Here is a 55,245-nt window from a genome sequence, read left to right on the forward strand (position 1 = left end):
GCCATTCGCCCGGCCCACACCGCGCAATGCGGACGCCCATCGGACCGACTTGCGGTCCCTCTACCGCGAGCTATGTTCCAACTATGAGCTGCCACAACCGGGAGCGCCGCCATGAAAATCTGGTTCCTCATCCTTCTTTGCACCTTGGGCCTGGCAGGCTGCTCCAGTGAATACCTGATCGCCACGACTGACGGCCAGATCATCGCCACAGACGAAAAACCCGAGCTGGATGACGACACCGGCATGCTTGAGTTCGAGGACCACGAGGGCCGTGTCCAGCAGATTCCGCAAAGCCAGGTTAAACAGATCATCGAACGTTGAGGCAGCTCCGACCTCGAACCCTTGCCCCGCCCTGGCGGGGTTTCTTTTTCCGCCCACTGGCATATCGCTTGCTTGGACAGCCCCAACGATACTCACTCCAATGGCGGAGCGGGTTGATGACAATGGCGTCGACTCTGGCCAGCCCCGGCTGCTCTGGATCGGCGCCATTTTGCTGAAAGGTGGCAACCAAGATGACGGACACGCAAAACACCACGCGCACCGATAACCTGGCCTGGGTCGCAGGAAGCGATGCACCGGAGAAGTGCATGCTCAACCTGGGCTTCATGCCTTTGACCGACTCGGCCTCCCTCATAGTCGCCGCTACCCAAGGCTTCGCCCAGCCTTACGGCCTGACGCTGAACCTCCAGCGCCAGTCCTCCTGGGCAACCCTGCGTGACAAGCTGCTCTCAGGCGAACTGGATGCTGCTCAAACCCTCTACGGGCAGGCCTATGGCATCGAACTGGGCATTGGCGGCCCCAGCGCTGACATGGCCATCCTTATGGGACTTTGCCAGAACGGCCAGGCCATCAATCTGTCCGAGCCGCTCAAGCGCATCGGCGTGACCAATTCCGAGGCACTGGCGCACCACGTGCGCCACAGCGGTGCACGCCTGACCTTCGCCCAGACCTTCCCCACCGGCACTCACGCCATGTGGCTGAACTACTGGCTGGCCGCCCAGGGCATTCACCCGCTGCGGGATGTCGACACGGTCGTGGTACCGCCACCGCAGATGGTCGCCCACCTCAAGGCCGCGCGCATCGACGGTTTTTGCGCCGGCGGCCCCTGGGGTGCGCTGGCGGTGGACCAGGACCAGGGCTTTACCCTGGCCACCAGCCAGATGATCTGGCCCGACCACCCGGAGAAAGTCCTGGGCGTCACCCGCGAGTTCGTCGAGCAATACCCCAACACCGCACGCGCCCTGACCATGGCGGTGCTGGAGGCCAGCCGCTTCATCGATGCCAGTGAGGAGAATCGCCGCAGCACCGCCCAATTGATCAGCGGCAGCGACTACATCGACGTCCCGCTGTCCGCCGTGGAGCCACGCTTTCTCGGCCACTACCAGGATGGCCTGGGCAACGCCTGGGAGGATGACCACCCGCTGCGCTTCTTCGGTGAAGGCCAGGTGAACATGCCGTACCTCTCCGACGGCATCTGGTTCATGACGCAGTTCCGCCGCTGGGGGCTCTTGCGAAACGACCCGGATTACCAGGCTGTCGCCCAGCGCGTACAGCGGCTGGACATCTACCGGCAGGCCGCCGAAGCCCTCGGCATCAAGGTTCCCGAGCTGATGCGCAGCGCCACCCTGATCGACGGTCGCACCTGGGACGGCAGCGACCCGGCCGGCTACGCCCGCAGCTTCCCGATCCACTCCCTGGCCGGCACTGCCCGCGCCATTGCCCTGTAGCCGCTAGGGAAGACCGCCGCCATGCTGCGCATCCTGCTGATCAACGACACTGCCAAGAAAGTCGGCCGACTCAAGGCCGCCCTGGTGGCCGCCGGCTTCGACGTCATCGACGAATCGGGTCTGACCATCGACCTGCCGGCCCGCGTCGAAGCCATACGGCCCGACGTGGTGCTGATCGACACCGAATCCCCCGGCCGCGACGTCATGGAGCAAGTGGTAATGGTCACCCGCGACCAGCCGCGCCCCATCGTCATGTTCACGGATGAACACGACCCACAGGTCATGCGCCGGGCCATCCAGGCCGGCGTCAGTGCCTACATCGTCGAAGGCATTCAGGTCGACCGCCTGCAACCCATCCTCGACGTCGCCATGGCGCGCTTTGAAAGCGACCAGGCCCTGCGCGCCCAGCTCAATGCGCGCGACCAGCAACTGGCCGAGCGCAAGCGCGTCGAACTGGCCAAGGGCCTGCTGATGAAAATGAAGAACTGCAACGAAGAAGAGGCCTATACCCTGATGCGTCGCCAGGCCATGAGCCGCCAGCAGAAGCTGATCCAGGTGGCCGAGCAGATCATCGCGATGCACGACATGCTCGGTCATTGAGACCCGCTCGCCACACGACAGGCGAACTGTCTCCCACCTCTCCTTGGCGGCGCGGCGCCCGACGGGGTACCGCGGCCACGCAGTGCCTCTCGACAAAGGCATCACGAAGCCCGTATCTTCGCCGCCAGGCCACCGCAGTGGCCGACGTCGCTCGGACGGTTCCGGGCGCTTACGTATCCGAGGAAAGCATGGCTGACCAGCGCTCACCGCGCCGTTTTGCGCGCATCGATCGTCTCCCCCCCTACGTCTTCAACATCACCGCCGAACTCAAGATGGCTGCACGCCGTCGCGGTGAAGACATCATCGACCTCTCCATGGGCAACCCCGACGGCGCCACCCCGCCGCACATCGTGGAAAAGCTCGTGCAGGTCGCCCAGCGTGAAGACACCCACGGATACTCCACCTCCCGCGGTATTCCTCGCCTGCGCCGGGCCATCTCGCGCTGGTACAAGGACCGCTACGACGTGGAGATCGATCCTGAGTCCGAAGCCATTGTCACCATCGGCTCCAAGGAAGGCCTGGCGCACCTGATGCTCGCCACCCTGGACCACGGCGACACTGTGCTGGTACCCAACCCCAGCTACCCCATCCACATCTACGGTGCGGTCATCGCCGGCGCCCAGGTACGCTCGGTGCCCCTGGTGCCTGGCGTGGACTTCTTCGCCGAACTGGAACGGGCGATTCGCGAAAGCATCCCGAAGCCGAAGATGATGATCATCGGCTTTCCCTCCAATCCCACCGCCCAATGCGTGGAACTGGACTTCTTCGAGCGCGTGGTCGCACTCGCCAAGCAGTACGACGTGCTGGTGGTGCATGACCTGGCCTACGCCGACATCGTCTACGACGGCTGGAAAGCGCCCTCCATCATGCAAGTGCCTGGCGCCAAGGACATAGCAGTCGAGTTCTTCACCCTGTCCAAGAGCTACAACATGGCAGGCTGGCGAATCGGCTTCATGGTCGGCAATCAGGAACTGGTCAGCGCCCTGGCGCGGATCAAGAGCTATCACGACTACGGAACCTTCACCCCGCTGCAGGTGGCGGCCATCGCGGCCCTGGAAGGCGACCAACAATGCGTACGCGATATTGCCGAGCAATACCGCCAACGCCGCAATGTGCTGGTGAAGGGTCTCCACGAGATCGGCTGGATGGTGGAGAACCCCAAGGCATCGATGTACGTCTGGGCCAAGATTCCCGAACCCTACGCCGCCATGGGCTCCCTGGAGTTCTCCAAGAAGCTGCTGGCCGAGGCGAAGGTCTGCGTCTCCCCTGGCCTGGGCTTCGGCGACTACGGCGACGACCATGTGCGCTTCGCCCTGATTGAGAACCAGGACCGTATCCGTCAGGCCGTTCGTGGCATCAAGGGCATGTTCCGCGCCGATGGCCTGCTCGAGCCGTCGGCGCCGGCCAAGCCCCGAAAAGCCGGCAAGGCCTGACGCCGGCCAGCGTCCCCTGGTCACAGGGGACGCTCTTTCAGTGAACTTTCCCGAAACGCCCGCCTGGCAAGGTTTCCTTGCCTTTTCAAGCGCTTGCTCGCCAGGCGCACCTGCACCGCTCGTCGGCTTTCAGATCGTTTTTTGAACAAAACCAGGGTTACACCACTCTGATGAAAGCCAGAATTCATCGCGCCACTTTTGAGCCATGGTCGGCTGACGGCGCGCATGTCTTTTTCCCCTTGAGTCCGGAGCGATTCCAAATGCACTAGTTCACGTGCAGGAGGTTTCTCTGTCTCAAAAAAGGAGGAGTGCGTATGAAGACATGAAATACAACTAGATGCATGAAACAACCAAACTACCACTCAAAGTCCATAGAGACTAACGAGTAAGCAAAAACATATATCGGTGCCCTTACTGCATCAGCACACCAACTTACTTTGTAAAACAAGAGGTCAACCATGGAGCTGTATCATCTCATTACTTCCCTGTTCAAACAGGAAGCAACCATGGAATTAATGCGCATGGGTGTTGTTTATGCCCACCTGATCGCCTGCTGCGTGGCAATCGGCCTGGTCCTGACCAGCGACTATGCCATGATCAAGCAGATGATCACCGGCGAAGACGCTACCCATAGCGACAAAACCCATCTTGATACTCTGAAGAAAACTGTACTGCTTGCACTTGCGGCACTCTGGGTAACAGGGATAGGTATCGTACTGCTGGACTACTCTGTCAAAGGCGCGGTGTACTTCCTCAACCCCAAACTCCAGGCCAAGATCCTGGTCGTAACGCTGTTGACCGTAAACGGTTTCCTGCTGCACAGCGCAGTCCTGCCCGCCATCAAGAAGGCCGGCACGCTGGTCAAGATGGAAACCAGCACCCGCACCCTCGCGGTGTTCTCGGGTGTCGTCTCCGGAGTCTCCTGGTTCTATGGAGCCATGCTGGGCATCGCTCGTCCGCTCAGCTGGAAATACTCCCTTGGCGAAATCATGTTCGCTTACCCGCTGTTCATCTGCCTTGGCTTCGTCGCGATGACGCTGCTGGTGAAGTGGGCAAGCAACAGAGCTGAAAACCTCACTCTTTCCCGAGTGAGTCCCGCACTCGCCTCGCTGTAAGAGATGACTGGGCAGGGATGCCCAGTTTCAAACTGAAGTTTCACCGAATAATACGCTACACACTTCACCTTCAAACTTCTGGCAGTACGCCAGACACTTCCCGAAAGCCCTCCGACGGTTCATCACGAACAGGCACTATAGTACGAAGACCTCCCTCCTTCGAGCTGGCCCGGAACTTTCCACCCTCTGCAGGTACGAACTGCTGCACCTAGGTATTCAGCAGTAAGGACAATCCGTGATCGACCTCAGTACCTGGAACCTGACAGTCCCAGCCACCACTTCCAATACGCTCATCACCACCGACCGCCTCAGCAATGGCTATGAGAGCCAGTACTTCCGCCGAAACGCCGATGGCAGCATCACGTTCTGGGTTCCGGTGAACGGCTCACGCACCGAAGATGCCGCCTACCCGCGCACTGAACTGCGGGAAACCCAGTCCGACGGAACCCTCAGCTACTGGTATCACGCCAGCGCCGACAACTACCTCAGCGCCGTGCTTTCGGTAGAGCAGTTGCCCAGCAAGAACAAGATCATCATCGGCCAGATTCACAGCAAGGACGAACCCGGCAGCCAGAACGATCCCCTGCTCAAGCTCCAGTACCACTACCTGCGCGGCAACGGCCGGGTCGAGGCACTGCTGCGCAAGCGTCCGGGCGACACGGAAGTGGAGAACATCCTGCTGGCCGAGCATGTCGACCTGGGCGAGCGCTTCAGCTACCACCTGCGCATCACGCCCACCGGCAAGCTCGGCATCACCATCACCAGCAAAGGCGACGACGGCAACCTCTACCGCGAACTCAGCGGCTATTGGGGCAAGCAACAGCTCTATTTCAAGGCGGGCGCCTATATCCAGGACAACTACGGCGCGGACAACGAGGGCGGCCGGGTCACCTTCTACTGGTTGAACAGCCTGCATCGCTGACATTCAGCACGAGAATGCCCGGCCATCCAGCCAGGCCGGCGTAGAATCGACGCTTCGTCGTTTCTACGCCCGAGGTTCCGATGGCACGCCTGACCCTGAACTTCCCCGAAGACCAATACTGCTACTCCACGCACCTGACCGTGCGCGTCACCGACATCAACGGGGCCAATCACCTGGGCAACGACTCGATGATTTCGATGATCTCGGAAGCCCGTGCGCGCTTCCTGTTCGAGTTCGGTATCGGCGAAACCGCCGGAGACGGCACCGGGATCATCGTCACCGATCTGGCCACCACCTACCGGGCCGAAGCGCATGCCCGCGACCAACTGCTGTTCGAAGTGGGCGTCATGGACTTCAACAAGTACGGTGGCGACATCACCTTCCGCATTACCCGACCGGCAGACGGCAAGCTGGTTGCCATGGCCAAGTCCGGTTTCGTCTTCTTCTGCTACCGGGAGTCCCGCGTGGTCGCCATGCCGGAAAGCTTCCGCACGACCTTCCCCAAGGTGAACTGGCTGGACTGAAGTGGCCTCAACTCGGTGCAGCCAGATCCGTCTCGCCCCGTTTTGATTCAGGCCGTCTCTCCCCTCTTCCCGCAGACCGCTCTGGAATGGGCATTTCCATGGTTGGCCCGGCTCTTGCTGAGTAACAGCCAGAGGTAGCCAACGGCGGTTGCCCCATTACACGACAAAGGCGTCGCGTCACTTCGCAGCAATGCGGGCAGTGGTGCGACGCCTTTTTCGTTTCGGCCCCAGCGATGGGGCGGTGGACGGGCCGAGATCCGGACGTTCGCTTGCAGCTCACTCTATCCCGCTGCGGCTTCAGCCGCAGGACGGCGCGCCACAAGCGCGACGTTTTTCCGGGAGGTACGACCGCCGTGCCCACGATCTCGGCGCGAGTACCTCCCGGCCCCTAACTGCAGATGAGGTGTTCGATGACAACGAGTTTCTGGAAAGCGGGCCACACGCCCACCCTGTTCGCCGCCTTCCTGTACTTCGACCTGAGCTTCATGGTCTGGTACATCCTTGGCCCGCTCGGTGTGCAAATCGCCGCCGACCTCCAGCTCACCACCCAGCAACGCGCCATGATGGTCGCCACGCCTATCCTCGCCGGTGCCGTTCTGCGCTTCCTGATGGGCATGCTGGCTGATCGCACCTCTCCCCGGACGGCCGGTCTGCTGGGCCAGGTGATCGTGATCGCCGCACTCTTCGCGGCCTGGGAAATAGGCATCCGTACCTACGAGCAAGCCCTGATCCTGGGCCTGTTCCTTGGGTTTGCCGGCGCCTCCTTCGCCGTCGCCCTGCCGCTCGCGTCCCAGTGGTATCCGCCGCAACACCAAGGCAAGGCCCTGGGCATTGCCGGCGCCGGTAACTCCGGCACCGTACTGGCCGCCCTGTTCGCGCCCGTCCTGGCTTCCCACTATGGCTGGAACAACGTGTTCGGCCTGGCGCTCATTCCGCTGGTGCTGACCCTGGCGATCTTCTTCGTGGCAGCCCGCAACGCCCCCAACCGCCCAGCTCCCAAGGCGCTCGGCGACTACCTCAAGGCCCTCGGCGATCGCGACAGCTGGTGGTTCATGCTCTTCTACTGCGTGACCTTCGGCGGCTTCCTCGGCCTGGCCAGCACGCTGCCCGGCTACTTCCACGACCAATACGGCCTCGCCCCGGTCACCGCGGGTTACTACACCGCCGCCTGCGTCTTCGCCGGTAGCCTGATGCGTCCCCTGGGTGGTGCCTTCGCCGACCGCATCGGCGGTATCCGCACCCTGCTGGCCGTCTACACTGTGGCCTCGCTCTGCATCGCCGCCGTCGGCTTCCATATCTCCAGCCCCACGCTCGCCCTGGCCCTGTTCGTAGTGGCCATGCTGAGCCTCGGTGCAGGCAACGGCGCGGTGTTCCAACTGGTGCCGCAGCGCTTCCACAAGGAAATCGGCGTCATGACCGGCCTGATCGGCATGGCCGGTGGCATCGGTGGCTTCTGCCTGACCGCGGGACTTGGCGCCATCAAGCAGCACACCGGTGACTACCAGCTTGGCCTCTGGTTGTTCGCCAGCCTTGGCGTGGTGGCCTGGTTCGGCCTGTATGGCGTCAAACAACGCTGGCGCACCACCTGGGGTTCGGCTGCAGTAACCGCCGCTCGGGTCTGACCCCAGCCACTGCCGGACGCTGCGCAGCAGCACCCGACGAACCTCGACAAGGAGCGCCTCTGCGCTCCTTTCGCCATACAGGACCCTCCGCCCGATGACCTTGCAACTCAGTTTCGGCGAAGCCAGCGCCACAGGCCCCCGCGCCGAAAATCAGGATGCCCTGCGGGTCGTCACCCCGGCTCCTGCGCTGGCCGCAAGTAAGGGCTACCTTTTTGCCCTGGCCGATGGCGTCAGCCAATGCGCCGACGGCGGCCTGGCTGCCCGCGCGACCTTGCAGGCACTGGCGCTGGACTACTACGCAACACCGGAAACCTGGGCAGTGGCCCAATCCCTGGACCGCCTGCTGGTGGCCCATAACCGCTGGCTCCAGGCCAACGGCGGCGGCCAGCCGCTGCTCACCACTCTTACCGCCCTGGTGCTGCGCGGACGTCGTTACACCCTGGCCCATGTCGGTGACTGTCGCGCCTATCGCTGGAATGGCCAGCAGTTGACCCGCCTCAGCGAAGACCACGTCTGGGAGCAGCCGGGCATGCAGCACGTGCTCAAGCGCGCACTGGGCCTGGACCAGCACCTGGTGGTGGATTACCTCGATGGCGAGCTGGAGGAACGCGAAAGCTTCATCCTGGTCAGCGATGGCGTCTGGGCCGTCCTGGGTGACCAAGGTATCCAGCGCATCCTGCAGGACGAACAGGAGCTTGGCGCCGCCGCCCAGGCACTGGTCAGCGCAGCGCACCTGGCCGGGGGCCAGGACAACGCCAGCGCCCTGCTGGTGCGCGTCGACAATCTGCCGGAATCCGGCCTGGCCGACACCCTGGCGCAACTGGACCAGTGGCCATTGCCACCGCGCCTGCTGGACGGCCAGGCATTCGAAGGCTGGCAGGTCGAGCGCCTGATTGCCGAATCCCGCCAATCCATGGTGTATCGGGTCCGGGACGCCCAGGACCGGCGCTGGCTGCTGAAGACCCTGCCAGCCAGCCGACATGACGAACCTGGCGCCGGCCCCGCGCTGCTGCTGGAAGAGTGGTTCCTTAGGCGGGTCGCCGGGCGCCATTTTCCCGAGGTCCATCCCCTGCCGCAGCGCCAGCACCTCTACTACGTGCAGCGTGAGTACGCTGGACAGACCCTGGCCGAGCACCTTCGGCTCAGCGGCCCCATGCCGCTGCCGGAATGGCTGGATATCGCGCCACGCCTGCTCAAGTCGCTCGGGCAGTTGCATCGGCGCAACATACTTCACCGTGATATCAAGCCGGAGAACCTGCTATGGGGCGACGACGGCGAGCTGCGCCTGCTGGACTTTGGCCTGGCCTACTGTCCGGGCCTGTCCCAGGACGAGGCTCACAGCCTGCCTGGGACACCCAGCTACATTGCCCCGGAGGCATTCAGCGGTGTCCCACCCGCCCCCCAGCAGGATCTCTATGCCGCAGGCGTAACCCTCTATCACCTGCTGACCGGGCATTACCCCTTTGGTGAAATCGAAGCCTTTCAGCACCCCCGCTTCGGAACCCCAACGCCCGCCAGCCGCTACCGGCCAGACCTGCCAACCTGGCTCGACGAATGCCTGGCGCGCGCCATCGCCGCTGATCCGAAGGGACGTTACGAAACCATGGAAGAGTGGCTGCTGGCCCTGGAACAGGGGGAACGTCGCGCCCTCACCGCCAAGCCCAGGCCCCTGCTGGAACGTGAGCCTCTCAAGGTCTGGAGGGGCATCGCGCTGCTGTCCCTGCTGTTCAACCTGATGTTGGTGATCTTCCTGCTCAAGGGCTGACGCACCACGTCGGGGCAAAACGCCCCGATACAGTGCGCAGCGACTCGCAGGTCACCACGCCAAGCCCAGAAACACGCGACTTTCGGGGTTGGCACGACACCTGCAATCTCAAGATCGACAATCTACAAAAAGCGCCCGCCTCAACGACGAGACGGCACTTTCCCGATCGATCGGGACTTGGACAAAGGCGTCCTGCTGGCAACAGCGGGACGCCTTTTTTGTTTGCTCGACATTTATGCAGGAGTGTCCTGGCATGAAAACATCCAAGCTGGTGGTGATCGGAAACGGCATGGCCGGAGTGCGTACTCTCGAAGAGCTGCTGAGACTTGCACCGGAGCAGTACCAGATCACGGTATTCGGCGCCGAGCCCCACCCGAATTACAACCGCACCTTGCTTTCCCCGGTTCTGGCAGGCGAACAGTCCTTCGAGGAAATCATCCTCAATGACCTGGCCTGGTACACGGAAAACGGCATTGAACTGCTACTGAATCGCAAAGTGGTGAAAATCGACCGCCAGCGCCGGCAAGTCATCGCCGAAGACGGCACCCACGCCGACTACGATCGCCTCGTCATTGCCACCGGCTCAACACCAAGCCGCCTGTCCATTCCTGGCAACCGACTGCAAGGCGTCATCGGCTACCGCGACATAGCCGGCGCCCGCGCCATGATCGAGGCCGCGCGCACCCATAGCCACGCGGTGGTGATCGGCGGCGGCCTGCTTGGCCTGGAGGCCGCCAATGGCCTCAAGCAACGGGGCATGGATGTGACGGTGGTGCACCTGGCCGACTGGCTGCTGGAAAAGCAACTCGAGCAACCCGCCGGTGAGAAACTGCTGCGCGCACTGCAAGCACGCGGTATCCGCTTCCGCCTGGGCACGGATACCGAAGAACTGATCGACAATGGCGATGGCCGGGTCTGTGCCGTTCAACTGGCAGGCGGCGAGGTGATCACCGCGGACCTGGTGGTCATGGCGGCCGGCATCACACCCAATACCGAACTGGCCGAGCGGGCGGGCTTGCCCTGCAATCACGGCATTCTCGTCGACGACACCCTGCAAACCTACGACCCGCGCATCTACGCCATTGGCGAATGCGCCAATCACCGGGGCATTTCCTACGGGCTGGTAGCCCCTCTGATGGAGCAGGCCAAGGTCTGCGCCAATCACCTGGCCATGCTCGGCTACGCCCGCTACCAGGGCTCGAGCACCGGCGCCCAGCTCAAAGTCGCAGGCATCGAGATGCTCAGCGCCGGCGATGCGCCGCACCCAGGCCAGGTAGCCGGCATGCGCGGCGCCTGCCCGCTGCATGACTGGCAAATAGAACTGGCCTCCAGTGATGTGCTGGCCTGGACCTGAATCAGTTGAAACATGTGATGCGTCGAGGAGACTTTCGATGAACGGCAAAGTATGGCTGGTCGGTGCGGGCCCCGGCGACCCGGATCTCCTGACCCTCAAGGCTGTGAAGGCCCTGAATCAGGCCGAAGTCGTGATGATCGATGACCTGGTCAACCCGGCGGTGCTGGAACACTGCCCCAATGCCCGGATGATTCGAGTTGGCAAGCGCGGCGGCTGCCGTTCCACACCCCAGGCGTTCATCCACCGTCTGATGCTGCGCTATGCGCGCCAAGGCAAGTGCGTAGCCCGGTTGAAGGGTGGCGACCCGTGCATTTTCGGCCGCGGGGGTGAGGAAGCCGACTGGCTGGCCGAGCGCGGCATCGAAAGCGAACTGGTCAATGGCATCACAGCGGGCCTGGCTGGCGCCACGAACTGCGGCATTCCCCTCACCCTACGAGGCATCAGCCGTGGCGTGACCCTGGTCACCGCCCACACCCAGGACGACAGCACCCTCAACTGGCAGGCGCTGGCGCAGTCGGGCACCACCCTGGTGATCTACATGGGCGTCGCCAAGCTGGCAGATATCCATGCCGGATTGCTGGAAGGCGGCATGCCAAGCGCAATGCCCGTGGCCATGATCGAGAACGCATCCCTGCCCCATCAACGCGAATGCCGCAGCACCCTCGGGCACATGCAGGCGGACGCCACGGCGTTCGAACTGAAAAGCCCGGCCATCCTGGTCATCGGCGAAGTGGCTGCAACGCCTGCCGCCATACAGATGGCGCAGAGTGCCTGATCGCTCTTCGCTCCTGCGAAGTAGTGCTTGCCCGGCCTGGCCGGGCTTTTTTGGACTCGCGGGCGAGTTGCTCCCAGGGCCGCCATCGGGAGAAACGCCCGGCGCCATGCGAGCCGGCACTTTTCTCCGGGCAAAGAAAAACCCGGCCTTGGCCGGGTTTCTCCTGACGCTCAAACCAATTACTTGGCCTGGGCTTCTACTTCGGCTTCTACGCGGCGGTTAACAGCGCGGCCAGCTTCGGTAGCGTTGTCGGCAACCGGGCGGGTTTCACCGTAACCAACAGCGTTAACACGCTCGCCACCTACACCGTACTGATTAACCAGCACGTCGCGAACGGCGCCAGCACGACGCTCGGACAGCTTCTGGTTGTAGGCGTCGGTACCAACGGAGTCGGTGTGGCCTTCAACAGTAGTGGTGGTAGCCGGGTACTGGTTCATGAAGTCAGCCAGGTTCTTGATGTCGCCGTAGCTTTCTTCTTTGACCTTGGACTTGTCGAAGTCGAACTTCACGTCCAGCTCGACGCGTACGACTTCGGCAACAGCCGGGCAGCCATCAGCGTCAACGGTGACGTTGGCCGGGGTGTCCGGGCACTTGTCGACGTTGTCGCAAACACCATCGTTGTCGCTGTCAGCGCAAACTTCGGCAACCGGAGCCGGGGCCGGCTCGGCTTGCTTGGTGGAACCACCGAAGTTGACACCAACGCCAACACCGGCCATCCACTCGGCTTCCTGGGCGTCCAGGTTGTACATGCCGTCCAGGCTGGCCTTGGCGAAGAAGTTCTCGGTGAAGTAGTACTTCAGACCGGTACCAACGTTGGCGAAGGTGCTGTGGTCACGACCGGTACGCGGCGGGATGTTGCTGATGTTCTGATGGGCGAAGCCGGCAGAAACGTAAGGACGCAGGCCAACACCCGGGGTGCCGAAGTGGTAAATGGCATCGAGGGAAGCCAGGTTGCCCTTGATGTCTTTATGGCCGTTGGTGCCGAAAGCGTCTTCGGAGGTCATGTCGTGGTATTCGCCGTACGACAGAGCCAGGGAGACGTCGTCGGTCAGGTAGTAGCCTACCGAGCCGCCGTACAGGTTGCCGTTCTCGAGATCGCGAGAACTATCGGTGAAGTAACGCTTACCGAATGCTTCCACCTCAACTGCGCCTTGGCCCTGAGCCAGCGCGTTCAGCGAAAAGGCGGCAATGAGAGAGCCAACGGCTACGCCTAAGGTGTTTTTCAGTTTCATCCGTAAATCCCCATCTTGGTAGTCAGTAAGTTGTCGAACAATCTCCAGACAACTTGGGCGGCAATTCTAGCAGAACACGCCCGCCCATAAGAGATAATTTTTCCCGAACTAAGTTTCGGCCAGGCCCGAGAATTTTTCGCGCAGGCGATCCAGCGCACGTTTGTAACGCATTTTTGTGGCGCTAAGGCCCATGTGCATAATGTCTGCTATCTCCTGAAACTCCAGCTCTGCGACAAAACGTAGCACCAGGATTTCCCTGTCAATGGGATTGACATGTACCAGCCATCGCTCCAACCCCCCGCGCTCTTCGACCTTGGGGGCTTTTTCATCCGAAGCTTCTTCGAGGGGATCCAGACTCAATGCATCAAGCAAACGCCTCTTCCGGCGCTCTTTCCGATATTGGGTAATGCACTCGTTGTACGTGATGCTATATAGCCATGTCTTGAACTTCGACTTACCTTCGAAGTTCTTCAAACCATAGAGCACCTTGAGCATCACTTCCTGGCAGACATCATCTGCATCGCGGTCGTTCCCTAAATAGCGGGCACAGACGTTGAACAAGGTGCGTTGATAGCGACGCATCAACTCTTCATAGGCGCGGGTGACATGGAACAGCTCGACATGCGCACGCTCCACCAGCTCCTCGTCCGAGAGCTCGCGTGGGTCATAACGCAAGGAAAGCGATTGGGGCTTGTTCAAAACGGGTCGGGCCGACAGTCAGGTCAAAAGCCGCCGGGGCGCGAGGTTCGCGCACCCTGTCTGGCGGCATACATTAGCAGGGAAAAGCCGTCGTGTTAGCGGCTGGTTACCCGTTGATCGAGCAAAGTACGGTTCGACACCGATACAAGCTCACCTTCATCGGTGAGCAGCAGGGTTTTCACCGTGCCGATCTCCTCGATCTGCCCTTCGACATCGCCAATCTTCACTTGTTGCCCAACCTGATAGAGCTCGCGTACATAAATGCCGGCGAGGATCTGCCCGGCGATTTCCCGACTGCCGAGCCCAAGGGCCAGCGCCGCCGCCAAGCCGATGGAAATCAGCACGATGGCGATGACGTTGTTCAGCAGGTCGGTCTTGATCTCCAGCTGGCCGATTGCCACGGAGATGCTGATGATGATGACCAGGCCCTGGGCGATACGGCCCAGGCCGTGGGCGTAATCCAGCCCCACACCTTCGGCGGCGCCACGCACCAGGCCGCTGACCAGTTGGGCCAGCAGGACACCTGCCAGCAGGACCAGCGCCGCACCCAGTACCTTGGGCAGGTAGAGGGCCAGAACATCGAGGGTGGCAGACACTCGATCCAGACCCAGCGACTCGGCGGCGGAGACCAGGAAGATCAGCAGCACGAACCAATAGACGATCTTGCCGATCAGCGTGGATACCGGCACCTGGATTCCAGCGCGGGACAGCATCTTGGTCAGACCGGTACCCGCCATCAGGCGATCCAGGCCTATCTTGGCCAGCAACTTGGACAGCAGGGTGTCCAGCAACTTGGCGACCACGAAGCCCAGCAGCACCACGACCAGCGCGCCGAACAGGCGTGGAATGAAGCCCGCCACCGGTGCCCACACCGAGGTCATGGCGTTAACGAGTCCTTGGGTCCAGGGGTCGAATTCCATGTTCAATCAGCCTTATCTGCAGAACGGACAGAAGCGTTACGGCGCGAAACTGGCGCCAGGTGGGGCGAACCATTGTTGAGGGCGATCATCATGGCCTCGAGCCAGTGGCCTATGAGGCTGAACAGATCCCCCGCCCCCACCTGACGATTGGCGGTCTTGAGCACGCGGCCCAGGGTCGCGTCATCATCATGATCGGGTTGCGGCGACGCTTTGAGCAGGTCCCGCAGGGATTCTTCAAATGGATCGTGCATGCGCACCTCGCATGGATATGACGGCTAGACGTGACTGGAACGGGTTGGGTCACATCAGAGCCAGCGCAACCGACGGAACAGCCATAGTTGGAAACTCGCGATTCCGAGGATCAGTGCGCAGGCAAGAACGAAGCCATACGGCGTCTCGTCCCCGGGAATGCCCCTCACGTTCATGCCCAGCAGGCCGGTGATGAAACTCAGCGGCAGGAAGAACCCGGTGGTGATGCCCAGTAGGTACATGGTGCGGCTGGTGCGTTCACCCTGACGGCGGCTTTCGCTTTCCAGCACCAGGCCGATGCGCTCGCGAATCAGCTCCAGCTCTTCCAGGTAACGGGTCAGGCGGTTGTTCAGCTCGTTCCAGTAGTCACTGTCGTCTTCGACGGACCAGGGCACGCGACTGCGCGCCAACTGCCCATAGATATCGCGCTGGGGTGCCAGGAAGCGCTTGAGCCCGGCTGCACGCCGCCGGATCTGCAACATCATGTCGTGATCCGGACGGAAACGCTCGTTGTTGTCCAGGTGCTCTTCCTGATCGTCGACCTTCTCAGCCAGCTCCGCCACCAGCGAATCGACCTTGTCGGTCAGATGCTCAGCCAGATACAGCAGCACCTCGGACGCCACCTTCGGGCCGGTGCCCTTTGCCCACTGTTCGATCAGCTCATCGGTGGCGTGCAGGGGCCGCAGGCGCAAGGAGACAATGCGTTGCGCTGAAGCGAAGATCCGAACCGAGACCATATCTTCCGGCACAGCGCCAGGATTCAGGTTCACGCCACGCAGGAACAACAGCAACTCGTCGCCTGGCAGGGCCAGCATTCGCGGACGGGTGCTTTCTTCCAGCAGCAGGTCGCAGGTGAACTCGGACAGCCCGCTCTGCTCGCGCAGCCAGCGTCGCGCCAGCGGATGGCTGCGATCCCAATGCAGCCAGACGCTCTGCTCAGGACTGAGCTGAAGCATCTGCAGGGCATCCCGGGAAATCGGCTCCGCACCACCCTGCCCGTCCAGCACGAAGGCATGCACCAGCCCCGCCTGGGCGTTCTGCTCCTCGAACATTCGATCTCCTTGGAAGAACAAGCCCGGCTTCAGCCGGGCTCATGGCATCAGGCCGGCATTTCCAGCGGTTCGGGCGAGATGATGATGCCGTTGTTGTCGGCATATACGTACTCACCCGGGCGGAAGGTCACGCCACCGAAGGTGACGGCCACATTGAGATCGCCAATTCCACGCTTGTCGGTCTTCATCGGATGGCTGGCCAACGCCTGCACGCCGAGATCGGTCTGGGCAATCACATCGACATCACGGATGCAGCCGTAGACAACGATACCTTCCCAGCCGTTCTTCGCCGCCTTCTCGGCGAGCATGTCGCCCAGCAGGGCGCGACGCAGGGAACCACCGCCATCCACGACCAGCACCTTGCCCTTGCCCGGCAGGTCAACCTGTTCCTTGACCAGGGAGTTGTCTTCGAAACATTTGATGGTGACGATCTCGCCGCCGAAGGAATCGCGCCCGCCGAAGTTGCTGAACATGGGCTCGACGACCTGAACCAGGTCCGGATAGGCATCGCACAGATCGGGGGTAACGTATTGCATGGAAATCTCCTTGATAGCAGTTACAGATCGAGACCGATGCGGTCGCCGTCGTAGGCCAGCGGCAAGCGCTGCAGCGGCGGGCAAGGCGCATTGACCGCCCCGCGATACCCGCCATCTTTACACAGCACCAGGCACCCCGAAACCGCTTCTTGCCGGCATGCAGCGCCCTAGAGCGCCACCGCACCGCCAGCGGGCGCCGCAACCGGCAACTGCTGATGCTCCAGCCAGTACGCCACCAGGGGCCAGACTTCGCGCTCCGCGGCCTTGCTCACCAGCATCTCGATATGGCCGAAGTCGTCGCTGAATCCCTCATCCCGGGCCAAGCGCTGGAAGTGGCGATAAGCCTCGGGAATCTGCTCCACCAGCTTGCGGCAGGCCCAGACCGGGTCCTGCATGTCTCCCGCCGCCGCCACGGCCAACACCGGCACACTCACCTCGGCAAGGCCCGCCCACCAATCCCGCTCGGCATCGCCAAAGCGGCCGAACAGCCCGTGCCAACGCATGCTTTCCAAGGCAAGGCCAATGGGCTCGTCTTCCGGACCGCGCTTGAGCCGGCTCCCGGACAAAACGTCGAAGCGACTGAGCAACAGACGACCGCCCCACGCCACCGGCGGTACCTTGAGCGGCCAGTAGACGCGGCTGACCTGGCTGCCAAACAGCGCCACCGAAGCCGCGCCGTCGTCGCCAAGGTAACGCCCACCCAGCGCCGCCGCCAGGGTGGTGCCGCCCAGCGAATGGCCAATCCAGTGCGGCCGCTGCCCAGCCTGTTCACGCACGAAGTCAGCGATGGCCGGCAGGTCATACCGCGCATAGTCGGCCACTTGGTTACGGCGGTACTGCTGGTTACGCGGCGACAAGCCGTGGCCGCGCATTTCGGCAATCCAGACATCGAATCCGGCTCGCGCGAGATGCGGCCCAAGGCCCAAGCCCTTCGGTGAGTACCAGAAGCGGCGATTGGAAAAACTGCCATGCACCAGAATGACCGGCACGCCGCGCGCGCCTTCCTGGCCGAAACGGCCAAGCCGGGTCAGGACCAGTTCGACGCTGGCGTCCGGGCTGTTGCCAGGTTTGAGGCGATAGACATCCTCGGTCAGGTCGCCCCTGAGTTCCGCGCTCATCAGCGCAACGGGAAAGAGATCGCTACTGCTTTGCATGATTACTGCTTGCACGAAAAAGGGCGGGTTCCGAACCCGCCCTTTTCGTTTCGACTAACGAGGGATCAGGCCTGGCCTTCCGCGAGGAAGAACCAGGTATCCAGTACCGAGTCAGGGTTCAGCGAGACGCTCTCGATGCCCTGCTCCATCAGCCACTTGGCCAGATCCGGGTGGTCCGACGGGCCCTGACCGCAAATGCCGATGTACTTGCCGGCCTTGTTGCAGGCGGCAATGGCATTGGCCAGCAGCTTCTTGACTGCCGGGTTACGCTCGTCGAACAGGTGGGCAACGATGCCGGAGTCGCGATCCAGGCCCAGGGTCAGCTGGGTCAGGTCGTTGGAACCAATGGAGAAGCCATCGAAGAACTCCAGGAATTCATCGGCCAGCAGGGCGTTGGACGGCAGTTCGCACATCATGATGACCTTCAGGCCATTCTCGCCACGCTTCAGGCCGTTGCTGGCCAGCAGCTCGACCACTTGCGAGGCTTCGCCCAGGGTCCGCACGAACGGCACCATGATTTCGACGTTGGTCAGGCCCATTTCGTTGCGCACTTTCTTCAGTGCACGGCATTCCAGTTCGAAGCAGTCGCGGAAGGACTCGCTGATGTAGCGGGAAGCGCCACGGAAGCCGAGCATCGGGTTCTCTTCTTCCGGCTCATAGAGCTTGCCGCCGATCAGGTTGGCGTATTCGTTGGACTTGAAGTCCGACAGGCGCACGATGACCTTCTTCGGCCAGAACGCCGCGGCCAGGGTGCTGATACCTTCCACCAGCTTCTCGACATAGAAGCCGACCGGGTCGTTGTAGCCGGCAATGCGTTTTTCAACGCTTTCCTTGATCTCGGTCGGCAGGCTGGCGAAGTTCAGCAGCGCCTTGGGGTGCACGCCGATCATGCGGTTGATGATGAACTCCAGGCGAGCCAGGCCCACACCCTCGTTCGGCAACTGGGCAAAATCGAAGGCGCGGTCCGGGTTGCCGACGTTCATCATGATTTTGAACGGAAGGTCGGGCATTGCGTCGACCGAGTTGGTGCGAATATCGAAGCCCAGCTGGCCTTCGAAGATGAAACCGGTGTCGCCTTCGGCGCAGGAAACGGTTACGCCCTGGCCATCCAGCAGCACCTGGGTGGCATTGCCGCAGCCCACGACTGCTGGGATGCCCAGCTCACGCGCGATGATCGCGGCGTGGCAGGTACGGCCACCACGGTTGGTGACGATGGCGCTGGCGCGCTTCATCACGGGTTCCCAGTCCGGGTCGGTCATGTCGGAGACCAGTACGTCGCCCGGCTGGACCTTGTCCATCTCGGATACGTCGTGGATCACGCGAACCTGGCCTGCGCCAATGCGCTGGCCGATGGCACGGCCTTCCACCAGGACCTTGCCCTTCTCCTTCAGCAGGTAGCGCTCCATCACGGTGGCGCTGGCGCGGCTCTTAACGGTTTCCGGACGGGCCTGCACGATGTACAGCTTGCCGTCGTCACCGTCCTTGGCCCACTCGATGTCCATCGGACGGCCGTAGTGCTTCTCGATGATCAGCGCTTGCTTGGCCAGTTCGGTCACTTCGGCGTCGGTCAGCGCGAAGCGGGCGCGGTCGGCGCGGTCCACATCGACGGTTTTCACCGACTTGCCGGCCTTGGCTTCTTCGCCGTAGACCATCTTGATGGCCTTGCTGCCCAGGTTGCGGCGCAGGATAGCGGGGCGGCCGGCTTCCAGGGTCGCCTTGTGCACGTAGAACTCGTCGGGGTTCACGGCGCCCTGCACCACGGTCTCGCCGAGGCCGTAGGCGGCAGTGATGAAGACCACGTCACGGAAACCGGACTCGGTATCCAGGGTGAACATCACACCGGCGGTGCCAGTCTCGGAGCGAACCATGCGCTGCACGCCAGCGGAGAGGGCAACCAGCTTGTGGTCGAAGCCCTGGTGCACGCGGTAGGCAATGGCGCGGTCGTTGAACAGGGAGGCGAATACCTCCTTGGCAGCACGGATCACGTTGTCCACGCCACGGATGTTCAGGAAGGTTTCCTGCTGGCCGGCGAAAGAAGCGTCCGGCAGGTCTTCGGCGGTGGCGGAGGAACGCACGGCCACGGCCATGTTGTGATTGTCGCCAGCCATGGCGGCGAAGGCGGTACGGATTTCCGCGTCCAGGCGTACCGGGAACTCGGCGTCCATCACCCACTGGCGGATCTGTGCGCCAGTCTTGGCGAGGGCATTGACGTCATCCACGTCCAGGGCATCGAGAGCGGCGTGGATACGATCGTTCAGGCCGCTCTGCTCGAGGAAGTCACGGTAGGCCTGGGCGGTAGTGGCGAAACCACCGGGGACGGAAACACCGGCGCCAGCCAGATTGCTGATCATCTCGCCCAGGGATGCGTTCTTGCCCCCCACATGCTCAACATCGTGAACGCCGAGCTTATCGAGGGAAACTACGTACTCTACCAAGGTGATCTCTCCACTATTTGTTGGAAAAGCTCATGCGGAACGGGTCCGCAGCGTTCTGGCTTTGGTCCAGAAAAATACGTCACAATGCCGACCGGCTCAGGCCTGGCGAAAAACGCGGCCTATCATAGCCAAGAATCGTTCCCGACTTAAGGCCTTTGGCGCAAATGAAACGAACCGCTTTCTTCATCTCCGACGGTACCGGCATCACTGCGGAAACCCTTGGCCAGAGCCTCCTGGCGCAGTTCGAAACCATCACCTTCAACAAGATCACGCGACCCTACATCGACAGCGTTGAAAAAGCGCGCGCCATGGTACAGCAAATCAATAAAGCTGCGGAGGTCGACGGGGCCCGCCCGATCATCTTCGATACCATCGTGAACCAGGAAATCCGCGACATCCTGGCCACGTCCAACGGTTTCATGATCGATATCTTCTCGACTTTCCTTTCGCCGCTGGAACAGGAGCTGACGTCGCACTCGTCCTACTCGGTCGGCAAGTCCCACTCCATCGGCCACAACTCGAACTACATGGAGCGGATCGAGGCGGTCAACTTCGCCCTGGACAACGATGACGGCGCCCGCACGCACTACTACGACAAGGCGGACCTGATCCTGGTGGGCGTTTCCCGCTGCGGCAAGACGCCAACCTGCCTGTATATGGCCATGCAATACGGCATTCGTGCCGCAAACTATCCGCTGACCGAGGAAGACATGGAGCGCCTGCAGCTTCCCGCCGCCCTCAAGAAGTACAAGGACAAGCTGTTCGGCCTGACCATCGACCCCGACCGCCTCACCGCCATCCGCAACGAGCGCAAGCCCAACAGCCGCTACGCCAGCTTCGCCCAGTGCGAGTTCGAAGTGCGCGAGGTGGAAAACCTGTTCCGCCGGGAGAACATCAACTCCATCAACTCGACCCATTTCTCGGTGGAAGAGATTTCCGCCAAGATCCTGGTGGAAAAAGGCGTCGAACGCCGGCTCAAGTAAGCCGGCCGTTCAAAGAAAAAGCCCGCCTCGGCGGGCTTTTTCGTGCCTGGAAAGCAGAAACCTAGAAGGAATCCCCAGGCACCCGCACCCAACCCTCCATCAGCACGCGTGCGCTGCGGCTCATGATGGCCTTGGTGACCGCCCATTCGTCGCCAACCCTCGCCGCCTCGGCACCGACACGCAAGGTGCCCGACGGATGGCCGAAACGTACGGCACAGCGTTCGCCACCACCAGCCGCGAGGTTCACGAGGGTGCCCGGAATGGCGGCGGCGGTGCCGATGGCCACGGCAGCGGTACCCATCATGGCGTGGTGCAGCTTGCCCATGGACAGCGCGCGTACCAGCAGGTCCACGTCGCTCGCCTTCACCGTCTTGCCGCTGGCGGACGTGTAGTCCCTGGACTGCGCCACGAAGGCGACCTTCGGGGTGTGCTGCCGGGTGGCGGCCTCCTCCGGGGTCTTGATCAGCCCCATGCGCAGGGCCCCGGCAACCCGAATGGCCTCGAATCGGGCCAGTGCCTCGGCGTTTCCGTTGATGTCTTCGCGCAACTCGGTCCCGCTGTAGCCGATGTCCTCGGCATTGACGAACACGGTCGGAATACCGGCCGTGATCATGGTCGCCTTGAGCGTGCCGATGCCCGGCACTTCCAAGTCGTCCACCAGGTTTCCGGTCGGAAACATGGAGCCGCCCTCTTCGCCATCGTCGGACGGATCGAGGAACTCCAGCACGATTTCCGCTGCCGGGAAGGTCACGCCATCGAGCTCGAAGTCGCCGGTTTCCTGGACCTGGCCGTTGGTGACCGGCACATGGGCAATGATGGTTTTCTGGATGTTGGCCTGCCAGATGCGCACCACGCAGGTTCCGTTGTCGGGAATTCGCGCCGGATCCACCAGCCCGGCATGCAGCGCGAAGGCGCCAGCGGCGGTAGAGAGGTTGCCGCAGTTGCCGCTCCAGTCGACGAAAGCCTTGTCGATGGAAATCTGACCGTAGAGGTAGTCGACGTCGTGATCCGGCTGACTGCTCTTTGACAGGATTACGCACTTGCTGGTGCTGGAAGTGGCGCCGCCCATGCCGTCGATATGTGCAGAGTACGGGTCGGGACTACCGATCACACGCATGAACAGGCGGTCACGGGCTTCGCCCGGCACCTGGCAGCGTTCGGGCAGGTCCTGCAGGCGGAAGAACACGCCCTTGCTGGTGCCGCCACGGATGTAGGTGGCGGGGATTTTCACTTGGGGTACGTGGGCCATGAATGTTGTCCTGAAAGGCGTTGAACACCCTTCTCCCCCAGGGAGAAGGTGCCCGAAGGGCGGATGAGGGAAGGCAACCGCCCTCCCTCACCCCAACCCTCTCCCGGAGGGAGAGGGTGTTGTCGCGTGCCTCAGCCGACGGCTTTCTCCGACGAGGACTCCAGGAAGTCCTGGGCGAAGCGCTGCAGCACGCCGCCAGCTTCGTAGATCGATACCTCTTCGGCGGTATCCAGGCGGCAGATCACCGGCACCTTGATGGATTCGCCATTGGTACGGCGGATCACCAAGGTCAGCTCGGCGCGCGGCTTGCGCTCGCCGATCACGTCGAAGGTTTCGGTGCCGTCGATACCGAAGGTCTTGCGGGTGGTGCCCGGCTTGAACTCCAGCGGCAGCACGCCCATGCCGATCAGGTTGGTACGGTGAATGCGCTCGAAGCCTTCGGCGACGATGGCCTCGACACCCGCCAGGCGCACGCCCTTGGCCGCCCAGTCACGGGACGAGCCCTGGCCGTAGTCGGCGCCGGCGATGATGATCAGCGGCTGCTTGCGATCCATGTAGGTCTCGATGGCTTCCCACATGCGCATCACCTTGCCTTCCGGCTCGACGCGCGCCAGGGAACCCTTCTTCACCTCGCCATCGACCACAACCATCTCGTTGACCAACTGCGGGTTGGCGAAGGTGGCGCGCTGCGCAGTGAGGTGGTCGCCACGGTGAGTGGCGTAGGAGTTGAAGTCCTCCTCCGGCAGGCCCATTTTCGCCAGGTACTCGCCCGCCGCCGAGTTCGCCAGGATGGCGTTGGACGGCGACAGATGGTCGGTGGTGATGTTATCCGGCAGCACCGCCAGGGGGCGCATGCCCTTGAGGGTGCGCTCACCCGCCAGGGCGCCTTCCCAGTACGGCGGGCGGCGGATGTAGGTGCTCATCGGGCGCCAGTCGTAGAGCGGGCTATCGGCTTCCTTCACGGCGCCGAGGTCGAACATCGGGATGTAGATCTGCTTGAACTGCTCGGGCTTCACCGAGGCGGCGACAATGGCGTCGATCTCCTCGTCACTCGGCCACAGGTCCTTCAGGGTGACGGGGTTACCAGCCTGATCATGGCCCAGCACATCCTGCTCAATGTCGAAGCGCACGGTGCCGGCAATCGCGTAGGCCACCACCAGCGGCGGCGAGGCGAGGAACGCCTGCTTGGCGTAGGGGTGGATACGACCGTCGAAATTGCGGTTGCCGGAGAGTACCGCCGTGGCATAGAGATCACGGTCGATGATTTCCTGCTGGATCACCGGGTCCAGCGCACCGGACATGCCGTTACAGGTGGTGCAGGCGTAGGCGACGATGCCGAAGCCGAGCTTCTCCAGTTCCGGCAGCAGGCCGGCCTCCTCCAGGTACAGCTTGGCGACCTTCGAGCCCGGCGCGAATGACGTTTTCACCCAGGGCTTGCGTACCAGCCCGAGGTCATTGGCCTTCTTCGCCAGCAGGCCAGCGGCCACTACGTTGCGCGGGTTGGAGGTATTGGTGCAGCTGGTGATGGCGGCGATGATCACTGCGCCATCCGGCATCAGGCCATCGGCTTCCTCGGCCTTGCCGGCTTCCAGCTTGGCCTCGTCGGCAATACCGCGCTCGGCCAGCGCGGAAGTCGGTAGGCGGCGGTGGGGGTTGGAGGGGCCCGCCATGTTGCGCACCACACTGGACAGGTCGAACTGCAGCACCCGCTCGTATTCGGCGGTAACCAGCGCATCGGCCCACAGGCCGGTGGTCCGGGCGTAGTTCTCTACCAGCTCTACCTGCTCCGGCTCGCGACCGGTCAGCTTGAGGTAATCGATCGTCTGCTGGTCGATGTAGAACATCGCCGCGGTGGCGCCGTATTCCGGGCACATGTTGGAGATGGTGGCACGATCGCCGATGGACAGACTGTCAGCGCCCTCGCCGAAGAACTCGACATAGGCGCCCACCACTTTCTCCTTGCGCAGGAACTCGGTCAGGGCCAGGACGATATCGGTGGCAGTGATGCCGGGCTGGCGCTTGCCAGTCAGCTTGACGCCGACGATGTCGGGCAGGCGCATCATCGAAGCGCGGCCGAGCATCACGGTTTCCGCTTCCAGGCCGCCCACGCCAATGGCGATCACGCCGAGGGCATCCACGTGCGGGGTGTGGCTGTCGGTGCCGACACAGGTGTCTGGGAAGGCAACGCCGCCTCGCGCCTGGATCACCGGGCTCATTTTCTCCAGGTTGATCTGGTGCATGATGCCGTTGCCGGCCGGGATCACATCGACGTTCTTGAACGCGGTCTTGGTCCACTCGATGAAGTGGAAGCGGTCCTCGTTGCGGCGCTCTTCGACAGCACGGTTCTTCTCGAAGGCGTCCGGGTCGAAGCCGCCGTACTCCACGGCCAGGGAGTGGTCGACGATCAGTTGGGTCGGCACCACTGGGTTGACCTTGGACGGATCGCCGCCCTGCTCGGCGATGGCGTCGCGCAGGCCGGCCAGGTCCACCAGCGCGGTCTGGCCGAGAATGTCATGGCAGACGACGCGGGCCGGGTACCAGGGGAAGTCGAGGTCGCGCTTGCGCTCAATCAGCTGCTTGAGCGAATCGGTCAGCATGGCCGGATCGCAGCGGCGCACCAGCTGCTCGGCCAGGACGCGGGAGGTGTACGGCAGCGTGGCATAGGCGCCGGGGGCGATGGCATCCACCGCCTCGCGGGTATCGAAGTAGTCGAGTGCCGTGCCGGGCAGGCTCTTGCGGAATTGGCTATTCATGCTGTTCATGGTTAGGGGCGATCCTTGAGCGGCACAAACTTCAGGTCTTCCGGGCCGACGTAGTTGGCGCTCGGGCGGATGATCTTGCCGTCGATGCGCTGCTCGATGACATGGGAGGACCAGCCGGAGGTACGGGCGATCACGAACAGCGGGGTGAACATGGCGGTGGGCACGCCCATCATGTGGTAGCTGACGGCGCTGAACCAATCCAGGTTGGGGAACATCTTCTTGATGTCCCACATCACGCTCTCCAGGCGCTCGGCGATGTCGAACATCTTGGAGTTGTTCTGTTCGGCGGAGAGCTCGCGAGCCACTTCCTTGATCACCTTGTTGCGCGGGTCGGACACGGTGTAGACCGGGTGGCCGAAACCGATTACCACTTCTTTCTTCTCGACGCGGGCACGGATGTCAGCTTCCGCCTCGTCCGGGTTGTCGTAGCGCTTCTGGATCTCGAAGGCCACCTCGTTGGCGCCGCCATGCTTCGGCCCACGCAGCGCGCCAATGGCGCCGGTGATGCAGGAGAACATGTCGGAGCCGGTTCCGGCGATCACGCGGGAGGTGAAGGTGGAGGCGTTGAACTCGTGCTCGGCGTAGAGGATCAGCGAGGTGTGCATGGCGCGCACCCAGGAGTCGCGCGGCTTCTCGCCGTGCAGCAGGTGCAGGAAGTGACCGCCGATGGAGTCGTCGTCGGTCTCGACGTCGATGCGCTTGCCATTGTGGCTGAAGTGGTACCAGTAGAGCAGCGCGGAGCCCAGGCAGGCCATCAGCTTGTCGGCGATATCGCGAGCGCCCGGATGGTTGTGATCATCTTTTTCCGGGGACAGGCAGCCCAGCACGGAGACGGCGGTACGCATCACATCCATCGGGTGGGCGGACGGCGGCAGTTGCTCGAGGGCAGCCTTGACGCCGGCCGGCAGGCCGCGCAGGGCCTTCAGCTTGGCCTTGTAACCAGCCAGCTCAGCGACGTTCGGCAGCTTGCCGTGCACCAGCAGGTGAGCGATTTCCTCGAACTCACAGGCGTTGGCGAAATCGAGAATGTCGTAGCCACGGTAGTGCAGGTCGTTGCCGGTACGGCCGACGGTGCACAGCGCGGTGTTGCCGGCGGCGGTGCCACTCAGGGCGACGGACTTCTTCGGCTTGAAGGCAGTAGTGGTTTCGGAAGCGCTCATCGCGTGATTCTCCTCATTTCAATCCGGTTGCTTGAGTCTTGTTATTCCGCAGGCCGCACCACTAAAGGGGGCGGCCCACCTCCGGTTACTTCTTGGCAGCGAACAGCGCATCGAGCTTCTGCTCGAAGGCGTGGTAGCCGATGCGGTCGTACAGTTCCGCGCGGGTCTGCATCAGGTCGATGACTTCTTTCTGATGGCCGTCGCGGCGAATCGCGGTGTAAACAGCCTCGGCCGCCTTGTTGGCGGCACGGAAAGCCGACAGCGGATAAAGCTGGATGGCAACGCCGACCGAAGCCAGCTCATCGCGCGAGAACAGCGGGGTCGCACCGAACTCGGTGATGTTGGCCAGCACCGGTACGCCCAGCGCATCGACAAAGCGCTTGTAGGTCGGCAGGTCGTAGGCGGCTTCCGCGAAGATGGCGTCGGCACCCGCTTCCACGTAGCGCAGGCAGCGCTCGATGGCGGCATCCACGCCCTCGGCCTGAATGGCGTCGGTACGAGCGATCAGGAAGAAGTTCGGGTCGGTCTTGGCATCAGCAGCGGCTTTGACGCGATCAGTCATTTCCTCGGTGGAAACGATCTCCTTGCCCGGACGGTGACCACAGCGTTTGGCGCCGACCTGATCCTCGATGTGGGCGGCAGCGGCACCGGCCTTGATCAGGTTCTTGACGGTGCGCTCGATGTTGAAGGCGCTGGGACCGAAGCCGGTGTCGATGTCCACCAGCAGCGGCAGGTCGCAGACGTCGGTGATGCGGCGCACATCGGTGAGCACGTCGTCCAGGGTATTGATGCCCAGGTCCGGCAGACCCAGCGAGCCAGCGGCTACGCCACCACCGGACAGGTAGATGGCCTTGAAGCCGGCACGCTTGGCCAGCAGCGCATGGTTGGCGTTGATGGCGCCGATGACCTGCAGCGGATGCTCCTCGGCGATGGCGTCGCGGAAGCGCTGGCCGGCGGTTTTCTGACTCATGACTCACCTCGTGTTTTGGACGGGTTGGCGAGCGCGTCCTGGTAGTGGCGCTCGATATTGCGCTTGGAGGCACCGATGTGACGGCGCATCAGCAACTCGGCCAGTTCGCCGTCACGGTCGGCGATGGCATCGAGAATCCGGTGGTGCTCGTTGAAGGCCTGGCGGGGCCGGTTCGGCACGGTGGAGAACTGAAGGCGATACATGCGCACGAGCTGATAGAGCTCACCGCAAAGCATCTGGGTCAGGGTCTGGTTGCCGCTGCCCTGGATGATCCGATAGTGGAAGTCGAAATCGCCTTCCTGCTGGTAGTAGCCGCGCCCGGCCTGGAAGGCCTCATCGCGCTCGTGGGTATCCAGCACCCGACGCAACTCGTCGATCTCGGCCTGACTCATTCGCTCGGCGGCCAGGCGGCAAGCCATACCCTCGAGGGACTCACGGATTTCATAGAGCTCGATCAGCTCGGCATGACTAAGCGAGACCACCCTCGCACCGACATGAGGCACCCGCACCAGCAGGCGCTGGCCCTCAAGACGGTGGATCGCCTCACGCAGCGGCCCGCGGCTGATGCCGTAGGTACGCGCCAGCTCGGGCTCGGAGATCTTGCTGCCCGGAGCGATCTCGCCGCGCACGATGGCCGTCTGGATACGCCGGAAGACGCTCTCGGCAAGGGTTTCCGAGTCCAGCTGTTCAGTAACGGGAGTTTCAGGAGTGCCCAGCATGATTGTCGACACATTCTAGTTCGATGGCGCAAATTACTGCCAAAATGAACCTGATGTCAAACACCATTCGACTAATTGTCGACAATCCGCCTAATACCAAAAAATTCCTGCGCAGCATCACGCTCTAGCCATTGGCGCCATAAGCGTCTGTCGCGCCGGAAAATCCGCGTGTTAGAATGCGCGCCGCCAGCGCCAGTCTGGGCGCCAATGACTTGCCTGCTAGACTCCCAGACCCGGCGCCGCAGCCAAGATGGCCGTGGGCCGGGCTCCTGGACCGATGACCGCGTTACGCTCAAAGGACTTATGACACTCAAGCCCTTCGCCCCATTTGCCTGCCTGCTTGCCCTCCCGGGCCTTGGCTTCGCCACCGAGAAGACTGTCTACGGCCTCAATGAATACGCCAAGCTGAAAGGTCTCGACCTGGAAGTTGCGGCCAAGCTCGACACCGGCGCCAAGACGGCGTCCCTCAGTGCGCGCGATATCGAGCGTTTCAAGAAAGACGGCGAGCCCTGGGTTCGCTTCTACCTGGCCATTGACGATGCCCACGAGCATCCGATCGAGCGCCCGCTGGCCCGAATCAGCAAGATCAAACGCCGCGCCGGGGACTACAACCCCGACGAAGGCAAGACGTACACCGCACGCCCGGTCATCGAACTGGAGGTGTGCATGGGCAAGGCCCTGCGGCAGATCGAAGTGAACCTCACCGACCGCAGTGCTTTCCAATACCCGCTTCTGATCGGCTCCGAGGCGCTCAAGCGCTTCGATGCACTGGTCGACCCGAGCCTTAAATACGCTGCCGGCAAACCCGGTTGTGCCACCGACGCAAACTCTGACGAGTAACCCACATGCGCTCTCTTACCCTGCATCTGAAAGTCCTGATCACCCTGTTGGTGAGTCTGGGCGTTCTGATAACGGCCTACCAGATATTCATCCAGGGCATCCCGATTACCGAGGATGCGACCGACGACCTCTGGAACATCGACGCCAAGGTCGAGTTCCAGGCGAGCCCGCGAGACCCGGTCAAGGTCCAGATGTTCGTTCCGCCGCTGAACCGGGACTACGTCAGCCTCAACGAGAGCTTCATCTCCAATAACTACGGGGTGAGCATCAATCGCGTGGATGGCAACCGCAAGGTGACCTGGTCCGCGCGCCGCGCCAGTGGCAACCAGACCCTTTACTACCGCCTGGTGCTGACCAAGCGCTACAGCGGCGAGAAGCCCAAGGACAAAGGGCCGATCTTCCGTGACAGCATCCCGGTGGAAGGCCCCGAGAAGATCGCCGCCGAGGCCCTGCTGGCGCCCATCCGCCAGCACTCGGCCGACGTCGAAACCTTCATCAGCGAGACCATCAAGCGGGTCAACAACCTGAACGATGACAACGTCAAGCTGCTGCTGGCCGGCGACACCAGCACGCCGAACAAGGCCAAGGCCATCGAACTGCTGCTGTCCATCGCCCATGTGCCAATGGAGCGCGTCCACACTATCCGCCTGATGAGCGAACAGGCCCAGAGCCCCGAGCTCTGGCTGCGCAGCTTCAACGGCGAGAACTGGCTGTACTTCAACCCCGACAGCGGCGAGCAGGGCCTGCCCAGCGACCGCCTGATCTGGTGGACCGGTGACGACAACCTGATCAACGTCGACGGCGGCAAGAAGGTCCAGGTGACCTTCAGCATGAACAACAGCGAGATGAACGCCATCCGTCTGGCCAAGCTGACCGACGAGAACACCGACGCCGACTTCCTCGAGTACTCGCTCTACGGCCTGCCGCTGCAGACCCAGCAGACCTACCAGATCATGATCATGATCCCGATCGGTGTGCTGGTGATCCTGATCCTGCGTAACCTTGGCGGCCTGCAGACTCTGGGCACTTTCACCCCGGTGCTGATCGCCCTCGCCTTCCGCGAAACCCAACTGGGCTTCGGCATCGTGCTGTTCACCATCATCACTGCGCTCGGTCTGTCACTACGGTCGTACCTTGAGCACTTGAAGCTGCAGATGCTGCCAAGGCTGTCGGTAGTGCTGACCTTCGTGGTGGTGCTGATCGCGGTGATCAGCCTGCTCAGCCACAAGCTCGGCCTGGAGCGCGGCCTGTCCGTCGCCCTGTTCCCGATGGTGATCCTGACCATGACCATCGAACGCCTGTCCATCACCTGGGAAGAGCGCGGCGGCGGCCATGCCTTCAAGGTAGCGATCGGCACCCTGATCGCGGCCACCCTGGCGCACCTGCTGATGACCATACCGGAGCTGACCTACTTCATCTTCACCTTCCCGGCGGTCCTTCTGATCATGGTGGGCTTCATGCTGGCGATGGGTCGCTACCGCGGCTACCGCCTGACCGAACTTTTCCGCTTCAAAGCCTTCCTGAAGGACTGAGCCATGTTCGGCCTGATCAAGACGTGGAAAGCCCTCGAGGCCAAAGGCATCATGGGCATCAATCGGCGAAACGCGGACTACGTGCTGAAGTACAACAAACGGCACCTGTATCCGATCGTCGACGACAAGATCATCACCAAGCAGCGCGCCATCGAGGCGGGGATCCACGTACCGGAAATGTACGGGGTCATTTCCACCGAGAAGGAAATCGAGAAGCTCAACGAGATCATCGGCGAGCGTAACGACTTCGTGATCAAGCCGGCGCAAGGCGCCGGCGGCGACGGCATCCTGGTGATCGCCGACCGCTTCGAAGGGCGCTACAAGACAGTCTCTGGCAAGATCATCAGCCACGAGGAAATCGAGCACCAGATTTCCTCGATCCTCACCGGCCTCTACTCCCTCGGCGGGCACCGTGACCGCGCGCTGATCGAGTACCGCGTGACCCCGGACCAGATCTTCAAGAGCATCAGCTACGAAGGCGTACCGGACATCCGCATCATCGTGCTGATGGGTTACCCGGTGATGGCCATGCTGCGCCTGCCGACCCGCCAGTCCAACGGCAAGGCCAACCTCCACCAGGGCGCCATCGGCGTCGGCGTGGACCTGGCCACCGGCGTCACCCTGCGCGGCACCTGGCTGAACAACAAGATCGCCAAGCACCCAGACACCACCAACGCGGTAGACGGCGTGCAACTGCCAAACTGGGACGGCTTCATGAAGCTGGCCGCCGGCTGCTACGAGTTGTGCGGCCTGGGCTACATCGGTGTCGACATGGTGCTGGACCAGGACAAGGGCCCGTTGATCCTCGAACTCAACGCCCGTCCCGGCCTGAACATCCAGATCGCCAACGACTGCGGCCTGACCCACCGCGCCCACGCCGTCGAGGCCCGCCTCGAAGAGCTGAAGGCCAAGGGCATCCAGGAAACCCCGGAAGAGCGCGTGCGCTTTTCCCAGGAGCTCTTCGGCCATGTGCGGCCGGCTGAGATCTGATTCACGCGGCATGAAAGAGCCCGGCCAAGTGCCGGGCTTTTTCTTTGCTCTGTGAGCGAATTCATTCACGATTCCTGGCAGGTCCGCCCGGAATCGACTGCTCTCTCCCTCTCCCCCGCCCTGTGCCCCGGCCTGATCGCTTCGCGCTCAGTCGTTCATCGGCACCCGAAGCGGTGCTTCCGAAAGCGTGCCTCTTCACCCCACAAGCAGGCGAGGGGTGACTCGCACCAGCAAGGGCCGGACATTCCTGAAGCCCAAAACGGCCTGAAACCGAACAAAAGCGGCGGAGCGGCGACTCCGCCCCGTCAGAAGGCCGAGTGGTTCAGCATCCGGACGCTTAAGAAAAGTGATTCGCCGGGAGGCGAAACAGAAACATCAAGCCAGTTCGAAAATGAGCTGAACCATCGAATCCCAAGCCTTCCCAACCAGAAAGAAAAAGGGGCCCTCCGGCGAGCCGTTTGCTTAATCTGTTGAAGTCGTAAGGCTCGGTGAAGCGCGAGTGCATCATCGACTTCACTGGGTCTTTAACCGGCACGAGGCGCATGGCCGGAGGGCGGATGGCATTCCACGCTTGCCAAGATGCACAATTTGACTCAGATTGTCATCAATACTGATGAGGAGTTGCACTATGCGCACCACTGTCACCATTGATGACGCTCTCTACCAAAAGGCGCTTGAAATGGCCGATCCGGGCATGGATAAAGCAGACATTTTCCGCGAAGCCATCAAAACCTTTGTACGAGTGCAAGCAGGAAAGCGTCTTGCAGCCCTTGGAGGGACGATGCCTGAGATTCGGGACGTGCCGCGCCGCCGTGGCGAGTCAGTTTAGCGATGGCCGTGCTTATCGACACTTCGGTTTGGATAGACCACTTCCGAAACGGCAATGATGGGCTGGTTAATCTGATTGGGCTTGATCTTGCGATGACGCATCCAATGGTTATTGTTGAAATTTCCTGCGGAACACCGCCAGCGCCAAGAGCCCAGACGCTGCATAACATTTCTCTTTTGCTGCAATGCAGTCAGGCGAGTTTGAGCGAGGTGATGGACTTCATCGAACGCGAAAAACTGTATGGCCTTGGGTGCGGGTTAGTGGACATCGCACTTCTTGCTTCCACGCTCATGACACCTGGCACAGAACTATGGACGTTTGATAAGCGTCTTGCTGAATTGGCCAGTAGGTTCGGCGTGGCGCACAATCCAGCCCTGCACTAAGCATTGGCGGGTTGATCTCAGGCTTGACCGCTTTCCCTGATAAAATTTCTTGCCAATAACTAACCCCTAAGAATTTGAAGCGGATAGCCACATCCAAGGCTGTCCGCTTCAAATTTTCAACAGATTAAGCAAACGGCTCGGCCTTCCGGCCCCTTCTTCATTTACCTCGACAACCTCAATCGTTGCTCGGCTTGTTCACCGCGTGCAGCACGTACTGCGGTAGGGCGAAGGCGCCGACGTGGATTTCCGGGTTGTAGTAACGGGTCACGATGCCGCTGCCCGCGTAGCGCTGGCGCAGGGTTTCCACCGGCAGCTTGCGCAACTCGGGATCGGTGGCGCCCCAGGCGAAGGTCATGGCGCCACCGATGTAGGTCGGTACGGCCGCCTGATAGAAGTGCCAATCGGCGAACAGGCCGTTCATGCGGCTGGCCGTATTCTGCACCTCTCCGAGCTGCATGAAAGGGGTGCCGTTCTGAGTCACCAGCACGCCACCGTCGTTCAGGCAGCGACGGCAAGCCTGGTAGAAGTTCTCGGAGAACAGCACTTCGCCCGGACCGATGGGGTCGGTGGAGTCGGAGATGATCACGTCGAACTTCTCCTCGGTGGTAGCGACAAAGCGCATGCCGTCGTCGATCACCAGGTTCAGGCGCGGGTCTTCGTAAGCCCCCTTGGAGTGGTTGGGCAGGTACTCCTTGCACATATCCACCACCGTGCCATCGATCTCGACCATGGTGATGCGCTCGATGTCGCGGTGCTTGCGCACTTCACGCAGCATGCCGCCGTCGCCACCACCGATGATCAGCACGCTCTTGACCGCACCATGGGCAAGGATCGGCACATGAGTGAGCATCTCGTGGTAGATGAACTCGTCCGCCTCGGTGGTCTGGATGACGCCGTCCAGAGCCATCACACGGCCCATGCGCGCGTTCTCGAAGATCACCAGGTGCTGGTGCTCGGTGCGCACTTCGTGCAGCAGCTTGTCCATGCGAAAGCGCTGGCCGTATCCGTCGTAGAGAGTTTCCTGGTAGTCGCTCATGGGTTGTCTCCCCTGCTGGCTGTGTTAGCGGACGGTGCCTGAAGGCCGCCCCATGAAAAGGCGCGCATTCTACGATGGCTTCGATGTCAGGTCGAACCGCAACGGGAGAATTTGAAAGTCAGTTTTGCAGAGACGACGCGGCGCCAAGAGAATATCGTCGCTCCATGACTGCAATCGCTCTCTCCATTCGATCCCGCGAGCCCATCGAGCCCATGCGCCTTGAATATTTCGAGCCCTGGAGCTGGAATCAGTTCCAGCAACATTTCACCCTGCGCCGCCTGCCCGGCGTCGAGCGCCTGACCGCAGACAGCTATTGCCGAAGCTTTCGCCTGGGCGAACGCAGCGGCTGGTTCTGCTTGCGTCCGCTGCCTGGGGCCCTGAAACTGGAACTGAGCCCGTCGGCCCAGGACCTGGCGCCCCAGTTGGCGCCACGCATCCGGCAGATGTTCGACCTGGACAGCGATCCAGCCGCCATCGCCCATCACTTGGGACGCGACCCGCTGCTGCAAGGACTGTTGGCGCGCTACCCGGGCTTGCGTCTGCCGGTTGCCTTCGACCCCTTCGAGCAAGGGGTGCGCACCATCATTGGCCAGCAAGTAACGGTGAAGGCCGCGGTGACCATCGCCGGGCGCCTGGTGGAGCGCCTCGGCGAGCCACTGGAAAACGCCGAGAACGATGGCCCGCAGCGGCTCTTCCCCACCCCGCAGGCCATCGCCTACGACACGCTGCCCGGCATCGGCATGCCCGGCAAACGTGTCGACACCTTGCGCCGCTTCGCCCTGGCGGTAGCCGATGGCAGCTTGGAACTGAGCCTGGCGGCCGGCGTCGAAGCCCTGGTCGAGCGTCTCTGCGCCCTGCCCGGTATCGGCCGCTGGACCGCCGAATACATTGCCCTGCGCGCCTTTGGCCAGCCGGACGCCTTTCCCACGGCCGACCTCGGGCTGCTCAAGTCGCCACTCTGGGGTCCGGACGGCATCAGCGCAAAAGAACTGGCAAGCCGCGCCGAACAATGGCGCCCCTGGCGCGCGTACGCCGCCGTTTATCTCTGGCAGAGTTACGCCGAGGAGAAGTAGGAATGCACTACCGCTACCACGACAGCCCGATCGGCCCGCTCCTGCTGGCGGGCGACGACAGCGGCCTGAAGCTGCTGCACATGGATGCTGCCCAGCCCTGGGAGCTCGATGCCGCCTGGCAACCTGCCCAAAAGCAGCTGGACGAGGCCTTCCGCCAGCTGGACCGCTACTTCCAGGGGCGCCTGAAGCGCTTCGAGCTGCGTCTAGCTCCGCGTGGCACGGCGTTCCAGCAGACTGTCTGGCAGGCCCTGCAGGGCATTCCCTATGGCCAGACCACCAGCTACAGCGAGCTGGCCGAGCGCATTGGCAACCCCAAGTCGGTGCGCGCCGTGGGCACAGCCAACGGCGCCAACCCCATTGCCATCGTCATACCCTGCCATCGGGTGATCGGTCGCGACGGCAGCCTGACCGGCTACGCCGGCGGCCTGGAACGCAAGGCGCTGCTGCTCAAACTGGAAGGGGTGAAGCTGTTGCCGGAGCAGGACCAGCTCCTGCTGATCTGAGCGCTCAGGGTTGGCGGACGCGCGCCAATACCTTCGGCGGATCGGCCAGCGGCAGCTCGATGATCAGGCCCTCCCCGTTTTTCGGCGACACCCCGGTCAGCGCCTTGATGTTCACCTGATGGCTGACCATGACCACTGGCCTGTCCTTGGGCACCTTTTCGATGGCCTTGCGCAACTCCACGGTCTGCGCCGCCTGGCTGTCTGGATCGCTGAAAAAGGAATCCAGCGCCGAGAGCACTTCCACGGCGCCCAGCCCCATTTCCTGGGCGGTGTCCTGCGCACGGCACCAGTTGCTGGTATAGAGGCGGGGTTGTTCCACCTTGCGCCGCACCAGCAGCCTGCCCCAACGTTTCGCCTCCTGGCGGCCCTTGTCGCTGAGATTGCGCTGGGTACTGCAATCCCCCAGGCGAAAACCCTCCGGGTCGCCGGTACCAGGGGCCGTGGTATGCCGCAACAGGAGAAAGGCCTTGCCATCTCGCAGGGCCTGCCAGGCGGATTTCTGGTCGGCGGCCACCGGAGAGGCCAGCAGCGCAAGCAACATCAGGACGATGAGACGGGTCATGGCCTGGTCGCCGGTCGCAACGCCCAGCCGCCGATTGCCCGGTACGGGCCTGGGGCGGGGCGAACCGCAGCGACGCAAAGGCAGTAACCCATGGGGACGCTCTCAGATGGATGCAGTCACCCCAAGGATAGATCGGCCGACAGAAGCCTTCCTCGCGCTCCGTCAGACGATTTCAAGCCGGATCAGACGCGCGCCAAATCGATCACTGCAAAGCTGGCCACGGTTTCGTGACCTTCCAGCACGCCACCCTCACGGGCCAGGCCGATGGTTTGCATGCCAGCGTCGCGGGCAGCGTCCAGTTCCTGGGCCACATCGGACAGGAAGAGGATCTGCTCGCCCGGCAGACCGATGGCCGAGGCGATACGCTGGTAGGAGGACGCCTCGCGCTTGGGACCGGAGGTGGTGTCGAAGTAGCCGGAGAACAACGGCGCCAGATCACCGGCCTCCGAGCAGCCGAAGATCAGCTTCTGCGCCTGGATGGAGCCGGATGAGTACACATAGAGGTCGTAGCCCTCCTGCTTCCAGCGGCGCAGCGCCTCCACGGCATCCGGGTAGACGTGCCCCTTGAGCTGGCCAGCGTGGTAGCCCTGCTCCCAGACCATGCCTTGCAACGCCTTGAGCGGCGTGGCTTTTCGGTCTTCGGCGATCCAGCCCAGGAGGATTTCCACCACCCGCTCCAGGCTGGCCCCGGCTTCGCCGCTTTCCATGCGCACCGCGTCGATCTGCTGCGCCACTGCTGGCTCGCCCGCGTGGGCCTGAACGAACTCCGGCAAGTGGCGTGCGGCGTAGGGGAACAGCACGTCGAAAACGAAGCTCACCGCGCTGGTGGTGCCTTCGATGTCAGTAAGGATGGCCTTGATGGGCATTGGGAACTCCAGGTGAATCGGTATGGCTCCTACAACTCAGTCTTCGAGCTGCGGGAAGCGCTTGGCGATTTCGTCGCCGGTGAACTGGGCGACCCAGCCTTCCGGATTATTGAACAGACGGATGGCGACGAAATGCGGATGCTCGCCCATGTCGAACCAGTGACGGGTGCCAGCCGGTACCGAGATCAGGTCGTTCTTCTCGCAAAGCACGGCGTAGACGTAGTCGTCGATGTGCAGGGTGAACAGGCCGCGCCCGGCGACGAAGAAGCGCACCTCGTCTTCACCATGGCGGTGCTCGTCGAGGAACTTGGCGCGAAATTCGGCCTTTTGCGGGTGGTCGCTGGTGAGGCTCACCACGTCCACCGTGACATAACCCTGCTCCTGCATCAGCCGGTCGATCTGCGGGCGGTAGGCGGCAAGCACCTCCTCCTGGCTCGCACCCGGCGCAATGGGTTCGGACGCCTCCCAGCGCTCGAAGCGCACGCCGACGGATGCGAGTGTGGAGGCGATGTCGTCCAGGTGGGTCAGGACCTTGTTCGGCAGGTCCGGGCTGGATTCGTGGTAGACAGTCAGGCTGCTCATCGGGGTACTCCTTGCGGGCGCCTCCCAGCTCTCGGGCGGGTCGGACGGCACCGTTATCAATAGGCACCTTCGTGCGAAGGAAGCATCAACGCTGGGTGATCGAGCGCGTTTTCAGCTCGCACTCGAAGAGGAATTCGAAGGCTTCGACCTGGCGCAGGGCATCGCTCATGCGCGGTCCCCAAGTATAGAGGCCGTGACCCCGGATCAGGTAACCCACGCAGTCGGGGTGCTGGTCCAGCCAGGGCTGCACCTTGGCGGCCAGGCGAGCGATGTCCTGGTCGTTGTCGAAAATCGGCACCAGCACCTGGGATTCGTGGGTATCGATACCGCTGAAGGCTTTCTGCAGTTCGTAGTCGGCGAACACCAGTGACTCGGCCAGGGTCAGCCGCGACAGCACGGTGGCATTCACGGAATGGGTGTGCAGCACCGCGCCGATCTCCGGCTTCCAGCGATAGAGTTGGGTATGCAGCAGGGTTTCCGCCGAAGGCTTCTTGCCCGGCTCCAGGCTGTTGCCATTCAGGTCGGTGGCCAGCACGTCGTCCGGACCGAGTTGACCCTTGTGCTTGCCGGAGACGGTCAGCAGTGCCTCGGTGGCGGACAGCCGCGTGGAATAGTTGCTGCTGGTGGCCGGAGACCAGCCGCGGCCGTACAGGAAGCGGCCGGCGTCGATGATTTCCTGGGCGAGTTGTTGGCGATTCATGCCCGCTCCTCTTGCAATTGGGTGGCAATGATAACGGCTGCGGCAAGTGCCGCGAGACTGGCAATGACGTAAGTCCAGACCGGCCCCAGGCTGCTCCAGCTATAGCCTGAGTAGAGCGCGCCAAGAGCGCCGCCGATGCCCGCCAGGGCCGCGTAGAGCGCCTGGCTCTGGCCTTGCTGGCGCGGTCCGAACTGACGTTGCACGAAATGGATGGCGGCCGCGTGAAAGCTGCCGAACGTGGCCGCGTGCAGCAATTGGGCAAACAACAGCACCGGCAACTGATCGGCGAAATTGCCGATCAGCAGCCAGCGCAAGGCAGCAATCAGGAAACTGGCCAACAGCACCACACGCACCGAGTAGCGCGCCAGGATCCGCGCCATCACCAGGAACAGCAGCACTTCCGCCACCACGCCCAGCGCCCAGAGCTGGCCGATCAGGCTGCGCGAATAGCCGAGCGACTCCAGGTAGATGGTCTGGAAGCTGTAGTAGGGCCCATGGGACAACTGCATCAATCCCACACATGCATAGAAGGCCAGCACGCCCGGCTGGCGCAGCTGGGCGAAGAAACCACCCTGCCCTGCAACGTCCGGCCGCGCCTGGGGTACGGCATTAGGCACCCAGAAGCTGCTGAGAACAATGCCACCCATGATGACCACCAGCGTCCAGGGATAGAGGTCCAGGCTGAACAGTTCGAACAGCGTGCCCAGACCGATCACCGTGAGGATGAAGCCGATGGAGCCCCAGAGCCGGACCTGGCTGTAGCGCTCCGCCTGCTCCTTGAGATGGGCCAGGGTGATGACCTCGAACTGCGGCAGGACGGCATGCCAGAAGAAGGCATGCAGCGCCATGATCAGCGCCAGCCACGCGTAGCTGTGGCTGACGAAGATCAACGAGAAAGTCAGCAGGGTACAGAAGGCGCCGAAGCGCACGATATCCAGGCGGCGGCCACTACGGTCGCCCAGCCAGCCCCAGAGGTTGGGCGCCACGCAGCGCATCAGCATGGGAATGGCCAGCAGCTCGCCGATGCGCGCACTGGAAAACCCCAGGTGCGCGAAATACAGGCCAAGGAAGGGCGCCGTGGCGCCCAGCAGGGAAAAGTAGAAGAGGTAGAAGCTGGACAGCCGCCAATAGGGCAGCGCGCTCGCGCCGCCCGTCACAGCTGGCCGAGCACCGGGGTTTCAACCCGCACGTCGGCGTTCTGCCCGCGATGACGCAGCAGGTGGTCCATCAGCACGATGGCCATCATGGCTTCAGCGATCGGGGTGGCGCGAATGCCCACGCAGGGGTCATGGCGACCCTTGGTGACCACATCCACCGGGTTGCCGTTGATGTCGATGGACCGCCCGGGGGTCGTAATGCTGGAGGTGGGCTTGAGCGCGAGGTTCGCGATGATCGGCTGGCCGGAAGAGATGCCACCGAGAATGCCGCCGGAATTGTTGCTGAGGAAGCCTTCCGGGGTCAGCTCGTCGCGGTGTTCGGTGCCACGCTGGGCCACGCAGTCGAAACCGGCGCCGATCTCGACGCCCTTCACTGCGTTGATGCTCATCAGCGCATGGGCCAGTTCGGCGTCCAGACGGTCGAAGATCGGCTCGCCCAGGCCCGGCGGAACGCCTTCGGCTACCACGGTGATCTTCGCGCCCACCGAATCCTGGTCGCGGCGCAGCTGGTCCATGTAGGCCTCCAGCTCCGGCACCTTGTCCGGGTCGGGGCTGAAGAAGGCGTTCTGCTCGACGCTGTCCCAGGTCTTGAAGGGAATCTCGATGGGGCCGAGCTGGCTCATGTAGCCGCGCACGGTAATGCCCTGGGTGGCCAGGAATTTCTTGGCGATGGCGCCTGCGGCTACGCGCATGGCGGTTTCCCGCGCCGAGGAGCGGCCACCGCCGCGGTAGTCGCGGATGCCGTACTTGTGGTGATAGGTGTAGTCGGCGTGGGCCGGGCGGAACAGGTCCTTGATGGCCGAGTAGTCCTTGGACTTCTGGTCGGTATTGCGGATCAGCAGGCCGATGGCGCAACCGGTGGTCTTGCCTTCGAACACGCCGGAGAGGATTTCCACCTCATCGGCTTCCTGGCGCTGGGTAGTGTGGCGGCTGGTACCCGGCTTGCGGCGATCGAGGTCACGCTGCAGGTCGCCCTCGGACAGTTCCATCCCCGGCGGGCAGCCGTCGACTATGGCGACCAGCGCCGGACCATGGCTTTCGCCAGCGGTGGTGACGGTGAACAGCTTGCCGTAGGTGTTGCCGGACATGCACAGTGCTCCGCAGAAATGGGCCTCGATCGAAGGTCGAGCAGTATACCCGCGGCGTCCGGCCAGTTCACCCCTCGAACCTTGTGCCGCCTGCCGCGCCCAACCCGCCGTCCGAGATTCCGATTCTCCCCATGATGCAATTCGTCCTGCTTCTGCTCCCCTTGCTGGCCAGCCTGGCCCAGGCCGCCCCTCAAAGCGTGCTGCAACGCCCTGTCGAGTTGGACACTGGCACCGGCATCCTGCGGGGTACCCTGCTTCGCCCGAAAACCGGCGAGCCCATGCCCGTAGCGCTGATCATCGCCGGTTCCGGCCCGACCAACCGCGATGGCAACAACCCGCTTGGCGGGCGCAACGACAGCCTGAAGAAGCTCGCCCAACTGCTGGCACGAAACGGCGTCGCCAGCGTGCGTTACGACAAGCGAGGCATAGCCGGCAGCTACGACGCGGGCGCGGACGAACGCCAGCTCAGCATCGAGCTCTACGCCCAGGATGCGGCGGCGTGGGGCCAGCACCTGAAACAGGACCCACGTTTCTCTCGACTCATTCTTATCGGCCACAGCGAAGGCGCGCTCATCGCCAGCCTCGCGGCACAGGCCGCGAACGCCGATGCCCTGGTCAGCATTGCCGGCAGCGCCCGCCCCATCGACCAGTTGCTGCGCGATCAGCTGCATAGCCGGCTGCCGCCTCCCCTGCTGGCACAGAGCGAGGTCCTGCTCGCCAGTCTGCGGGCCGGCCAAACGGTGGCCGAGGTACCGCAACCGCTGCAAGTGCTGTTCCGACCCAGTGTCCAGCCCTATCTGATCTCCCTGTTCCGCCAGAACCCGGCGCAGGTTTTCGGCCAACTGCGGATACCCGCACTCATCCTCCAGGGCAGCCACGACATCCAGGTCAGCGTCAGCGACGCCGAGCAGCTCAAGGCCACCCGGCCCGATGCCCAGTTGGCGATCATCGCTGGCATGAACCACATGCTGCGCATCGTGCCCATGGACATGGAGCAGCAACTGGCGTCTTACCGTGACCCCAAGCTCCCCCTGGCCCGGGAGCTGGGCGAGCGCCTGCTGGCCTTCATCCAGTCGCTGCCTGACTCCAGAAATGCAGAAAGCCGCCGATAAGGCGACAGAATCTGTGGGAGATCTCGCCTGACACCGGCGATTGCGTACAGAATCCGGACTGACGTACCACATCCATCGTCATATGCGTTTACCAGGTACATCCCCATGACTGAAGGCCCAGCCGAGCAGCAGAACGCCGAAGTAGCCGAACCCCAACCCCACCCATGGGCGGAGCTGGCACCTGAGCATTTCGAGCTGCTGCGCCTCGCGCCCTTGCCCATCGACCGCCACACGGGTACGCGGCCACTGCGTTTTGTCGAGCTCGGTCGAGTGGAGCGGCACAACCTGGAGCAAAGCCTGCTGCGGCTGGTTGTCCGGACACAGGGACAGAAGGTCCGCAAGGAGCAGAACATCCTGGAAATCTGGGCGGACCATCGCAACAAGGAAGTCCGCCTCGGCCCGGACAGCGGCCTGTACCTGGAGCCGCAGAATCGGGGCCTGGGGCGATTTCTGCTGGGCCAAGGCATTGCCTGGGCCACGCAACGCTGGGCGCACTACCGGGTCGAGGGCGGCGCCCTGCCAGCCAAGGACGCCCTGGACAACGAAATGCGCCTGCGGCGCGACCATGTCCTCAAGGCCCAGGGTTTCGAGATCACCTACCAGGACAACTTGCAGTTGAAGGCCAGCTACGGTGCCGGCCGGGTCAGCGAGTTGCACGGCGACTGGCACCGCGAAAAGGTGCAGCGGGTGGGGCTAGTGGATGCCGCCGCCATGCTGGAGCAGGCCGACCAGAACCTGCACAGCCAAGAGGTGGAGATTCGCAAGCTGGAGGAACGGATCGCCACCTACAAGCGCGAGGACAGCGGCCTGCGCTTCACCATCGCCTGCCTGGTGGCCTTCGCGGTGTTCCAGGCCGGCCTGTTGATCTGGATCACCACCCACTGATCCTGGCGGTCAGGGGTTGACCCGCGAACGGAACAGCGCCTGGTGCTCCCGGCACTGCCTGGCGCTGAGCATGAAGACGCCGTGGCCGCCGTGCTCGAAGTCCAGCCAGAGGAAGTCCACTCCCGGATAGAGCGCCTCCACGTGCACCTGACTGTTACCCACCTCAACGATCAGCAGCCCCATCTCGGTCAGGTGATCAGCCGCCTCGGCCAGCATCCGCCGAACCAGATCCAGCCCGTCATTGCCGCAGGCCAGACCCAGCTCGGGCTCGTGGTGGTACTCGACGGGCATGTCGGCAAAGTCTTCGGCATCCACATAGGGCGGGTTGGAGACAATCAGGTCGAAACGCTGCCCCGGCAGCCCCTCGAAACCATCGCCCTGCACGGTGTAGACGCGCTCTTCCAGGCCATGCCGCTCAATGTTCAGGTTGGCGACTTCCAGCGCATCGAAGGACAGATCGCCCAGCACCACCTCGGCTTCGGGGAACGTGTGAGCGCAGGCGATACCGATGCAGCCCGAGCCCGTGCAGAGATCGAGGATGCGCGAAGGCTCCTGGGGCAGCCAGGGCGCGAACTGCTGCTGGATCAGCTCGGCAATGGGCGAGCGCGGCACCAGCACCCGCTCATCGACCACGAAGGGCATGCCACAGAACCAGGCTTCGCCCAGCAGGTAGGCCACCGGTACGCGCTCATCGATACGGCGACGCAGCAACTCGCGCAGGTGGGCGCACTCGTCCTCCTCCAGGCGGCAGTCCAGGTAGCTGTCGGCGATCTCGTACGGCAGGTGCAACGCGCCCAGCACCAACTGGCGAGCTTCATCCCAGGCGTTGTCGGTGCCGTGACCGAAGAACAGGTTTTCAGCATGGAAACGGCTGACAGCCCAGCGGATGTAATCACGCAGGGTGCGCAGGCGGGATTCGGACACGTCGGCTACCTCAGAAAACGGACCATCGATTCTAGCACCCCTGCCCCTTCGCGGCAGCTCGTGGCGGCGACGAGCGGATGCCCGCACATTCACCCGGATCGGCGCTGCAGGCCGCATGGCGGCGGCCCGCCAGGGTCCCGACCGGCAACTCGACCTTGGTCCATGGTTCACTTATTTCGCCGCAGGGCAGACAATAGTGGCCATGTCGTACCTGGAGATTCGCATGTCCGCCCCGAAATCCATGTTCCAGCTCAGTGGCCGCGGCTATCCGCCGGCCAGCCTGAACAACGCCACCCTGGTGATCATCGATGCCCAGGAGGAGTACCGCAGCGGTGTCCTCGCCCTGCCCGGCCTCGACGCCGCCCTCGGCGAGATTGCCAGCCTGCTCGCCGCCGCCCGCGCGATGGGTAGCGCCATAGTCCATGTGAAACACTTGGGCGTCCCCGGCGGCATCTTCGACCCCCGCGGCGAACGCGGCGAGCACCTGCCCGAAGCCGCTCCCCTGCCCGGCGAGATCGTGGTCGAGAAGCGCCTGCCCAATGCCTTCGCCGGCACAGACCTGCACGACCGCCTGCAAGCGATTGGCCACCTGGACCTGATCGTCTGCGGCTTCATGACCCACTCCAGCATCAGCACCACGGTCCGCGCCGCCAAGGACTATGGTTATCGCTGCACGTTGGTGAGTGCAGCCTGCGCGACTCGCGACCTGCCGACCGTCGATGGCGGCGTCATCAGCGCGGACGAAATGCACCGTGTCGAGGTGATCGCCCTCGCCGACAACTTCGCCAGCGTGGTGCCGCAGGCCAAGGCGCTTATCTAACGAAGCGTCGATGCATCCCGCGACATCCGCGAGGGGGCGTGACCGGAACCCCGCCAGTTGGCGCCGGTCATACCCCGATCAAGCAAGAGGACGTCCGGATGAAGTTTTCCGATGGTTTCAATGCCCGCCGCCTGCGCCCACGACGCCCAGGTAGCTGGCGCTGGCGGTTCGCAGCGGCCCTGGCCGCGCTCTGCGCCGGCTTCGGCGTCATGCTGGCGATGGCCGGCAGCGCCACGCTGCTGGGCCGCCCTCCAGCCCTTGGCCCACTCAACGACAGCACCGGCGCCGCTATCGTGCTGCTGCTTTTCGGCCTGCTGCTCCTCTGGATCGGTGTACTTGCCTGGCGCCTCTGCCGACGTCGTTCGCGGCGGCGCAACGGCCTCAGCATGTCTCCTCACCTGATGAAGAAACGCGAGTGAACCTGGCGCGGGTCATTTGGGTAAACTAGCCACCCTTCGCGGAGGCCTGTATGCAAGACGAAGCCCAGAAAGACGACGAAAGTTCCCTGTTTTCCATGGAAATGCGCGGCGTGAAGCGCATCCAGAATGACCGTGCCGATACCGGCAAGGTGCGCGCCGACCAGAAGCAATTGGCCAATCGCAGACAGAACGCCACCTTGAGCGTCACCAACGTCAAGGTCGATGGCCTCTCTGACCAGTTCGTCATCGACGTCGGCGCCGAAGACGACCTGCACTGGGCCCGCGACGGTGTGCAGGAAGGTCAGATGCGCAAGCTCAAGCAGGGTCAGATCGGCTTCGAGGGCAGCCTCGACCTGCATGGCATGAGCGTGGAGAAAGCCCGCGAAACCCTCTGGGACTTCATCGCCGAAGCCACTCGCTTCGAAGTGCGCTGCGTACGCGTGACCCACGGCAAGGCGGCCCGCCTGGATGGCAAGCGACCGCTGATCAAAAGCCACGTCAACACCTGGCTGCGCCAACACCCGCAGGTGCTCGGGTTCACATCCTGCCTGCCGAAGCACGGCGGCACTGGCGCGGTGTACGTGATGCTGCGCCGAACCATGCTCGAGGGCCGCGACGAGTGAAACACCCGGCTCCGGGACCCGCCTTCGGCGCAACCCGCCCTTGCCAGCCGCCCCGTCGCGCCCTACCCTGCGCATTTGCGTAAATCCCCACAGGAATTTCCATGTCCCTGGAACAGCATTACACCGCGATCCTCGGCCAGCTCGGCGAGGATGTCTCCCGTGAAGGCCTGCTCGATACCCCGAAGCGTGCCGCCAAGGCGATGCAGTACCTCTGCCGCGGCTACCAGCAGACGCTGGAAGAAGTCACCAACGGCGCCCTGTTCAGCTCCGACAACAGCGAAATGGTGCTGGTGAAGAACATCGAGCTGTACTCGCTCTGCGAACACCACCTGCTGCCGTTCATCGGCAAGGCCCACGTGGCCTACATCCCCAACGGCAAGGTGCTGGGCCTGTCCAAGGTCGCGCGCATCGTCGACATGTTCGCCCGTCGCCTGCAGATCCAGGAAAACCTCAGCCGCCAGATCGCCGAAGCCGTACAGCAGGTCACCGGCGCCCTGGGCGTGGCCGTGGTCATCGAAGCCCAGCACATGTGCATGATGATGCGCGGCGTGGAGAAGCAGAACTCCTCCATGGTCACCTCGGTCATGCTCGGCGAGTTCCGCGAGAACGCCGCCACCCGCAGCGAATTCCTCAGCCTGATCAACAACTGAGTTTCGCTCCCAATAAAAAGCCGGCTTGCGCCGGCTTTTTATTGAACCAGGAAACCTCAGTCGAACATGCCCACATGGCGGGGATGGCTGGCCACACGGTCCAGCCAGGCCAGCACGGCCGGATAGCCCGACAAGTCGAAACCACCCTCGTGGGCCACATGGGTGTATGCGTACAGCGCGATGTCGGCGATGGAGTACTGGTCGCCCACCAGATACGGCGTGCGCTGCAGCTGCTTCTCCATCACTTTCAATGCCTTGTGCCCGCGCACCTGGCAGACCTTGTATTCCTCCAGGCGATCTTCCGGCATGCCTTGGTAGAGCTGGATGAAACGCGCCACCGCCACATAGGGCTCATGGCTGTACTGCTCGAAGAACTGCCACTGCAGTACCTGGGTACGCAGACGCGGCTCAGCGGGTAACAGTTCGCTGCCGTCAGCGAGGAAATTCAGGATGGCATTGGACTCCCAGAGCGTGGTGCCGTCTTCCAGCTCCAGCACCGGGATCTTGCCGTTGGGGTTCTTTTCCAGGAACTCGGGGCGCTGGGTTTCACCCTTCAGGATGTCCACCGGCACCCACTGGTACGGCAGGCCGAGCAGATTGAGGATCAGCTTGACCTTGTAGCAGTTGCCCGACTTGTAATCGCCGTAGACCTTGTACATCACTCCCCTCCTCTGTGATCAGGCAGCCTCGGCCGCCTGAGCCTGACGGATGACGCCTGCAAGCCGCTTCAGCCCTTCGCCCAGGCGCTCGGGCGCCACATGGCTGAAGTTGAGGCGCAGGTGACCCGGATGCTTGTCCGGATCGATGAAGAACGGCTCGCCCGGCATGAAGGCCACGTTCTGCTCCAGCGCGGGCTTGAGCAGGGTACGGGTGTCCAGCGGCTGCTTCAGGGTCAGCCAGAAGAACAACCCGCCCTGGGGAATCTCCCAGGTGGCCAGCTCGCCGAAATGCTCCTCCAGTGCAGCCTGCATGGAATCTCGGCGAACGCGGTAGAAGTCGCGCAGCTCTGCCAGGTGCTGGCGGTACTGCTCGGTGCCGAACCACTGCAGTGCCTGCCATTGGCCGATGCGATTGGTGTGCAGGTCGGCGGACTGTTTCAGGCGCAGCAGGTGCGGGAACAGGTCCGGCGTGGCGATCAGGAAGCCCACACGCAGGCCCGGCAGCAGGGTCTTGGACACGGTGCCGGTGTAGATCCAGCTGGCCTTCTTCAGGCGGCTGACGATGGGGGTGGCGCTGCCTTCGTCGAATACCAGCTCACGGTAGGGTTCGTCTTCGATCAGGGTGACGCCAAACTCGTCCAGCAGCGCGGCGACCGCGTCACGCTTGGCTTCGCTGTAGCGGGTGCCGGACGGATTCTGGAACGTCGGAATCAGGTAGGCGAAGGCCGGCTTGTGCTGCTCCAGGCGCTGGCGCAGGGCCGCGAGTTCAGGGCCATCGGCCTCCTGGGGTACGGCGATGCAGTCGGCACCGAACAGCTGGAAGGCCTGCAAGGCCGCCAGGTAGGTCGGCGCTTCCAGCAGCACTTCGGTGCCCGGATCGATGAACAGCTTGGACGCCAGGTCCAGGGTCTGCTGGGAGCCGCTGACGATCAGCACCTGGCTTGCCTCGCACGGCACGCCAAGGGCACGGGCTTCGGCGGCGATGGCTTCACGCAGCGCCGGCTCGCCTTCGCTCATGCCGTACTGGCCCATGCTCGCCGGCATCGCATCCCAGCCCACCTTCGGCAGCATCGGCTCGGCTGGCAGGCCTCCGGCGAAGGACATCACTTCCGGACGCTGGGCGGCGGCAAGGATTTCGCGGATCAGGGAGCTTTTCAGGCGGGCGATGCGTTCAGAGAAGGCCATGGATTGTCACCGGGTGCGGAAGCGAGGAAATTAAGTCAAACTGCTTGACCGAAACTACGACGACCGCAGCGGAAACGTCAATATGCTTGACCTGAAAAATTCCACCATTCAGCAGGCCGCCATGGAAGCCTTCTTCTTCGGCTACCAGGCCTTCACCAGCAAGCCGGACGAGATCCTCGCCCGCCGTGGCCTGTCGCGCGTGCACCACCGCATCCTGTTCTTCATCGCCAAGTATCCGGGGCTGAGCGTCAAGCAATTGCTGGGCTATCTGGGTGTGACCAAGCAGGCGCTGAACACCCCGCTGCGCCAGCTGATCGAGATGAAATTGGTCGAAAGCGTGGCGGCGGACGACGATAAGCGCAAGCGCCTGCTGGGCTTCACCAGCGAAGGGGCGAAACTGGAGCAGGCCCTGCGACGGGAGCAGGCACGCCTCCTGCGACGCGCCTTTGGGGAGGCCGGGGAAGAAGCCGTGCGTGGCTGGCTGGCAGTCAACCAGGCCCTGTGCACGGCCCGACAAAACGAAGCCGCCGAAGGCTAGGCGTCAGGCTGCAATTCCCGCGCCCCACGGAAAAACACCAGCATCATGGCCACATTGCCGGCGATCAGAGGCAGCAGGCCCAACAGCATCAGCACGATGGTGGCCATCATGATGCCGCCCACCAGGTTGAGCCACGCCATGACCCGAAACGCCGGATAGGCGTTCTGAACCTTCAACAGGCGCACCGCCAGCCAGGCGGTCAGGGCACCGAGCAAGGCGATCACCGTGAAGTAGATCACCATCGGCCAGCCCGGTTCGGTACTGGCATCGCCCATCAGGAAATCCATCACCTCGACTCCCAGGCTGCCGATGACAACCGCCCAGACCGGCGGCGCCAGGGCCTCGGCTGAGAAACGCGCCTCGGCGAACAGCTTGAAGCGGATCAACAGGTAGCAACCCAGCAAGGTCAGGGCCACGCCGAGCCAGTCGGACAGCCGGGTCATCCGCTCGTCCTCCGTGGCCCCTGCGGCCACCGCCAGCCCGGTCAGGGTCACGGTGCCTACCACACAGACCAGGCTCAGCCAAGCCAGCAGCCTGAGCTGGCCCGGCGTCCAGCCATTCATCTGGCGCGGCCGGACGTCTTCCACCAGGTCGACCCGGGGGGCGGCATAGGGGTTCTCATCCATGTGCGTCACTCCAGGCCGGGAAAGCATCACAGTAGCCGCAGATCCCCGAGGTGCCAACCAACTGTATCGCTCAACGCGCGTATCGCTGTATCGGGACGTTGCAAGCCACCTGGCCTTAGTCTGCGGACACAACGACAAGGTGACCGCCATGAGCCTGGAACTGATTTTTGCCTTCATCCTCTTCGCCTTCGTCACTTCGGTGACGCCCGGCCCCAACAACATGATGCTGCTGGCCTCCGGCGTGAACTTCGGCGTTCGCCGCAGCCTGCCCCACATGCTCGGCATCAGCCTCGGCTTCATGGTGCTGGTGATGTCCGTGGGCCTGGGCCTGTCACAGGTGTTCCAGCAGGTTCCCGAGCTCTACACCGCACTGCGCTACATCGGCGCAACCTACCTGCTCTACCTCGCCTGGAAGATCGCCGGCTCCGGCGCACCGGACGAAGCCAACACCGAGAAGCGCCGCAAGCCCTTCACCTTCCTGCAGGCGGCAGCCTTCCAGTGGGTCAATCCCAAGGCCTGGGTCATGGCAATCGGCGCCATTACGACCTATACCCCGCAGGACAACTTCGTGGTCAACGTGGTGTTGATCGCCGCCCTCTTCGCCCTGATCAACTGCCCCAGCGTCGGGCTCTGGACGGTGGCCGGCAGCCTGATGCGCCGCTGGTTGTCCAATCCACGCATACTGCGCCTGTTCAACATCGGCATGGCCCTGCTGTTGGTGGCCTCGCTCTACCCCATCCTGGTCGACGTCAACGGAAAGATCTGATGACCCCAAGTTCGGATACCCCGGCCAACCCGCCACGCCTGCGCCCTCTGGCGGACTCGTCGCCCTCCGCCGTGGTGGCGGGCTTCATCGCCATGCTCACCGGCTACACCAGCTCCCTGGTGCTGATGTTCCAGGCCGGCCAGGCCGCAGGTTTGAGCAATGCGCAGATTTCTTCCTGGATCTGGGCGCTGTCCATTGGCATGGCCGTGACCACCATCGGCCTGTCCCTGCGCTACCGCACACCCATCGTGGTCGCCTGGTCCACCCCTGGCGCCGCGTTACTCATTACCAGCCTGTCCGGGGTGAGTTATGGCGAAGCCATCGGCGCCTTCATCGTCTGCGCCGCCCTGCTGGCCCTGGTGGGCCTGACCGGCGGCTTCGAACGTTTGATGCGTCGCCTGCCCGCCTCCCTGGCGGCCGCCCTGCTGGCCGGTATCCTGTTCAAGATCGGCAGCGAAATCTTCATCGCCGCCCAGCATCGCACCGCGCTCGTACTGTCGATGTTCTTCAGTTACCTGGTATTCAAGCGCCTGCAACCACGCTATGCCGTGCTGGCGGCGCTGCTGGTGGGCTGCGTGATGGCAGCGGCGCTGGGACTGCTGGACTTCAGCGGTTTCCAGTTCGCCCTGGCCGAACCGGTGTGGACCGCCCCGGAGTTCTCAGTCACTGCGGTGATCAGCATCGGCATCCCGCTGTTCGTGGTGGCCATGGCTTCGCAGAACATCCCTGGTATCGCCGTGCTGCGTGCCGATGGCTATCACGTGCCAGCCTCGCCGCTGATCTCGGTCACCGGCATCGCCTCCCTGGTGCTGGCGCCCTTTGGCTCCCACGGCATCAACCTCGCGGCCATCAGCGCCGCCATCTGCACCGGTCCCCATGCCCATGAGGACCGCAGCAAGCGCTATACCGCTGCCGTCTGGTGCGGGATCTTCTACGGCGTTGCCGGCACCTTCGGCGCCACCCTGGCGGCGCTGTTCGCGGCACTACCCAAGGAGCTGGTGCTATCCATAGCCGCGCTGGCGTTGTTCGGCTCCATCAGCAATGGCCTGACCGCGGCCATGCAGGAACCCAGGGAGCGGGAAGCGGCGCTGATCACCTTCATGGTCACGGCCTCGGGCATGACCCTGCTGTCCATCGGCTCGGCCTTCTGGGGCCTGATCGCCGGGGTGCTGACGCTGTTGATCCTTAACGTGGAAAGCGGCAAGGACAAATGAAAAAAGCGCCAGTTGGCGCCTTTCTCTTTCCTGAATGGCAGATGCGTTTCCTGACATTCCGCCCGTTGGGTTTCGTTCCTCTGCCCAACCTAACGCCAGTTCCTGGCCCCGGTTCAGATCGCGGTGGCACCACCATCCACCGCCAGTGCGTGGCCGGTGGTGAAACCTGCGGCATCGCAGCAGAGATAGAGCACGGCCGCAGCGATTTCCTCCACCTTGCCGATGCGCCCCACCGGATGCATGGCGGCCGCGAATTCGCCTTTCTTCGGGTCGGCCTCGTAGGCGCGACGGAACATATCGGTGTCGATCACCGCCGGGCACACGGCATTCACCCGCACTTTCTTCTTCGCGTACTCGACGGCCGCCGACTTGGTCAGGCCGATCACGGCGTGTTTGGAAGCGGCGTAGATACTCATCTTCGGCGCCGCGCCCAGGCCCGCAACCGAAGCGGTGTTGACGATGGCACCACCACCCTGGGCTAGCAGGAGCGGAATCTGGTGCTTCATGCACAGCCAGACGCCTTTTACGTTGACCCCCATGATCGCGTCGAACTCCGACTCGCTGCCCTCGGCCAGCTTGCCTTTCTCGATCTCGATGCCGGCGTTGTTGAAGGCATAGTCCAGACGACCATACGCGGCGACCGTGCCTTCCATCAGCGCCTGGACCTCGGCTTCGCGGGTCACGTCGCAACGGATGAAGCGGGCATCGCCACCGGCCGCGCGAATCAGCTCCACCGTGCCTTCGCCGCTGGCGACGTCCACGTCGGAAACCACCACCTTCAGACCCTCGGCAGCGAACGCCAGGGCAGTGGCGCGGCCGATACCGTTAGCGGCGCCGGTCACCAGGGCAACCTGGCCGGAGAACTTCATGCTCATCTGTGCATCCTCGACGGGAATGGAAACTGTCGCGAAGTCTAGTCAGTCGCCCCGCCCCGGCGTCAGCATCATCAAGGCTCTGGTGGACACACCATCCAGAGCGATGATGAACCGGGCTAGCCGGAATCACCCGGATTCATGGCAACCCATTCGGGCCGAACACTGGGCTTGCCCCTGACCAGCCGGCGGACTATCACCAAGGCTTTCTCTTTCGGAGTGCTGCCATGTCCCTGCTCAATCGCCAGTTCCTGCTCGCCCAACGCCCGGTCGGCCCGGCCACCCGCGAAACCTTCTCCTATGTGGAATCCCCGGCTGGCGACCCCACTGACGGCCAGGTGCTGGTTGAAAACCTGTACCTCTCGCTGGACCCGGCCATGCGCGGCTGGATGAACGACGCACGCTCCTACATCCCACCGGTTGCAATCGGTGAAGTGATGCGAGCCCTGGGCGTTGGCAAGGTGGTGGCCTCGCAGCATCCCGACTTCAAGGCGGGCGACCATGTTTGCGGCGTCGTCGGCGTGCAGGACTACTTCCTGGGCGAACCGCGGGACTTCCAGCAGGTGGACCCGAACCGCGCGCCCCTGCCCCTCTACCTCTCGGCACTGGGCATGACCGGCATGACCGCCTACTTCGCCCTGCTCGATGTCGGCCAACCCCAGGCCGGGGAAACGGTGGTCATCTCCGGCGCCGCCGGTGCGGTGGGCAGCGTTGCCGGACAGATCGCGCGGATCAAGGGCTGCCGCGTAGTGGGCATCGCCGGCGGCGCCGACAAGTGCCGCTACCTGATGGAAGAACTGGGCTTCGACGGCGCCATCGACTACAAGGCGGAGAACCTCCACGCGGCCCTCAAGCGTGAATGCCCCAAGGGTGTGGACGTTTACTTCGACAACGTCGGCGGCGACATACTCGACGCCGTGCTCACCCGCATCAACCGCAAGGCGCGCATCGTCATCTGCGGCGCAATCAGCCAGTACAACAACAAGGAAGCGGTGAAAGGCCCGGCGAACTACCTGGCGCTGCTGGTGAACCGCGCACGCATGGAAGGCATGGTGGTGTTCGACTACGCGCCGCGCTTCGGCGAGGCGGTCAGGGACATTGCCGGCTGGTTGGCCAGCGGCGAGCTGAAGAGCAAGGAAGACGTGGTGAGCGGGCTGGAAACCTTCCCGGAAACCCTGGGCAAGCTGTTCAGCGGGGAAAACGTCGGGAAGCTTGTGCTGAAAGTACGCTGATCGGCGCAAACGGTGCGCTGCCGAGGTCAGCGCACCGCCAGTATCAGGCCAACTCGGCGACGACGGCGGCCAGGGCCTTCGTCGGATCGGCAGCCTGGCTGATCGGGCGACCGATCACCAGATAGTCGGAGCCGGCGTCCAGCGCCTGACGTGGAGTGAGGATTCGACGCTGGTCGTCCTGGGCGCTTCCCGCCGGGCGAATGCCCGGAGTCACCAGTTGCAGGCGCGGATAGGCGGACTTGAGGTCGGTGGCCTCCTGGGCGGAGCAGACCAGGCCATCCATGCCGGCCTTGTCGGCCAGGCCCGCCAGACGCAGCACCTGTTCCTTGGGCTCGATGTCCAGGCCGATACCGGCAAGGTCTTCGCGCTCCATGCTGGTGAGCACGGTCACGCCAATCAGCAGCGGCTTGGGCCCGTTGAACTTGTCCAGGGTCTCGCGGCAGGCCGCCATCATGCGCAGGCCGCCGGAGCAGTGCACGTTGACCATCCACACGCCCATCTCGGCAGCGGCCTTCACCGCCATGGCGGTGGTGTTGGGGATGTCGTGGAATTTCAGATCGAGGAAGACCTCGAAGCCGCGGTCACGCAGGGTCGAGACGATTTCCGCCGCGCAGCTGGTGAACAGCTCCTTGCCCACCTTGACCCGGCACAGCCTGGGGTCCAGTTGGTCGGCCAACCGCAGGGCGGCTTCGCGGGTGGGGAAGTCGAGGGCGACAATGATCGGCGTCTGACAGGCGGACATGGGGAAATCTCATACGAATCGGAAACGGCGCGCATTGTAGCGGAAGCCGGCGCGCGCCGCTTCTCCAGCACTCAAACCAGGTGGTCGAGGGCAAACGCGGTCATGAAGCCCGCCAGGGTGATCAAACCGGTCCAGGCGTGCGTGCTCTCGAATGCTTCAGGGATCAGGGTATCCACCAGCATGCAAAGCACCGCACCCGCCGAGAAGCCCAGGGCGAAGGCCAGCCAGTGGGGCGGGAGGTCGGCGAGCAGGCCCGGTCCGGCCATGGCCGCCAGCCCCGACAGCAGTGCAATGACGCCCCAGAGGCCGAATACCACCCAGCCACTGCGCTGTTCTTCACGCAGGCCAGCAGCGCTGGCCAGGCCCTCGGGCAGGTTGGCGAGGAAGATGGCCACCAGCATCAGCAGGCTGACATCTCCGCCATCCAGCAGGCCCAGCCCCAGGCCAAGGGATTCGGGAATCCCGTCGAGGAAGGCGCCGACCGCGATCAGCAAGGCCACCATGCTGCCGCCACTACCGGCCTTGCCCCTGTGGTGCTGCTCCAGACGGTCGAGGTACTGGCTGGCCAACACGAAGACAACGCCACCGGCCATCAGCCCTGCAAGAGTGGGCCAGAGGCCACCGATGCGCTCAGCCTCGGGAATCTGCCCGAAGCACAGGGCCGCGACCAGCACACCACTGCCATAGGCCATGATCGAGGCCACTACTTTCTGCGGCAGTCTGGCGAAGAATCCGATGGCGGCGCCCAGAATCAGGCTACTGGCGGCCAGCCAGCCCCAAAGGCCGGCCTGGATGGTGACGGGTATCTGCACGAAGTCCTCCTTGATCGACGCGCCAGGTTTGACGGCGCAAGCTCCGCGCCCAGCCTATCGGTCCAGCAGCCGTTCCAGCAACCAGCTGGCCGCCGGCCCCAGGGGACGTTGCCGCGACCAGACCACATCCACGGCCTGGCTACGTGGCCAACCGGGCACCTGCAACTCCTTCAAGCGACCATTGGCGTACCCGCTGACCAGCCAGCGCGGCAGCTCCGCCCAGCCGAAACCGTTGCTGGCCATTTCCAGCAGCATCAGGTAACTCGGCGCGGACCAGCAGCGGCCACCGCTGTATGGCAGACCGTCGTCCACCGCCAGGGCGTCACCCAGGGTGTTCAGACGCAGCAGGCGCCAAGCAGCCAGGTCGCTCTCGCGGACGTCCGGCCGCTGCGCCAGTGGATGGTCGAGGGCCACGAACAGACCGAAATCGGCGCGCTCGGCCACGGTCGCCGAACCCAGCTCTGGCGGGTAGCTACCCTGCGCGGCCAGCAGGCCGAGGGTAGCCCGTCCCTGGGCGACCAGCTCGATCACATCCTGATGCTCGGCAATCAGGCATTCGAACTCGAGGTCGGGGTAGCGCTGATCCAGCTCGGCCAGACGCTCCTCGTACTGTGCCGACTGATAGGCATCCGACAGCGCCAGACTGACCCTGGGCTCCAGCCCGCCAGCCAGCTGGGCCGCGGCGTGCTGCAAGCGGTCGGAGGCCGCGAGGATATCTCCGACCCGCCCCAGCAACACCCGACCCGCCTCGGTCAGTTGCGACTGGCGACTGCTGCGGTCGAAGAGTTCCAGACCGAGGTCGATCTCCAGTCGGGCGATCGCCTCGCTGATGGTGGACTGGCTTTTGCCCAGCTTGCGCGCGGCAGCACTGAAGGAGCCGAGGGCAACGGACTGGGCGAAGGCCTCAAGGGATTCAGGGGAGTAGTTCATATCGGTTTTCCCGATGGCATCTCACTTAACCCTATCCCATCGACCGATGAGAATACAGGCCACCCCTTCATGCCGAGCCTGGAGAGCACCATGACCCGGACCACCACCACCGCCCTGAACAAGTCGCTCAAGGAGCGA

58 protein-coding genes and 2 pseudogenes (1 of these 60 only partly in view) are annotated in these 55,245 nt (G+C 63.2%); 31 read left to right on the forward strand and 29 right to left on the reverse strand.

The genetic code is table 11. The features are described 5' to 3' along the window. The first annotated feature begins 111 nt into the window (after positions 1-111). The 4 genes from THL1_RS18070 to alaC all read left to right on the forward strand — a co-directional run bounded on the left by THL1_RS18070 (position 112) and on the right by alaC (position 3,760). On the forward strand, positions 112-321 hold the full coding sequence (locus tag THL1_RS18070; RefSeq protein WP_069084506.1) for a YgdI/YgdR family lipoprotein: 210 nt from the start codon (positions 112-114) through the stop codon (positions 319-321). A gap of 191 nt (positions 322-512) precedes the next feature. After that, the gene (locus THL1_RS18075; RefSeq protein WP_069084507.1) at positions 513-1,727 is read left to right on the forward strand and encodes a CmpA/NrtA family ABC transporter substrate-binding protein; all 1,215 of its coding nucleotides are present in this window, start codon (positions 513-515) and stop codon (positions 1,725-1,727) included. Positions 1,728-1,748: 21 nt separating this feature from the next. Beyond that, complete coding sequence (locus tag THL1_RS18080) at positions 1,749-2,327, forward strand: ANTAR domain-containing response regulator (RefSeq protein ID WP_069084508.1); 579 nt, start codon at positions 1,749-1,751, stop codon at positions 2,325-2,327. Between the two features lie 188 nt (positions 2,328-2,515). Continuing rightward, on the forward strand, positions 2,516-3,760 hold the full coding sequence (gene alaC / locus THL1_RS18085) for an alanine transaminase (protein WP_069084509.1): 1,245 nt from the start codon (positions 2,516-2,518) through the stop codon (positions 3,758-3,760). A gap of 20 nt (positions 3,761-3,780) precedes the next feature. Here alaC and THL1_RS29780 read toward each other — a convergent pair whose 3' ends face one another. Continuing rightward, the gene (locus THL1_RS29780) at positions 3,781-3,987 is read right to left on the reverse strand and encodes a hypothetical protein (RefSeq protein WP_145928334.1); all 207 of its coding nucleotides are present in this window, start codon (positions 3,985-3,987) and stop codon (positions 3,781-3,783) included. Positions 3,988-4,218: 231 nt separating this feature from the next. Between THL1_RS29780 and THL1_RS18090 the strand changes: the two genes are divergently transcribed. From THL1_RS18090 to cobA, 7 genes and pseudogenes are all read left to right on the forward strand, one after another. Further along, positions 4,219-4,875 carry a hypothetical protein gene (locus THL1_RS18090; RefSeq protein WP_069084510.1) on the forward strand — a complete coding sequence of 219 codons (657 nt, stop codon included), beginning with the start codon at positions 4,219-4,221 and terminating at the stop codon, positions 4,873-4,875. 235 nt (positions 4,876-5,110) lie between these two features. Next, positions 5,111-5,797: a polysaccharide lyase family 7 protein gene (locus THL1_RS18095; RefSeq protein WP_069084511.1), complete on the forward strand. Its 687-nt coding sequence runs from the start codon at positions 5,111-5,113 to the stop codon at positions 5,795-5,797. 80 nt (positions 5,798-5,877) lie between these two features. Continuing rightward, positions 5,878-6,321, forward strand: coding sequence for a thioesterase family protein (locus THL1_RS18100; protein WP_069084512.1), 444 nt, complete (start codon positions 5,878-5,880; stop codon positions 6,319-6,321). 410 nt (positions 6,322-6,731) lie between these two features. Continuing rightward, a complete protein-coding gene (locus tag THL1_RS18105; RefSeq protein WP_069084513.1) occupies positions 6,732-7,943 on the forward strand; it encodes a nitrate/nitrite transporter in 1,212 nt (403 codons plus the stop codon). A 94-nt stretch (positions 7,944-8,037) separates the two neighbouring features. Further along, positions 8,038-9,708 carry a bifunctional protein-serine/threonine kinase/phosphatase gene (locus tag THL1_RS18110; RefSeq protein WP_069084514.1) on the forward strand — a complete coding sequence of 557 codons (1,671 nt, stop codon included), beginning with the start codon at positions 8,038-8,040 and terminating at the stop codon, positions 9,706-9,708. Positions 9,709-9,961: 253 nt separating this feature from the next. Continuing rightward, a pseudogene (locus THL1_RS18115) lies at positions 9,962-10,963 on the forward strand (NAD(P)/FAD-dependent oxidoreductase); the annotation flags it as partial. Between the two features lie 136 nt (positions 10,964-11,099). Next, a complete protein-coding gene (gene cobA, locus THL1_RS18120) occupies positions 11,100-11,837 on the forward strand; it encodes a uroporphyrinogen-III C-methyltransferase (protein ID WP_069084515.1) in 738 nt (245 codons plus the stop codon). Positions 11,838-12,016: 179 nt separating this feature from the next. On the opposite strand, the gene THL1_RS18125 is transcribed toward cobA, so the two are convergent. From THL1_RS18125 to ppsA, 8 genes are all read right to left on the reverse strand, one after another. Further along, entirely contained in the window at positions 12,017-13,069 is a 1,053-nt protein-coding gene (locus THL1_RS18125; protein ID WP_069084516.1) for an OmpA family protein, read from the reverse strand. Positions 13,070-13,177: 108 nt separating this feature from the next. Further along, complete coding sequence (gene sigX / locus THL1_RS18130; protein WP_083245941.1) at positions 13,178-13,768, reverse strand: RNA polymerase sigma factor SigX; 591 nt, start codon at positions 13,766-13,768, stop codon at positions 13,178-13,180. A 95-nt stretch (positions 13,769-13,863) separates the two neighbouring features. Further along, positions 13,864-14,688, reverse strand: coding sequence for a mechanosensitive ion channel family protein (locus THL1_RS18135; protein WP_069084518.1), 825 nt, complete (start codon positions 14,686-14,688; stop codon positions 13,864-13,866). 2 nt (positions 14,689-14,690) lie between these two features. Then, positions 14,691-14,945 (reverse strand): CrfX protein, encoded by a 255-nt coding sequence (locus THL1_RS18140; protein ID WP_177343840.1) that lies wholly within the window; start codon positions 14,943-14,945, stop codon positions 14,691-14,693. A 48-nt stretch (positions 14,946-14,993) separates the two neighbouring features. Then, complete coding sequence (locus THL1_RS18145; RefSeq protein WP_069084520.1) at positions 14,994-15,989, reverse strand: zinc transporter ZntB; 996 nt, start codon at positions 15,987-15,989, stop codon at positions 14,994-14,996. A gap of 47 nt (positions 15,990-16,036) precedes the next feature. Further along, the gene (gene rraA / locus THL1_RS18150) at positions 16,037-16,525 is read right to left on the reverse strand and encodes a ribonuclease E activity regulator RraA (protein WP_069084521.1); all 489 of its coding nucleotides are present in this window, start codon (positions 16,523-16,525) and stop codon (positions 16,037-16,039) included. Positions 16,526-16,692: 167 nt separating this feature from the next. After that, positions 16,693-17,679: an alpha/beta fold hydrolase gene (locus tag THL1_RS18155; RefSeq protein WP_069084522.1), complete on the reverse strand. Its 987-nt coding sequence runs from the start codon at positions 17,677-17,679 to the stop codon at positions 16,693-16,695. Between the two features lie 65 nt (positions 17,680-17,744). Beyond that, complete coding sequence (gene ppsA, locus THL1_RS18160) at positions 17,745-20,114, reverse strand: phosphoenolpyruvate synthase (RefSeq protein WP_069084523.1); 2,370 nt, start codon at positions 20,112-20,114, stop codon at positions 17,745-17,747. On the opposite strand from ppsA, the pseudogene THL1_RS31435 reads away from it, so the two are divergent. Both THL1_RS31435 and ppsR read left to right on the forward strand, forming a co-directional pair. Beyond that, a pseudogene (locus THL1_RS31435) lies at positions 20,061-20,242 on the forward strand (hypothetical protein). The gene ppsA and the pseudogene THL1_RS31435 sit on opposite strands and share 54 nt — an antisense overlap. 36 nt (positions 20,243-20,278) lie before the next feature. Beyond that, the gene (gene ppsR, locus THL1_RS18165; RefSeq protein WP_069084524.1) at positions 20,279-21,097 is read left to right on the forward strand and encodes a posphoenolpyruvate synthetase regulatory kinase/phosphorylase PpsR; all 819 of its coding nucleotides are present in this window, start codon (positions 20,279-20,281) and stop codon (positions 21,095-21,097) included. A gap of 61 nt (positions 21,098-21,158) precedes the next feature. Here ppsR and prpF read toward each other — a convergent pair whose 3' ends face one another. The 5 genes from prpF to THL1_RS18190 all read right to left on the reverse strand — a co-directional run bounded on the left by prpF (position 21,159) and on the right by THL1_RS18190 (position 27,957). Next, on the reverse strand, positions 21,159-22,346 hold the full coding sequence (prpF, locus tag THL1_RS18170; protein WP_069084525.1) for a 2-methylaconitate cis-trans isomerase PrpF: 1,188 nt from the start codon (positions 22,344-22,346) through the stop codon (positions 21,159-21,161). A 131-nt stretch (positions 22,347-22,477) separates the two neighbouring features. Then, positions 22,478-25,099, reverse strand: coding sequence for a Fe/S-dependent 2-methylisocitrate dehydratase AcnD (gene acnD, locus THL1_RS18175; protein ID WP_069086559.1), 2,622 nt, complete (start codon positions 25,097-25,099; stop codon positions 22,478-22,480). An 11-nt stretch (positions 25,100-25,110) separates the two neighbouring features. Further along, positions 25,111-26,268, reverse strand: a complete 1,158-nt coding sequence (gene prpC, locus THL1_RS18180; protein WP_069084526.1) for a bifunctional 2-methylcitrate synthase/citrate synthase — start codon at positions 26,266-26,268, stop codon at positions 25,111-25,113. Positions 26,269-26,353: 85 nt separating this feature from the next. Then, positions 26,354-27,238, reverse strand: coding sequence for a methylisocitrate lyase (prpB, locus tag THL1_RS18185; RefSeq protein WP_069084527.1), 885 nt, complete (start codon positions 27,236-27,238; stop codon positions 26,354-26,356). Then, positions 27,235-27,957 (reverse strand): GntR family transcriptional regulator, encoded by a 723-nt coding sequence (locus THL1_RS18190; RefSeq protein WP_069084528.1) that lies wholly within the window; start codon positions 27,955-27,957, stop codon positions 27,235-27,237. Before THL1_RS18190 ends, prpB begins: the two co-directional genes overlap by 4 nt. A gap of 303 nt (positions 27,958-28,260) precedes the next feature. Here THL1_RS18190 and THL1_RS18195 point away from each other — a divergent pair, with 303 nt between their 5' ends. The 5 genes from THL1_RS18195 (at position 28,261) to THL1_RS18215 (ending at position 32,531) form a co-directional block, all read left to right on the forward strand. Beyond that, positions 28,261-28,797 (forward strand): ATP-dependent zinc protease, encoded by a 537-nt coding sequence (locus THL1_RS18195; RefSeq protein ID WP_069084529.1) that lies wholly within the window; start codon positions 28,261-28,263, stop codon positions 28,795-28,797. Positions 28,798-28,802: 5 nt separating this feature from the next. After that, entirely contained in the window at positions 28,803-30,329 is a 1,527-nt protein-coding gene (locus THL1_RS18200) for an inactive transglutaminase family protein (RefSeq protein WP_069084530.1), read from the forward strand. A 3-nt stretch (positions 30,330-30,332) separates the two neighbouring features. Continuing rightward, positions 30,333-31,319, forward strand: coding sequence for an alpha-L-glutamate ligase-like protein (locus THL1_RS18205; protein ID WP_069084531.1), 987 nt, complete (start codon positions 30,333-30,335; stop codon positions 31,317-31,319). Between the two features lie 628 nt (positions 31,320-31,947). Beyond that, the gene (locus THL1_RS18210; protein WP_069084532.1) at positions 31,948-32,148 is read left to right on the forward strand and encodes a type II toxin-antitoxin system VapB family antitoxin; all 201 of its coding nucleotides are present in this window, start codon (positions 31,948-31,950) and stop codon (positions 32,146-32,148) included. Between the two features lie 2 nt (positions 32,149-32,150). Further along, the gene (locus THL1_RS18215; protein ID WP_069084533.1) at positions 32,151-32,531 is read left to right on the forward strand and encodes a type II toxin-antitoxin system VapC family toxin; all 381 of its coding nucleotides are present in this window, start codon (positions 32,151-32,153) and stop codon (positions 32,529-32,531) included. Between the two features lie 175 nt (positions 32,532-32,706). On the opposite strand, the gene speE is transcribed toward THL1_RS18215, so the two are convergent. After that, positions 32,707-33,567, reverse strand: a complete 861-nt coding sequence (gene speE, locus THL1_RS18220) for a polyamine aminopropyltransferase (protein WP_069084534.1) — start codon at positions 33,565-33,567, stop codon at positions 32,707-32,709. Between the two features lie 212 nt (positions 33,568-33,779). On the opposite strand from speE, the gene THL1_RS18225 reads away from it, so the two are divergent. Both THL1_RS18225 and THL1_RS18230 read left to right on the forward strand, forming a co-directional pair. Continuing rightward, a complete protein-coding gene (locus tag THL1_RS18225; RefSeq protein ID WP_069086560.1) occupies positions 33,780-34,640 on the forward strand; it encodes a DNA-3-methyladenine glycosylase family protein in 861 nt (286 codons plus the stop codon). Positions 34,641-34,642: 2 nt separating this feature from the next. Continuing rightward, a complete protein-coding gene (locus THL1_RS18230) occupies positions 34,643-35,143 on the forward strand; it encodes a methylated-DNA--[protein]-cysteine S-methyltransferase (RefSeq protein WP_069084535.1) in 501 nt (166 codons plus the stop codon). Between the two features lie 4 nt (positions 35,144-35,147). On the opposite strand, the gene THL1_RS18235 is transcribed toward THL1_RS18230, so the two are convergent. The 6 genes from THL1_RS18235 to aroC all read right to left on the reverse strand — a co-directional run bounded on the left by THL1_RS18235 (position 35,148) and on the right by aroC (position 40,098). Next, positions 35,148-35,705, reverse strand: coding sequence for a histidine phosphatase family protein (locus tag THL1_RS18235; RefSeq protein WP_069084536.1), 558 nt, complete (start codon positions 35,703-35,705; stop codon positions 35,148-35,150). A 182-nt stretch (positions 35,706-35,887) separates the two neighbouring features. Continuing rightward, positions 35,888-36,571, reverse strand: a complete 684-nt coding sequence (mtnC, locus tag THL1_RS18240; protein ID WP_069084537.1) for an acireductone synthase — start codon at positions 36,569-36,571, stop codon at positions 35,888-35,890. Between the two features lie 36 nt (positions 36,572-36,607). Then, positions 36,608-37,153, reverse strand: a complete 546-nt coding sequence (locus THL1_RS18245) for a 1,2-dihydroxy-3-keto-5-methylthiopentene dioxygenase (RefSeq protein WP_069084538.1) — start codon at positions 37,151-37,153, stop codon at positions 36,608-36,610. An 85-nt stretch (positions 37,154-37,238) separates the two neighbouring features. Then, positions 37,239-37,853 (reverse strand): methylthioribulose 1-phosphate dehydratase, encoded by a 615-nt coding sequence (locus THL1_RS18250; protein ID WP_069084539.1) that lies wholly within the window; start codon positions 37,851-37,853, stop codon positions 37,239-37,241. After that, positions 37,850-39,010 carry an MFS transporter gene (locus THL1_RS18255; protein ID WP_069084540.1) on the reverse strand — a complete coding sequence of 387 codons (1,161 nt, stop codon included), beginning with the start codon at positions 39,008-39,010 and terminating at the stop codon, positions 37,850-37,852. Before THL1_RS18255 ends, THL1_RS18250 begins: the two co-directional genes overlap by 4 nt. Then, positions 39,007-40,098 (reverse strand): chorismate synthase, encoded by a 1,092-nt coding sequence (aroC, locus tag THL1_RS18260; protein WP_069084541.1) that lies wholly within the window; start codon positions 40,096-40,098, stop codon positions 39,007-39,009. Before aroC ends, THL1_RS18255 begins: the two co-directional genes overlap by 4 nt. Before the next feature lie 131 nt (positions 40,099-40,229). Between aroC and THL1_RS18265 the strand changes: the two genes are divergently transcribed. After that, on the forward strand, positions 40,230-41,210 hold the full coding sequence (locus THL1_RS18265) for an alpha/beta hydrolase (protein ID WP_069084542.1): 981 nt from the start codon (positions 40,230-40,232) through the stop codon (positions 41,208-41,210). 105 nt (positions 41,211-41,315) lie between these two features. After that, positions 41,316-42,095 (forward strand): hypothetical protein, encoded by a 780-nt coding sequence (locus THL1_RS18270; protein ID WP_069084543.1) that lies wholly within the window; start codon positions 41,316-41,318, stop codon positions 42,093-42,095. Positions 42,096-42,104: 9 nt separating this feature from the next. On the opposite strand, the gene prmB is transcribed toward THL1_RS18270, so the two are convergent. Further along, the gene (prmB, locus tag THL1_RS18275; RefSeq protein WP_069084544.1) at positions 42,105-43,019 is read right to left on the reverse strand and encodes a 50S ribosomal protein L3 N(5)-glutamine methyltransferase; all 915 of its coding nucleotides are present in this window, start codon (positions 43,017-43,019) and stop codon (positions 42,105-42,107) included. Positions 43,020-43,242: 223 nt separating this feature from the next. Between prmB and THL1_RS18280 the strand changes: the two genes are divergently transcribed. The 4 genes from THL1_RS18280 (at position 43,243) to folE (ending at position 45,531) form a co-directional block, all read left to right on the forward strand. Beyond that, positions 43,243-43,839: a cysteine hydrolase family protein gene (locus tag THL1_RS18280; protein ID WP_069084545.1), complete on the forward strand. Its 597-nt coding sequence runs from the start codon at positions 43,243-43,245 to the stop codon at positions 43,837-43,839. A gap of 98 nt (positions 43,840-43,937) precedes the next feature. Next, positions 43,938-44,258 carry a hypothetical protein gene (locus tag THL1_RS18285; RefSeq protein WP_069084546.1) on the forward strand — a complete coding sequence of 107 codons (321 nt, stop codon included), beginning with the start codon at positions 43,938-43,940 and terminating at the stop codon, positions 44,256-44,258. Between the two features lie 50 nt (positions 44,259-44,308). Further along, positions 44,309-44,881 (forward strand): Smr/MutS family protein, encoded by a 573-nt coding sequence (locus THL1_RS18290; RefSeq protein ID WP_069084547.1) that lies wholly within the window; start codon positions 44,309-44,311, stop codon positions 44,879-44,881. A gap of 101 nt (positions 44,882-44,982) precedes the next feature. Next, complete coding sequence (folE, locus tag THL1_RS18295; protein ID WP_004422399.1) at positions 44,983-45,531, forward strand: GTP cyclohydrolase I FolE; 549 nt, start codon at positions 44,983-44,985, stop codon at positions 45,529-45,531. Positions 45,532-45,587: 56 nt separating this feature from the next. Here folE and THL1_RS18300 read toward each other — a convergent pair whose 3' ends face one another. Both THL1_RS18300 and THL1_RS18305 read right to left on the reverse strand, forming a co-directional pair. Beyond that, the gene (locus tag THL1_RS18300; RefSeq protein WP_069084548.1) at positions 45,588-46,190 is read right to left on the reverse strand and encodes a glutathione S-transferase family protein; all 603 of its coding nucleotides are present in this window, start codon (positions 46,188-46,190) and stop codon (positions 45,588-45,590) included. 18 nt (positions 46,191-46,208) lie between these two features. Next, complete coding sequence (locus THL1_RS18305) at positions 46,209-47,375, reverse strand: PLP-dependent aminotransferase family protein (RefSeq protein ID WP_069084549.1); 1,167 nt, start codon at positions 47,373-47,375, stop codon at positions 46,209-46,211. A gap of 82 nt (positions 47,376-47,457) precedes the next feature. On the opposite strand from THL1_RS18305, the gene THL1_RS18310 reads away from it, so the two are divergent. Next, positions 47,458-47,913, forward strand: a complete 456-nt coding sequence (locus THL1_RS18310) for a MarR family winged helix-turn-helix transcriptional regulator (RefSeq protein WP_069084550.1) — start codon at positions 47,458-47,460, stop codon at positions 47,911-47,913. Here THL1_RS18310 and THL1_RS18315 read toward each other — a convergent pair. Further along, positions 47,910-48,539: a hypothetical protein gene (locus tag THL1_RS18315; RefSeq protein ID WP_069084551.1), complete on the reverse strand. Its 630-nt coding sequence runs from the start codon at positions 48,537-48,539 to the stop codon at positions 47,910-47,912. The genes THL1_RS18310 and THL1_RS18315 overlap by 4 nt on opposite strands. Positions 48,540-48,687: 148 nt before the next feature. On the opposite strand from THL1_RS18315, the gene THL1_RS18320 reads away from it, so the two are divergent. Both THL1_RS18320 and THL1_RS18325 read left to right on the forward strand, forming a co-directional pair. Continuing rightward, positions 48,688-49,305: a LysE family translocator gene (locus tag THL1_RS18320; RefSeq protein ID WP_069084552.1), complete on the forward strand. Its 618-nt coding sequence runs from the start codon at positions 48,688-48,690 to the stop codon at positions 49,303-49,305. Next, the gene (locus THL1_RS18325) at positions 49,305-50,519 is read left to right on the forward strand and encodes a benzoate/H(+) symporter BenE family transporter (RefSeq protein WP_069084553.1); all 1,215 of its coding nucleotides are present in this window, start codon (positions 49,305-49,307) and stop codon (positions 50,517-50,519) included. The genes THL1_RS18320 and THL1_RS18325 overlap by 1 nt, the downstream gene beginning before the upstream one ends. 113 nt (positions 50,520-50,632) lie before the next feature. Here the strand turns inward: THL1_RS18325 and THL1_RS18330 are convergent, their stop codons facing one another. Continuing rightward, on the reverse strand, positions 50,633-51,394 hold the full coding sequence (locus THL1_RS18330; protein ID WP_069084554.1) for an SDR family oxidoreductase: 762 nt from the start codon (positions 51,392-51,394) through the stop codon (positions 50,633-50,635). 224 nt (positions 51,395-51,618) lie between these two features. Here THL1_RS18330 and THL1_RS18335 point away from each other — a divergent pair, with 224 nt between their 5' ends. Further along, the gene (locus tag THL1_RS18335) at positions 51,619-52,623 is read left to right on the forward strand and encodes an NADP-dependent oxidoreductase (RefSeq protein ID WP_069084555.1); all 1,005 of its coding nucleotides are present in this window, start codon (positions 51,619-51,621) and stop codon (positions 52,621-52,623) included. Between the two features lie 43 nt (positions 52,624-52,666). Here the strand turns inward: THL1_RS18335 and pyrF are convergent, their stop codons facing one another. The 3 genes from pyrF to THL1_RS18350 form a co-directional block, all read right to left on the reverse strand. Further along, positions 52,667-53,365, reverse strand: a complete 699-nt coding sequence (gene pyrF, locus THL1_RS18340; RefSeq protein WP_069084556.1) for an orotidine-5'-phosphate decarboxylase — start codon at positions 53,363-53,365, stop codon at positions 52,667-52,669. A 71-nt stretch (positions 53,366-53,436) separates the two neighbouring features. After that, positions 53,437-54,177 (reverse strand): ZIP family metal transporter, encoded by a 741-nt coding sequence (locus THL1_RS18345; RefSeq protein ID WP_083245943.1) that lies wholly within the window; start codon positions 54,175-54,177, stop codon positions 53,437-53,439. A gap of 54 nt (positions 54,178-54,231) precedes the next feature. After that, complete coding sequence (locus tag THL1_RS18350) at positions 54,232-55,107, reverse strand: LysR family transcriptional regulator (protein ID WP_069084557.1); 876 nt, start codon at positions 55,105-55,107, stop codon at positions 54,232-54,234. Positions 55,108-55,197: 90 nt separating this feature from the next. Between THL1_RS18350 and THL1_RS18355 the strand changes: the two genes are divergently transcribed. Next, positions 55,198-55,245: the 5' end (the start) of a multidrug/biocide efflux PACE transporter gene (locus THL1_RS18355; protein ID WP_069084558.1), read on the forward strand. Its footprint extends 426 nt past the window's final position; the window shows 48 of its 474 coding nt (coding positions 1-48); the start codon lies at positions 55,198-55,200; the stop codon falls past the right edge of the window.

The sequence above is a fragment of the Pseudomonas sp. TCU-HL1 genome (genome assembly GCF_001708505.1).
GTDB lineage: Bacteria > Pseudomonadota > Gammaproteobacteria > Pseudomonadales > Pseudomonadaceae > Metapseudomonas.

Bases quoted from the DNA above. Each gene is read 5' to 3' on its own strand.
- THL1_RS18070 (WP_069084506.1), top strand. From the start codon at position 112: ATGAAAATCTGGTTCCTCATCCTTCTTTGCACCTTGGGCCTGGCAGGC.
- THL1_RS18075 (WP_069084507.1), top strand. From the start codon at position 513: ATGACGGACACGCAAAACACCACGCGCACCGATAACCTGGCCTGGGTC.
- THL1_RS18080 (WP_069084508.1), top strand. From the start codon at position 1,749: ATGCTGCGCATCCTGCTGATCAACGACACTGCCAAGAAAGTCGGCCGA.
- alaC (WP_069084509.1), top strand. From the start codon at position 2,516: ATGGCTGACCAGCGCTCACCGCGCCGTTTTGCGCGCATCGATCGTCTC.
- THL1_RS29780 (WP_145928334.1), bottom strand. From the start codon at position 3,987: ATGCGCGCCGTCAGCCGACCATGGCTCAAAAGTGGCGCGATGAATTCT.
- THL1_RS18090 (WP_069084510.1), top strand. From the start codon at position 4,219: ATGGAGCTGTATCATCTCATTACTTCCCTGTTCAAACAGGAAGCAACC.
- THL1_RS18100 (WP_069084512.1), top strand. From the start codon at position 5,878: ATGGCACGCCTGACCCTGAACTTCCCCGAAGACCAATACTGCTACTCC.
- THL1_RS18105 (WP_069084513.1), top strand. From the start codon at position 6,732: ATGACAACGAGTTTCTGGAAAGCGGGCCACACGCCCACCCTGTTCGCC.
- THL1_RS18110 (WP_069084514.1), top strand. From the start codon at position 8,038: ATGACCTTGCAACTCAGTTTCGGCGAAGCCAGCGCCACAGGCCCCCGC.
- cobA (WP_069084515.1), top strand. From the start codon at position 11,100: ATGAACGGCAAAGTATGGCTGGTCGGTGCGGGCCCCGGCGACCCGGAT.
- THL1_RS18125 (WP_069084516.1), bottom strand. From the start codon at position 13,069: ATGAAACTGAAAAACACCTTAGGCGTAGCCGTTGGCTCTCTCATTGCC.
- THL1_RS18135 (WP_069084518.1), bottom strand. From the start codon at position 14,688: ATGGAATTCGACCCCTGGACCCAAGGACTCGTTAACGCCATGACCTCG.
- THL1_RS18145 (WP_069084520.1), bottom strand. From the start codon at position 15,989: ATGTTCGAGGAGCAGAACGCCCAGGCGGGGCTGGTGCATGCCTTCGTG.
- rraA (WP_069084521.1), bottom strand. From the start codon at position 16,525: ATGCAATACGTTACCCCCGATCTGTGCGATGCCTATCCGGACCTGGTT.
- THL1_RS18155 (WP_069084522.1), bottom strand. From the start codon at position 17,679: ATGCAAAGCAGTAGCGATCTCTTTCCCGTTGCGCTGATGAGCGCGGAA.
- ppsR (WP_069084524.1), top strand. From the start codon at position 20,279: ATGAAACGAACCGCTTTCTTCATCTCCGACGGTACCGGCATCACTGCG.
- prpF (WP_069084525.1), bottom strand. From the start codon at position 22,346: ATGGCCCACGTACCCCAAGTGAAAATCCCCGCCACCTACATCCGTGGC.
- acnD (WP_069086559.1), bottom strand. From the start codon at position 25,099: ATGAATAGCCAATTCCGCAAGAGCCTGCCCGGCACGGCACTCGACTAC.
- prpC (WP_069084526.1), bottom strand. From the start codon at position 26,268: ATGAGCGCTTCCGAAACCACTACTGCCTTCAAGCCGAAGAAGTCCGTC.
- prpB (WP_069084527.1), bottom strand. From the start codon at position 27,238: ATGAGTCAGAAAACCGCCGGCCAGCGCTTCCGCGACGCCATCGCCGAG.
- THL1_RS18190 (WP_069084528.1), bottom strand. From the start codon at position 27,957: ATGCTGGGCACTCCTGAAACTCCCGTTACTGAACAGCTGGACTCGGAA.
- THL1_RS18195 (WP_069084529.1), top strand. From the start codon at position 28,261: ATGACACTCAAGCCCTTCGCCCCATTTGCCTGCCTGCTTGCCCTCCCG.
- THL1_RS18200 (WP_069084530.1), top strand. From the start codon at position 28,803: ATGCGCTCTCTTACCCTGCATCTGAAAGTCCTGATCACCCTGTTGGTG.
- THL1_RS18205 (WP_069084531.1), top strand. From the start codon at position 30,333: ATGTTCGGCCTGATCAAGACGTGGAAAGCCCTCGAGGCCAAAGGCATC.
- THL1_RS18210 (WP_069084532.1), top strand. From the start codon at position 31,948: ATGCGCACCACTGTCACCATTGATGACGCTCTCTACCAAAAGGCGCTT.
- THL1_RS18215 (WP_069084533.1), top strand. From the start codon at position 32,151: ATGGCCGTGCTTATCGACACTTCGGTTTGGATAGACCACTTCCGAAAC.
- speE (WP_069084534.1), bottom strand. From the start codon at position 33,567: ATGAGCGACTACCAGGAAACTCTCTACGACGGATACGGCCAGCGCTTT.
- THL1_RS18225 (WP_069086560.1), top strand. From the start codon at position 33,780: ATGCGCCTTGAATATTTCGAGCCCTGGAGCTGGAATCAGTTCCAGCAA.
- THL1_RS18230 (WP_069084535.1), top strand. From the start codon at position 34,643: ATGCACTACCGCTACCACGACAGCCCGATCGGCCCGCTCCTGCTGGCG.
- THL1_RS18235 (WP_069084536.1), bottom strand. From the start codon at position 35,705: ATGACCCGTCTCATCGTCCTGATGTTGCTTGCGCTGCTGGCCTCTCCG.
- mtnC (WP_069084537.1), bottom strand. From the start codon at position 36,571: ATGCCCATCAAGGCCATCCTTACTGACATCGAAGGCACCACCAGCGCG.
- THL1_RS18245 (WP_069084538.1), bottom strand. From the start codon at position 37,153: ATGAGCAGCCTGACTGTCTACCACGAATCCAGCCCGGACCTGCCGAAC.
- THL1_RS18250 (WP_069084539.1), bottom strand. From the start codon at position 37,853: ATGAATCGCCAACAACTCGCCCAGGAAATCATCGACGCCGGCCGCTTC.
- aroC (WP_069084541.1), bottom strand. From the start codon at position 40,098: ATGTCCGGCAACACCTACGGCAAGCTGTTCACCGTCACCACCGCTGGC.
- THL1_RS18265 (WP_069084542.1), top strand. From the start codon at position 40,230: ATGATGCAATTCGTCCTGCTTCTGCTCCCCTTGCTGGCCAGCCTGGCC.
- THL1_RS18270 (WP_069084543.1), top strand. From the start codon at position 41,316: ATGACTGAAGGCCCAGCCGAGCAGCAGAACGCCGAAGTAGCCGAACCC.
- THL1_RS18280 (WP_069084545.1), top strand. From the start codon at position 43,243: ATGTCCGCCCCGAAATCCATGTTCCAGCTCAGTGGCCGCGGCTATCCG.
- THL1_RS18285 (WP_069084546.1), top strand. From the start codon at position 43,938: ATGAAGTTTTCCGATGGTTTCAATGCCCGCCGCCTGCGCCCACGACGC.
- THL1_RS18290 (WP_069084547.1), top strand. From the start codon at position 44,309: ATGCAAGACGAAGCCCAGAAAGACGACGAAAGTTCCCTGTTTTCCATG.
- folE (WP_004422399.1), top strand. From the start codon at position 44,983: ATGTCCCTGGAACAGCATTACACCGCGATCCTCGGCCAGCTCGGCGAG.
- THL1_RS18300 (WP_069084548.1), bottom strand. From the start codon at position 46,190: ATGTACAAGGTCTACGGCGATTACAAGTCGGGCAACTGCTACAAGGTC.
- THL1_RS18305 (WP_069084549.1), bottom strand. From the start codon at position 47,375: ATGGCCTTCTCTGAACGCATCGCCCGCCTGAAAAGCTCCCTGATCCGC.
- THL1_RS18310 (WP_069084550.1), top strand. From the start codon at position 47,458: ATGCTTGACCTGAAAAATTCCACCATTCAGCAGGCCGCCATGGAAGCC.
- THL1_RS18315 (WP_069084551.1), bottom strand. From the start codon at position 48,539: ATGGATGAGAACCCCTATGCCGCCCCCCGGGTCGACCTGGTGGAAGAC.
- THL1_RS18320 (WP_069084552.1), top strand. From the start codon at position 48,688: ATGAGCCTGGAACTGATTTTTGCCTTCATCCTCTTCGCCTTCGTCACT.
- THL1_RS18325 (WP_069084553.1), top strand. From the start codon at position 49,305: ATGACCCCAAGTTCGGATACCCCGGCCAACCCGCCACGCCTGCGCCCT.
- THL1_RS18330 (WP_069084554.1), bottom strand. From the start codon at position 51,394: ATGAGCATGAAGTTCTCCGGCCAGGTTGCCCTGGTGACCGGCGCCGCT.
- THL1_RS18335 (WP_069084555.1), top strand. From the start codon at position 51,619: ATGTCCCTGCTCAATCGCCAGTTCCTGCTCGCCCAACGCCCGGTCGGC.
- pyrF (WP_069084556.1), bottom strand. From the start codon at position 53,365: ATGTCCGCCTGTCAGACGCCGATCATTGTCGCCCTCGACTTCCCCACC.
- THL1_RS18350 (WP_069084557.1), bottom strand. From the start codon at position 55,107: ATGAACTACTCCCCTGAATCCCTTGAGGCCTTCGCCCAGTCCGTTGCC.